Below are 57,671 nucleotides of genomic sequence, written 5' to 3'. Positions count from 1 at the left end.
ATGATCCACAATTGCTCAGTGTAGCAGCACAACGTGACCAAGCTTTCGAAGCAATCACCTCAAGCCGTAGTGCTCTATTACCACAGATCAACCTTACTGCGGGTTACAATTTAACTCGTGGTGATACTGAATACGATTCAAATCTAATTAGCGACGTATCAAACGATGGCAACGCGCTAACCGCTGGCGTTAGCTTTTCACAAGCACTTTACAACCGCGCATCTTGGATCTCTCTAGATACTGCTGAGAAAAGTGCTCGCCAAGCAGACGCAACTTACGCAGCGACGCAACAGGCACTGATTCTTCGCGTGTCACAAGCGTATTTTGAAGTTCTACGCGCACAAGATAATCTTGTTTTCGTACGTGCAGAAAAAGCCGCGGTTGGCCGTCAACTTGAGCAAACTAAACAGCGTTTTGAAGTAGGTTTGTCTGCAATCACTGACGTGCATGACGCACAAGCTCAGTACGACCAAGTGCTAGCGGACGAAGTGTTGGCAGAAAACGCGCTAACTAATAGCTACGAGTCACTGCGTGAAATTACAGGCCAAGAGCACAAAGATCTCAACATTTTGGACACTGGCCGCTTCACTGCTAGCCCATCGACCGTACCAGCTGAATCCCTCATTGATGAAGCAAAAACCAAAAACCTGACCTTGCTATCTTCACGTATTCTTCAAGACATTGCGCGTGACAATATTTCACTAGCAAGCTCTGGCCACCTACCAACGCTCTCTCTAGACGGTGGTTACAACTACGGTGATACTTCTCATAGCTCTCGTGACAACACGACAGACAACTTCAATATTGGTGTGAACCTTGCTGTACCGCTATACACAGGTGGTAACGTAACCTCTCAAACCAAACAAGCTGAATACGCGTACGTGGCAGCAAGCGAAGATCTTGAAGCACAGTACCGTAGCGTAGTCAAAGATGTTCGCGCACAAAACAACAACATTAACGCCTCTATCGGCGCATTACGTGCGTATGAGCAAGCGGTTATTTCTGCACGCTCTGCACTAGAAGCAACAGAAGCTGGCTTTGATGTAGGTACTCGTACTATCGTTGATGTACTGGACGCGACTCGTCGTCTATACGATGCGAACAAAAACCTATCGAACGCTCGTTACGACTACATTTTAAGTGTTCTTCAGCTACGCCAAGCAGTTGGTACGCTAAGCGAACAAGACATCTTGGACGTTGATGCAGGTTTGAAAGCGGCAAAATAACCGCGAACTGAATACTTCAGGTCTTAATAAATAAAAAACGCCAGTTGAGTTATCAGCTGGCGTTTTTTATTACTTGTAGTTCAGAGCTTAAAAGTGCCTCTGAACTACAAGTATCAAAAAGGCCGCACTTAGCGACCTTTATGAGCAAATAGCATTTCAATGCTAACAAACAGCAGCCTTAGCCCTTACCGCCTTTGATTGCATTAATGATTTCACTGGTCGAGCAGCCATCTTCAAAGTTCAATACACGAACTTCACCACCCGCCGCAATGACTTCTTTACCACCAGCAATCTCTTCTGGTTTGTAGTCACCGCCTTTTACTAGCAAGCTTGGTAGAACTTCTGAGATCAAACGCTGCGGCGTATCTTCACTAAATGGTACAACCCAATCCACAGCGCCCAAACCTGCCAACACCGCCATGCGGCGATCGGTTGGGTTTACCGGACGACCAGGGCCTTTAAGGCGTTTTACTGACTCATCGGTATTTACCGCAACGATTAGGCGATCGCCCAGTTCAGCAGCATGGTTTAAGTAAGACACATGGCCAGCGTGTAGAATATCAAAGCAGCCATTTGTCATAACGACTTTCTCGCCACGAGCACGTGCTTTTTTCACCGCTTCGATCAGTGCTTTTTCTGAAATAACACCGTAATCCGTGTCTTGGCTGCCATGTACCGCTTCTGCTAATTCAATCTCAGAAAGCGTTGACGTGCCTAGTTTTCCAACCACAACACCTGCCGCTGCGTTTGCTAGTGCACACGCTTCTTCAAATGATTTGCCTGCGGCAACAGACGCTGCCAATACAGAGATAACCGTGTCGCCAGCACCTGTCACGTCGTACACTTCTTTCGCTTGAGTTGGAAGGTGGAAGGGTTCCTGGCCACGACGAATCAAGGTCATTCCATTTTCGCTGCGTGTCACTAAAAGCGCTTCAAATTCAAACTCTTCAACCAAAGCCAGTGCTTTCTCTACTAGCTCTTGGTCAGATTTCACTTTACCTACAACGTCTTCGAACTCTTTCATGTTTGGCGTAAGAAGTGTTGCGCCACGGTAGCGTTCAAAATCAGCACCTTTCGGGTCAATGAAAACCGGAATATTTGCTGCGCGCGCTTTTTGAATGTATGCCTGAACATGCTCTAACGAACCTTTTGCGTAGTCAGACATAATCACGGCTTTAACGTTTGGCAGTGCGGCATCCATACGTGATAGCACAGGTGCAGAATCTGTGTTTTCAAACTTGTCTTCGAAGTCGAGACGAATAAGCTGTTGTCCACGGCTCATTACGCGAAGCTTCGTAATCGTTGGGTAATCAGGCAGTGCAACGAAATCGCACTTCACATTGAGTGAGCTCAGCGTCTCCGTCAGCACTTTTGCAGGCTCATCTTCCCCAGTTAGACCAACAATGTGAGCATGGCCACCTAGTGATGCGATGTTCATCGCAACGTTCGCAGCACCACCAGGACGCTCTTCATTGTTTTCTACTTTTACAACAGGAACCGGCGCTTCAGGAGAAATGCGCCCGGTTGGGCCATACCAGTAACGATCTAGCATGACATCACCGATGATGAGCACACCAGCGCTGTTGTAATCAGGTAGAATTGGTTTCATTGTTGGTCTCCAAAAATTAAATCGAAGTGAGTTTATCACAGCCCTTATCGAGGCTAAATATATGGTCTTAACTGAACCACTGATTCCAAGCCTGTTTTACCCACTCCCTTTCGGCAACAAACTTATCTTCCACCACATCAGCGTCTAAATTGAGTAGATTTCGGCGGTGTATTTCGTTGCGCATTGTCGTGTAAGCACGTATCAACTGCATTGCTTGGTCTTCGTCCATAACATCTTGCGCAATGAGCGTTTCAAAGATGCGCACATTATCACACCAACGCGTCAATTTCGGCTTATCGTGACTATAGTTGAGCACTAGGTACTGAGCGAGAAATTCGATATCGGTAATCCCACCTACATCTTGCTTGAGCATAAAGCGGCCTGGCTTTTTCCCCCCAAGATGACCGCGCATTTTTTCTCTCATTTCGACAACGTCTTTTTTCAGTTCAGCTTGATCGCGTGCTTTGCACAACACATCATGCCGCGTATTGTGAAATGCAATTGCCAGTGGTTCATCACCATAAATCATGCGCGCGCGGACAAGTGCTTGATGTTCCCATGTCCACGCGTCTTGATGTTGATAGTCGTCGAACGCATCCGTTGGGCTAACCAACAAACCCGATGCACCGGACGGACGCAATCGGGTATCGACCTCGTATAAAATACCGGAAGCGGTGCGAGTGGAGAAAATATGAATGATACGCTGTGCTAAACGAAGGTAGAACTGACGACCATCAATCTCTTTCTTGCCGTCAGTGTAGACATTGACGGGGCAGTCATGCATGAAGACAATATCCAAATCGGAGTTATAGCCGAGCTCCCACCCTCCGACTTTACCATAACCAATTACAGCAAAGCCTTTACCTTCACGATCTTTCACATGCGTTGGCTCGCCGTACTTTTCAGACACTTGCAACCAAGCCTGACTGATCACCGCATCCACGATAGCTTCCGCTAAATAAGTTAAATGGTCACTCACTTTCATCACTGGCAATGCGCCAGCAATATCTGCCGCTGCAATACGCAAAATACAAATTTGCTTAAACTGACGCAACGCTTCCATTTGCTGTTCCATATCATCTTCAGGAATACGCGCCAAATAATCACGCAGCTCTGTACGGTAACTGTCTAATGGAATGGGATTGTACAGCTGCGCAGGGTCGATCAACTCATCAAGCAAGATAGGATAACGAGACAGCTGCTCTGAAATCATTGGGCTTGCGGTACACAAACGTACGAGCTGCACCAGAGCCGCTGGATGCTCATCCAATAATTCCAAGTAAGTTGTGCGAGTGCAGATGTTGTGTAGCAAGTGAAGTACACGAGATAAACCAAACTGTGCATCAGGATGGGCAAAGACCGCATCAAACACTTTCGGCATCAAACGATTGAGCACTTCGCGTCCACGTGGGCCTAACGTTTTTTTGGCCAGATCGGTTTTAAAGTTGATGATGGTTTTCGCGCATGAAGCAAAGTCTTCAATCTGAATATCCTGCTGCAAGATATGCTCAAGAACGTCTTGTTTGTCGGCCATATCCCATAGCTCATGAAAATGACGAGCAACGGTAGTCCCCTCGTCTTCTTCATCATCACCAATTAGTGATTCAAAAACTTGGTGAACATTTGCCATATGCTGCTGGGTTTGCTCAATTAATTGCTCCCAACAGCTCATTTTCATCGCGGTGGCGAGCTTTAAGCGTTCGGTTTCGCAATCAGGCAGCGTCTGGGTTTGCTTATCCGCCATTGCTTGCAACAAGTTTTCTAATTGACGCAAGTACTTGTATGCGGCTTCTAGATCGCTGACTTCTTGTGGAGTAAGCAATGCCAGCTCTTCAATGCCTTGCAGCGTTTCCAACAGCCCTCGATTACGCAAAGAAGGTTCTCGACCACCTCGAATCAATTGAAAAACTTGAGCGATAAATTCAATTTCTCGGATGCCACCCGCACCTAGCTTAATGTTGTTATTCAACCCTCGGCGGCGAACCTCGCTACTGATCATCGACTTCATTCGACGCAAAGATTGAATCGCACTGAAATCAATATAACGACGAAAAACAAAAGGGCGCAGCATTTGGCGTAGCTCTTGATACTGCGGGTACATCTCACATCCCATCACCCGAGCTTTGATCATCGCGTAACGTTCCCAATCTCGTCCCTGTTCTTGGTAATAATCTTCAAGTGCGGCATAGCTCATAACCAAGGGGCCACTTTCTCCAAATGGGCGAAGCCGCATGTCGACGCGGTAGCAAAAACCATCGAAGGTTTGTTGGTCGAGCGCTTTGATGATGCGTTGACCAAGACGAGTAAAGAACTGGGCATTGGCAATGCTTCGGCGTGCGCCTTGGGTTTCACCATTCTCTGGGTACGTGAAAATTAGATCAATATCGGAAGAAAAGTTTAGCTCGCCACCACCCAGTTTCCCCATGCCGATAATTAACATCGGCTGCACTTCACCGTCCTCACTTATTGGCGTGCCCCACTCCTGACAACACACTTGATATTGCCATTGATAGGTTTCAAAAATCATCGCTTCTGCCAACTCAGATAAGTGGCTTAAAGACGTCTCTAGAGACCATGCATGCGTGAAATCCTTCCACGCAATGTACACCATTTCTCGATTGCGAAACTGACGCAATACGCGATGACCAAACATCTCATCAGGACATTGTTCCAACAGTTCAGCAAGGCGTGAGCGGTAAGACTCCTGACGACTTGGCTGCGCTAACATACTTGGCAACTCACGGGCTAGGACTTCATCGCGATGAATGGCTTCAGTTATAAACTGGCTTAAGCCCGCCACATAACGAAATTGCTGCGCAACCTCATCGGGCCAAAGGGGAAAATAACCTGCGTCTTGGGCGTTTTGTACGGCAGATTCAGCGATAGAAATCAGTGGCGAAGGCAGCTGCATTTTTCTTCCTTGTTTGAAAAGCACGGTAACTCATTCTTTATACCAGACTGAAAGCAAATAAAAACGCCCACAAAAGGTTTGTGGGCGTTTTATCAAAAGTTCGGGATCGAATATTAAACTTGGAAAGATTTGATCTTCTTGTCTAGCTCACCTGCATTATTTTGCATCATTTCAGAGGTTTCTAGCAGCTCGGTAACAACAACAACTGAGGCTTCAACCAACTCACGTACATTGGTGAGGTTTTGGCTCATCTCTTCTGCAACACTGCTTTGCTGACCAGACGCCGTCGCGATCTGGAAGTTCATGTCATTGATTTGCGTCACTTGCCCAACAATACCATCGAGCTCAGATCCAGCATTAGAAACCAGCTCGTTTCCATCTGCCGCTTCTACAACGCTTTTTTCCATGAGTTCTACCGCAGATTCAGCACTGGTTTGCAGCTGTGCGATCATCTCTTGAATTTCTACCGTCGCTTGTTGTGTACGTTGGGCAAGGTTACGAACTTCATCTGCAACCACAGCAAAACCCCGCCCAGCCTCGCCAGCTCGCGCCGCTTCAATCGCCGCATTCAGTGCAAGCAGGTTGGTTTGTTCAGAAATGCCTTGAATCGTCCCTACAACGCTACCAATGGCTTCAACACGTTCTTCAACTTGGTTAACCGCTTGTGCCGATGAAGCGATATCCGACGAAAGTTCACTCATTTTCGCCATTGTACTTTGCAAGAACTGCTGACCAGAAATTGCTTGTGCGGAAGCTTGCTCTGTTAGAGAAGATGCCGTCTGGGCATGTTCCGCAACCGTTTGGACCGTCGACGACATTTCACTCATCGCCGTAGCAAGTTGATCAATTTCGTTAAACTCTTCTTGCGCCGATTCCTTCGTTTCCGACATGCTCAGCGTCATGACTTCGGTGAGCGTTGATAATTCATCAGACGCATTAATTTGCATTTGAATAACATCGTGCAATTGTCGACGTGTCTTTTCTAATTCACGTGCCACGTCTCCGTATTCATCTTTACAATCCATACCAAATGGAACAGAGAGGTTCTTGCTCGCCATCAGTTTGATCGCGTCGCTCAGATACTGTGTTTGACGCAACATCACTCTAGCCGCCGCTAATAAGAGCACGACAAAAACCACTATCAATAAGGCGGTTTGCCAAGCAACTTGCGTTAAGTATGCTTCATAATGCTGTTGGGCAACTTGCGCGTTTTGTGTCGCCGCTAAAAGTGAATCGTAAAAAGTGTTTGCGTCCCACAGTTGTTTTGCCACGATCAGGACAGTACTGAAGACCATCAGCATGACCATTTTAGGCACCAGTCGAATGTCGGATATGACCCTTTCCCATGGCTTAAATGCCAGCTTTTCCATTGTCAGTTCTCCACCGAGTCTTATATAGTCTTTATCTATAATCTTTATATTACTTATAGTTATGTTCGCGCTTTGCGTGGTTACGCGATTTATTTTGAGCTTCGTATGAAAAACAATGATATCAAAGACAGCACACGACCGATGGGCCTGTTGTCACTAATATTGTCTTTTATGGCACTATTTGTGATCTCTGGCTTGTTGTTTTTCCCGATCGATCACGAAACCCGTCAAGTTCTTATCGGTCTGGATTTCATAATCTGTAGTATTTTTCTACTACAGCTCACCATTGATTTGATCCGGTCCACAGATCGCTGGTTATTCCTTAAACGTCATTGGATAGATTTCGTGGCGAGCATCCCATTGATAGAGCCCCTGCGCTTTGCGCGTATTTTTCATATTATGCGAGTGGTATTAGTACTGCGTTCGTCAAAGTTCATTTTGCATCAGCTCAAAGAAAACCGCCGCGAAACTACGGTCGCCTCTATACTGCTATTGATGGTTATCCTCATAACGCTCGGTTCTAGTGCAATGCTGTTTATCGAAGCGAAAAACCCAGAAGCGAATATTCGCACTGGCGCCGATGCTTTGTGGTGGGTATTTGTAACGATCTCAACGGTTGGTTACGGCGATCATTATCCTGTGACCTCCATAGGAAAGTTTTTGGCTGTCATCATCATTGTTTGCGGGGTGGGTATCTTTGGTATGATCTCGGGTCTTATCACCTCTATCCTTACTGCCCCAACGAAACAACAGACGCACAGTTCAATCAATAAAGAACGTATGCTCGAGCAGCTCCTAACCCAACAAGCGCAAATACTAGAACGACTCGATTTCATGGAAAAAGAGCTACAACAACGTAAAACAGAGACAAAAAAATAGGACCATGCGGTCCTATTTTTTTGTCGTTACCACCAGAACGATCATTCACGCCAATAAGGCTGTACTTCCACACTGATCGCTCGGGTTTGATCCATTGCATGCAAAATTGAGCGCTCTTGACGGTGCAACCAGCGTTCTAACTGCTCTTTTTCTGCGTCTTCCAGCATATCAACCAACGGGAGCAAGTGGTTCAGCATTAGCAGATCATCGATACCATGCACCAGATCCGCCCATGGTAAACGGAAGCTGTTACGCTCATCCGAGTTATACAAACTCGCGAAACCAATGCCGGTATAGAGATTACGCAATAAGCGATAACGCTGATCAACGTACTCTTGCGCCGTCAAATCGCGCTCTGCTGGGAAAGCTTCCATTAGCTCAGCCCAAGTGCGATCGAGCTGAGTAACTGAAAACGGCATGATGTTGCTTGCCATTTTTTCACGTGCTTTTTCATCAAGAAATGGCTGCCAACCGCGTGCTAAGATCCAGCGGCTTAGATCCAGCAGTAACCCTGTGTAACGAGCGGAATTGAGCAACCCTAGCACTTCTTCACGGCTTGGCAACTCTTGTAACTGCTGAGTCAGCTCAGATACTAAGAACTTACGTGCATCCAACTTGCGCAGCACATTGCCTTTGTCATCTAAAAGCTCTTCAAGGTGTGCATGCTCATCCAACCAACTCAGTTCTTCTTCCAACCATTTAAGCTCTTGGCGCAGAATCGCGCTCGCGCGACGAGGGACAATCCCGCCAAAAATAGTCAATGTTTGACGAATGAAACGAATGGCATTACTGATTTCACGCAGTGCTTCCACGCTGTCACGCTCAGCATAAATTTGCTCGTGATAATGCCAATGAGACAAAGCGTGCTCTAATGAGTTGATCAAGCAAAATTCAACGGTATCCGTCGGACTACTGTCCACAAGTGCCAATGATTTTACTTCATCACCCGCATAACCGCTTGCAAGTCGATAACCTTTCGCCGCTTTGCTCAAGTTACCCAAGCGCATACCGCCTTGCTCGCAAAAGCTGCGTGCCAGTGTGAATAAAGCTTCGGTTTGGCCAGACTTAAGCTCCAGTTCAACTTCGCAAATTGGCTCTTGCTTCTCTTCTTCGTCTTCACCTTTGGCTACAACTAAACCTTGGTCAAAGGCAACTTCAATCTGACTGCCATCGGGCATGCCAATCAGCCATTGTTCACGTGTGAAGTTGGTCGAGAATAATGGCATAAGCTCGTATTGCAGCGTTTCTGCATCTTTACCTGGAGGCCAAATATCTAGAGGATGAAGCGACAGATCAGGCTCGTCGCTAGTGTGCTCAGCATTGTATTCTGGTCTTTGATGTAAGCCTGCGACGACGCGTCCTGCTGTCTTTACGGTTTGGACGAATACATCATCAAAACGGCGAATTCTTAAACCAATGTCGTGCTTTCTAAGCCATTTATCGGCAGTATCAAAATAGGTGTTACCCAAGTCACGACAACTATGCTGAAGTACTTTTGTCTCAGAAATTTTTTCTTTTAAAGTTTCTGAAAATTCAGGAGAAACAAAAAACTTCAGTTCTATTTCGGTTTCCATAGCTATACCTTTCAAAGCAGATAGAAACAGGATATTGCGTAATTTCTCACACGGCAAGAGAGAAATATCGCCGGAATGATGATCTAAAACAGTTTTAATGAGCGATTTAATGCGTTACCATGCGCGCCTTTATAGCCATCGTTCAACATTTCGCCAAGCACTCAGAAATGGTGTATGTTTTTTTAAGGTTATAGTTATTAGGTTGAATGACCATGCCAGTAAATACAATTATGGGGTTATTTGCAAAGTCCCCAATTAAGCCTTTGCAACGCCACGTTGTGTGTGTCAACGAATGTTGTTCACACTTGGTGAAATTCTTTGAAGTATCTTCAAAGGGTGATTGGGAAAAAGCAGCAGAAATCCGTGCACAAATTTCTCACCTAGAGAAAGAAGCGGATGTGCTGAAACGTGAAATCCGTCTAAAACTGCCTCGCGGTTTGTTCATGCCAGTCGACCGTACTGACATGCTTGAGCTTTTGACTCAACAGGACAAACTTGCAAACCTGGCAAAAGACATTGCTGGCCGTGTATATGGTCGTCAACTTGTCATCCCTGAGGCTCTCCAACCACACTTCCTCGCTTACGTTCAACGTTGTCTTGATGCTGCCGAGCAGGCGCAAAAGGTAATCAATGAACTTGATGAATTGCTAGAAACCGGCTTCAAAGGCCGTGAAGTGACGCTCGTCGCTGAAATGATTCATCAATTAGACGTTATCGAAGATGATACCGATGCCATGCAGATTGAACTTCGCCAACAGTTGATGGTGATTGAAGCTGACATGAACCCTATCGATGTCATGTTCCTGTACAAGATTCTTGAATGGGTAGGTGGTATTGCCGACCAAGCGCAGCGCGTAGGTGCTCGTTTGGAAGTCATGCTATCTCGATCTTAAAACATAAAGTTAACGACATAACGAAGAGCATAATTAACACGTGTCATAGGGACGATGACTATTTTCATCGTCTTATGGTTTGGCGCGCGTAAAATTTTGTTCCGCTTGTTATAAAACAACTAGGTATTACGATGGATATCCTTGCGAACTACGGCACTGTCCTGATTATTGTTGCAGCGATTTTTGGTTTCATGATGGCGATTGGTATTGGCGCGAACGACGTTGCTAATGCGATGGGTACATCTGTAGGTTCAAAAGCGCTAACTGTAAAACAAGCTATCATCATTGCGATGATCTTCGAATTTGCAGGTGCTTACCTTGCAGGCGGTGAAGTAACCGACACTATCCGTAAAGGTGTAATCGAAACTTCTTTATTTGCTAGTCAACCAGATGTTCTTGTCTACGGCATGATGTCTGCGCTTTTGGCAGCAGGTACATGGCTGCTTCTTGCTTCTTACATGGGCTGGCCAGTATCAACGACTCACTCAATCATAGGTGCAATCATTGGTTTTGCATGCGTATCAGTAGGTACTGAAGCGGTTGACTGGGGCAGCGTTCAAGGCATTGTTGGTAGCTGGATTATTACGCCAGTGATTTCAGGTTTCTTTGCTTACGTTATCTTTGTCAGCGCACAACGCCTGATTTTTGATACAGAGAACCCTCTGTTTAACGCGAAACGTTTTGTACCTGTTTACATGTTCATCACAACAATGGTGATTGCACTTGTAACCATCAAAAAAGGTCTGAAACACGTTGGTCTTCACCTGACCAATGGTGAAGCCTGGATGTGGGCAGCAGCAGTTTCAGCACTTGTGATGATTGGCGGCTACGTATACATCCAGAAAAAATTCGCTAATCGCGAAGAAGACCGCAGCTTTTCTGGCGTGGAAGGTATCTTCAGCGTTCTGATGGTTATCACCGCTTGTGCGATGGCATTTGCACACGGTTCAAACGACGTTGCAAACGCCATTGGTCCACTGTCTGCTGTCGTATCGACTGTTGAACACATGGGCGAAATCAGCACGAAAAGCACCATCGCTTGGTGGATTCTACCTCTTGGCGGTATTGGTATCGTGGTCGGTCTTGCAACACTGGGTCACAAAGTAATGGCAACCGTTGGTACAGGCATCACTGAGCTAACGCCTAGCCGCGGTTTTGCAGCACAGCTAGCAACAGCATGTACGGTAGTTCTAGCGTCTGGTACAGGCCTGCCAATTTCAACCACTCAAACATTGGTTGGTGCGGTTCTCGGTGTTGGCTTTGCTCGTGGTATCGCAGCACTGAACCTAGGCGTAGTTCGTAACATCGTGGCATCATGGATCGTTACACTACCAGCGGGGGCGTTATTGGCCGTAGTATTCTTCTACGGACTTCAAGCGATGTTCGCTTAAGACACTCGTCAATAGAATGTAAGCGCTTTGTCATTATTGACTCAAACGCACAGAAAGGGAGGCTTTGCCTCCCTTCTTTGTTGCACCGAGGTTTGAAACTGCATACTATTCGTCTATTTCCGGCTCCAATCATTCGGTGCCAACGCTGTCTCCAAGAAAAATCGTTAAGGGATTTACTGTGAAAAAACTAATCATCACGGTTTTGTTTACTTTGCTAGCAGCGCCAGCGGCCCTAGCAGCAGACCGTTATATTTCTGATGACCTCTTCACTTTTATGCACTCAGGTCCAAATAACACCTACCGTATTATTGGTAGTGTTAACGCCGGTTCTAAAGTACAACTGATTAAAACCAACCGAGATACTGGCTACACGCAAGTTCGTGATGACCGTGGTCGCACTGGTTGGGTACAAAGCAAGTTTGTGACAAACCAAGAGAGCATGGCAATTCGCCTTCCTCGCATTGAGAAAGAGCTAGCCGAAGTAAAAGAGCAGCTTGCTAATGCTCGTCAAACTTCTGATGCAGAGAAAGCCGGTCTTGTTACCTCTCTCGAAACACGTAACCAACAAATTTCAGATCTAGAAAATAAATACTCTGAGATCAGCGATCAGCTTACTTCTGTTGAAACAGAAAACCGCGAGCTACGCGCAAAACTGGATACACAAAAAGATGACATGCTGCTTAAGTACTTCACTTATGGCGGCGGTGTCGCAGGTTTAGGTTTACTATTTGGTTTGATTCTTCCGCATGTCATGCCTCGTAGAAAGCGCTCTCCTGCGGGTTGGGCATAAACCTCACGCTTTTATCTTTAAAAAGAACGCAAAAGCCAGTCGATATCGACTGGCTTTTTAGTTTGCTTCGTTTGACAGAAGTGAGTATTACTCCCCCATTGAACTAGAGGCTCGACGACGATCCGTTGCGCCATAAAGCTTGCCATCTTTTAGCTCAATTGCATTCAAACCGCTTACCACTGGAATAACGTGCACTGGGTAGCCAAGCTCCATAAACTCAGGCACCAGCATTTCTGCGAACGTTTTCTTTTCCACCAGCAAGCCAGTCGGGTCATAAGGCTTAGTGCGGTCTATTTTGGTGCCGTACTGAATGTTTGGTAAGTCAATTGCCTCTTGCGCTGATAAGTTCCAATCCAGCACCCCAACCACGGTTTTGAGTACATACCCCGGGATTTGTGAACTACCTGGTGACCCAACCACCAAACGCAAATTATCATCACTGTCCATCACCATTAATGGCGTAATAGCCGAACGTGGACGCTTGCCCGCTTCAATTGAGTTTTGTGTAGGTTTGCCGTTAACCGTTGGCAGAGGTGAGAAGTTAGCCATCTGCGCATTCAAGACAACGCCATCGACCATCACACCCGAGCCCATACCCGTTCCTACCGTGCTGGTCATCGCAATTGCATTTCCATCTCTATCGACGATAGAAATATGCCCTGTATCTTTGCTCTCGAAGCCTTGATATTGCGCATACTGAGTTTGCGTTATCTGTCCTGCTTTTGGATCCTCTTTTGAAGTGCCATTATCGGGGATTAAATCACGTCTCTGATCTAGATAGGCTTTAGACAACAACTGTTCAACTGGCGCTTCCACATAATCTGGGTCTCCGGCATACGCAATACGATCAGCTTTTGCAATTCGCATCGCTTCAGTCATGAGACGCCAAGGTTCCAAATCCGTTTTCGCCATATGGGCAATGTCATAGGGTGCGAGCAGTTCAAGACTCTGAGCGACCATCACACCGCCCGAAGCTGGGTAACCAAAAGAGACGATTTTATTCCCACGGTAGTCGCTCTCAATGATGTCACGCTGCTTCACTTGGTAATGTTTAAAATCTTCTAAAGACAACTTCTCGTGTTGGTCATCAATACGACTATTAACCGTCTCTACGATGTGCTGACCAAGCTCACCACCATAAAGGTAACGATCGCCTTGTTGCGCGATCTTCCTCAGCGTCTCAGCCATCTTAGGGTTCTTCATCAAGGTTCCCGTCGGCTTAATATCGTCCCCTTGCCAATACAAGGCTTTCACTTCCGGATCTTGCTCAAGTCGGCTTTGCTCTCTTACTACGATGTCGTAGGTGTAGCTGTTCATCGCATACCCATTGCTCGCCAATGTAATCGCTGGCTTAATCAGCTCTGCCCATGGCAACTTGCCGTATTGTTCATGAGTGGTGTAAAGCAACCGCAACGTGCCCGGAACCGCAACAGAACGAGGGCCTAATATTTCGTTGCGACTGAGTACTTCCCCATTCTCAACAAACATTTCAGGGTTCGCGCTAGAGGGCGCTTCATCTCGACCATCAAGGGCCAGAAATTTTTTCTCGTCATGTTGATAAAACAGCGCGAAAGTCCCGCCGCCAATTCCGGTCATATCTGGCTCAACGACAGACATCACCATCTGCATCGCGACCATAGCATCAACAGCGTTACCGCCTTCTTTCAATATTGAGTAACCGGTACTGCTCACGTAAGGATTCGTCGCACTGACCATGAAATCTTGCCCGCGACTATCTGGTGTAACTGGGAATGGGTCTGGCTTTGCTGCATAGCTTGTCGATGCAACAATGCTTAAAGAAAAAATCAGAATACGCATGTGTCTCTGTTTAGACTCCTATTATGTGATGGGGTCTAACGTGGACCAAGTCATTACTCCGAAGTTCGTGAAGATGGTGTCTTTTTACACAACGTTGACTGGAATCGCGCTATCAATAGATGAATGATATTGGTGCTATTTAAACGACTGAGAAAAGCTATATTTTGCTTGTTTGAGTATCTAAAAATCATCACCAGAATAGATGCAAAAGATGCTCTGAAAAATAAAAAGCCAGCGATATGATTTCGCTGGCTTGATGTGTTTCTACAAGAGTTACCCTTTCCACTCATACAACGCTGGTATACGAATTTGCTCACCTTGGAACTCAACAATCACAGCTTGCGGTTGTATTTCTCTTAGAGTGACCTGATCATCAACGACATCCCCTTGATGATATTCAATATTGTTAATTTTCACCCAACGGCGATTTTCATCACTAGCGTACATATGGGTTTGCAAATTAAGCGCAGGTAGACGCCCTTGCCACTGGTGAGCGTTGCGCTCTAAATCGTTCACGCGTGCCGTTTGTGATGAAGAATTGTCATCATCTCGGGATAAGGCATTTTCGACCTTCCTAGCTAAATCAGGAGATAATGAGGATAAATCCAGATCATCCAAAGACAACCCGAGGTCCTCTTCAGCAGCAGAAGTCGCTTGGGTTGATGCTGAGTTGCGTGTTTCATCTCTGCTTGGTGTATGGCTCGTGTATTCATCGGGGGTGGTAAATGTACCAAAATCACGCGATAGCTCTGCACTTGGCCACTCTCTTGGCAATTGGGCCAACTGGGTGTTCTCTGGATAGTCTAATACTTTGAAAGGTGATACCACTTCGACCTTTTCTATCGGGGACGTTGTATCTACTTCAGCACTCGGTGCAAAGAGATCTAAGTACCAAGCGACTCCGATAGCAGAAGCAGTGATTGGCAGCAAGAACAGACCTATATGTTTCACAGCTGACATTATGCGTCCTCCTTCTCGATTCTCGCCAGTTGAGGCGCATCTGGCTGAACATTTTGCTGAAGTCGGTCTAGCGTTCGCTTACCTGCAATACCATCGACACCAATTCCTTGCCAACGTTGAAATAACTCGACTCGCTCTTTCATCGCACCATCAAAAATAGACGTTTCAAGCAGTGGCTCACTCACCGCTTCTGCTAATAATCGGTCTAATACTTCAATCGCAGGGCCTTCCATGTCTAAACGTAATGTTTCATTCAGCGGAGCATGCCACAGTTCGATAATATTGCCCTGCCACAACGGCTTTAGCCACGAAACTGGCAGACGGAGACGCTGCTTACCATTGAGCACTTCAGCTTGATCATTACCGACGGCATATAGAATGACATACCCAACATCACCTTGATAATTCAACTCCAAGATCACAGGGCGATTTTGTTGCATCAACAGCGGCCAAGTCGCCATTTTACGCTCACAACGCATAGTCGACTGCGGTTCTGACAAACAAAGATTATCGCGAACCGATGCTTGATACCCCCACAAACGATACAAATCATTTACAGCGAGGTTCGACTGTTTTTGTGTTAACAATAAATCACGCTGCTCATCCGTTAACTGTTGGCTGACGACGGTTGGTGTTGGCTCTACTCTTGGCTCCGTCACTTGTGTCAACACTGACGTCGCTTGAGCTGGCATATAATTCACGACCGCCCACCCCGTACTTAATGCAGCAATAAGGCCTACCGTGACAGAGCCCCAAGCAGGCCAACGGAAAGTCCGGCGCTCTTTTTTATCTTGCTGATAAATATCTGCCTGAAACTGCATCACCTCTTCACAGGCCTGCTGAACGGTTTGCTTATCCACAACCACATTACCCTGGTGATAACTAATGTTGAGGGATTTGTCACAGATAAGGTTGATGAGCCGCGGTATACCGTGACTGTATTTGGCTATAAGTTTACAAGAAGCACGATTAAACAGTTGCTGGTTGCCACCTGCTGTATGTAGTCGAAATGCGATGTAATCTTCTGTCTCTTTTTCATCCAACGGCAACAGGTGATAACGCCCAGTAATACGCTGGGCAAGTTGGCGTAGTTGTGTTGTTTGTAATAACCGCTGCAATTCAGGCTGCCCGACCAACAATACTTTGAGCAGTTTTCTGGTATCGGTTTCCAAGTTGGTCAACAAGCGCAACTGCTCTAGAACGTCGGCAGCAAGGTGTTGAGCCTCATCAATGACCAGCAATGTCTGCCAGCCTGAACGATAATTACGCAGCAAATATTGATGGATAACCTGGTTTAGCTGTTTGAGGTTTGCGTCTGGCGGATAGGTGATTTTGAACTCATCACAAATGGCTTCGAGCAAATCTCTACTCGAAAACGTGGGATTGAGGATAAGACCCGCTTTGGTGTTATCACCCAAATTCGCCAGCATCGCTTTTGCGACAGTCGTTTTGCCTGTACCTACTTCGCCAGTAAGCATAGCAAAGCCACCGCCATCGCCTAGCCCAGCTTGGAGATGTGTGATTGCCTCTTTGTGACGTTGGCTTAAATACAAATAACGTGAGTTTGGAACAATCGAAAATGGTTGTTCGACAAACCCAAAAAAGTCCTTATACATTAGGCTCTCCAGCTAAAAAACCACCTGGGAATAGTCAGACATGGTATAAACGCTCTTCTTCTATTCTTAGGAGTAAAGAAAAGTACCATTGCTTGCTACAATGTCCAACGGCATATCCATAAATTAAGAGGTAATTTGTGCAAGTTTATTTAGTAGGTGGTGCTGTTCGAGATAAATTGCTCGGAATTGATAGTTATGACAACGATTGGGTAGTCGTAGGCGCGACGCCTGAGATGATGCTGTCCCAAGGATACACCGCCGTTGGTAAAGACTTCCCTGTATTTCTGCATCCCAAAAGTAAAGAAGAACATGCCCTTGCACGAACAGAGAGAAAGTCAGGTTCTGGTTACACTGGTTTTGAATGCTTCTTCGATCAAAACGTCACCTTAGAAGAAGATTTGATACGTCGTGATTTAACCATTAACGCGATGGCAATGGAGAGTGATGGCAGGATCCATGACCCATATGGTGGCCAGCAAGATCTCAACGATAAACTGCTACGCCATGTATCAGACGCCTTTATTGAAGACCCTCTACGCGTTTTACGTGTCGCTCGCTTCGCAGCGAAGCTTGCTGATCTAAACTTTACGATTGCCGACGAAACCATGCGGTTAATGCGTCACATGGCAGAGTCCGGAGAGCTGAGCACACTGACTCCCGAGCGTGTTTGGCAAGAATGGCATAAATCTCTCTCTACTCCTCGCCCTGATATCTTCTTATCGGTTCTACGAGACTGTGGGGCATTAACCGTGGTGTTACCTGAAATTGATGCACTATTTGGCGTACCTCAACCTGAGAAGTGGCATCCAGAAATCGATACTGGCATCCATACTTTGATGGTGGCAGAGCAAGCCGCAAAATTGAGTAACTCACTCCCCGTCAGGTTTGCCGCCCAAGTGCATGACTTGGGTAAAGGCGTGACGCCAGAGAGCGAATGGCCAAGCCACAAAATGCATTGCCATACAGGATTAAAACTGATCAAAAAGCTGTGCGAACGTGTCCGGGTACCAAATGAGTTTCGTGATTTAGCCTTGATGGTGTGCGAACAGCACTCCAATATTCATCGCGCGGCTGAACTTAAACCACAAACCATAATTAAAATACTCAATAAACTTGATGTGTGGCGTAAGTCCGAACGTCTGCAAGATATCTTGCTTTGCTGCCAAGCGGATCACGCTGGTCGTAAAGGACTGGAAACGCAACCATATCCACAGGCGGATATTTTTAGGCAATCCTACCAAGCAGCAGCGGCAGTTGACGTTCAAACCATAATCAAAGAGGGCTTTAAAGGCCCTGCGATTCGTGACGAGCAAGAAAAACGACGTATTGAAGCAGTGAAAGCAGCACTTAAGAAGTAACGAACAAACAAAAACGCCCGCGGATTTCGCGGGCGTTTTTCGTTAACATCAATTATGCACTTAATAGAAAAGCGAACAAACCGACGCCCAAAATCAGACGGTAAATCACAAACGGTGTCATGCCCATGCGTGAAATCATCTTCAAGAAGAAGTGGATACAGATGTACGCACTGATAAACGATGTGATAATGCCAGTCATTAAGAAACCAACATGGACAGGTTCACCACTGGTCACTAACTTCATACCTAAGTAGCTACCAGCTAATGTAATGATTGGGATCGACATTAAAAACGAAAATCGGGCAGCCGCTTCTCGAGTAAAGCCAAGGTAAAGCGCTGCTGTGATGGTCGCCCCTGAACGTGAAGTTCCAGGAATCATCGCTAAGGCTTGAGCAATACCGATATATACAGCTTTCTTCCAACCCGTTTGGTATTCATCGGCAACGAGTTTAGCGTTTTTGTCTACCCACCATAGCAACAAGCCAAATACGATCGTGGTAGTCGCGATGACGTAAGCGCTACGTAGATACACTTCAATGATGTCTTTCATCAATAAGCCGAACACACAAGCTGGAATCGTCGCAATCACGATCATCCAAGCCAATTTAGCTTCTTTACTGCGATCTCCTTTAAAGATCGAAGCAAATAACGCTTGAAACAAAGTGATTACTTCATGACGAAAATAGATCACGACAGCCATTAATGTACCGACGTGAACAGCAACATCAAAGGCCAGACCTTGGTCTTCCCATCCTAAAATAGCGGAAGGCAGGATCAAATGGGCAGAGCTTGAGATAGGCAAAAACTCTGTCAGCCCCTGAATCAGAGCCAAAATAAAGGCTTCAAAATAACTCATGTAAACAACTCAAATTAAAAATGAAAGGAAACGGGTTTGAGCGAATCGACTGGCTGCATAGCATGCCAAATGTCTGCGACTGTGCGTCCATCGCCTGGGATCACTAATTGCGGTTCGAGATCATACAACGGCTTTGTGACAAAAGGATATTTGTAGATATCACTGCGAGGTAGCTCAGGTTTTTTCTTGGAGACGCGCTCACCGAACAACACTATATCGAGATCCAGTGTTCGATCCTGATACTTTTGCGCGTTTTCTTCGCGTCCCCACTTAAATTCAATCTCGCGTAGTTGATGGCTCAACTCTTCTAATGACAACTCGGTACGCATTGCAACGACAAAGTTGTAGAAATTCTTGCTGCTAAAACCAATAGGTTCGCATTCATATATCGGTGATACGAGAAGATTTTCTCCAAGCCGTTGCAGCTCCTGATACGCAGCAAGCACATGTTGCTCTCTTTCTACGTTCGTCCCAACACCGATATAGGTGGTGATCATGCTCGGCCTCGCTCAATCACCACACCAACAGCACGTGCTTGCGGCACGGCGCCAGGCTTCGCTAGGCGGATTTTCACCCAAGGCACTGAGAAACGCAGCATGATAAGCTCTGCTACTTCTTCAGCCACGCGCTCGACCAGTAAGAAACGACCATTTTCAATGTGGTTAAGTACCGCCTCACTCACCTGCGAATAATCCAGTGCATCTTGCACATCATCACTTTTGCCCGCAGGTTTATTATCGTGTGCCATTTCAATATCTAGAACCAACTTTTGTTTGATTTGTTGTTCCCAGTCGTACACGCCAATGGTGGTGATTACTTCTAACTGTTCAATAAAAACTTTATCCAGAGCCATCTTATGTCCTTCTATTACAGAGGTCGGATACCCGTGAGGGGTAATTTGATCGTAGTATTCTATACCTAAGTAACATTTACTTTGGTCATCACAATGTTACTTAGGTATAAACTGCGAAAGCATCTTTATATACAAGAAATCACATAATGCAAGCTCTATCACAGTGAGGATTTCTGCATTATGTAAATTCGGGGTATGATAGCAACTACGCGGGAACCGAGCATTAAATTCCAATCCATCAAGGACTTCTATGGACGCACTGGCACTGATAATGACAATGGCCGCCTATTTATTAGGTTCGGTTTCCAGTGCGGTTTTGATCTGTCGACTCTTAAAACTGCCAGACCCACGCAGTGTGGGATCTAACAATCCTGGAGCAACGAACGTATTGCGTATTGGCGGACGAGGAGCCGCTGTTTCAGTCTTGTTGTGTGATATGCTCAAAGGCACTATCCCCGTGTGGGGCGGATACTTTCTTGGTATCGACCCTATCATTCTTGGCGTCATCGCCATTGCTGCCTGTCTTGGCCACATGTACCCCATCTTTTTCCACTTTAAAGGCGGAAAAGGTGTCGCAACCGCGCTTGGCGCTATCGCTCCGATTGGTTTGGACTTAACAGGATTGGTAATGTTAACTTGGCTGTCAGTAGCCGCGCTATTCCGCTATTCATCCTTAGCGGCTCTCGTCACGGTTTTGGTCACTCCGTTTTATACTTGGATGTTTAAACCGCAATACACGTTACCTGTTGCTATGCTGTGCTGCTTAATCGTATTTAAGCATCATCAAAATATTCGTCGGCTTTTGTCTGGCGACGAGCCAAAAATCGGCGAGAAAAAACTGACACAAAAAAACTCGGCTTAATGCCGAGTTTTTCGTTTAAAGAAGGATGTATTGGTTACGCATGAACTCGATTCAGGAAGTTCAACAACATCTGGTTGACGAACTCAGGTTGCTCTAAACAACTGATATGTCCCGCTTGGGGAATCTCCACCAACTCACTGCCTGTGATACAGTCTTTCATTAAATAAGATTCAAAAACTGGACGGGGTTTATCTTCACAGCCCACTGCAATTAACGTCGGCAGAGCAAATTTTTCCGAATCCTCAATCACATCCCGGCGACCAAACACCATGCGCCCTATGCGAGCTACTTCCACCGCACGCTCACCGTTCAGCTCTTCTAAACTGCGTTTGAATGAAGCGACAAGTTTAGGGTTATCCTGATTGACGTTGTTGGCAAAGAACAGCGGCACAACGGCTTCAATAATTGGCGCAGGCACTGCTTGGACTTGGCTGATGGTATCAAGCATTGCAAAATACTTCTTATACGTAACTTCTGGCTCCCAGCCAATGAAGGTATCCATCAATACCAGTGACTTAACACGTTGCGGCGCTTGAGCCGTTAGCTCTGCTCCCCACATGCCGCCAACAGATAAGCCCACTATCGAGAACTCTTCGATATCTAAATGATCCATCAATGCCAACATATGTTGTGCATAGTCGGCCAATGACTGTGTCGATGCAGGTGCAGCGTCCGATTCACCATGTGCCCAAAGATCTGGCACAATACAACGGAATGACTGGCTTAAAACCTCAACTTGCGGCGCCCACATTTGGCTATCCCAAAGGTAACTATGACCAAATAGAAGCACAGGGCCCTCACCTTTATCTAGATAAGCAAGTTGCTGACCTTCAATTTCAAACTTATTCATTGTTATATCCATTTCTTATTCTTCCACGTCATCCTAGCACTGAAACAATAGCGAACTGCTCGCATCAGTCAGAATGTAAAACGAGGCGGTTCATTGAATAATTAAAAATAAAGGCCTCTGAGGAGCAGAGACCTTTATTACACAGAACCGGTTTCAAACCTACCGCATAAATTTGACTAAGCGACAGGTGTTAGTTGATCAATTGGCCAACGTGGACGAGCCTCTACTGACATATCAGCCACTTCGCCATTCTTCAAGCGCTGCATGCCTGCGTAAGCGATCATCGCACCGTTATCTGTACAGAACTCAGTACGTGGGTAGTAAACTTCGCCGCCAACTTTCTTCGCTAACTTCTCTAACTCAGCTCGCAAACGACGGTTAGCACTCACACCACCAGCAATAACAATGCGTTTCATGCCTGTTTGCTCAAGCGCGCGCTTACATTTAATAGCCAACGTAGCACACACAGCCTCTTCAAATGCCAATGCGATGTCCGCGCGAGTTTGCTCGTCATCACCGTTTGCAGCAATCGTGTTAGCCGTAAAGGTTTTTAGACCAGAGAAACTCATGTCCAAACCTGGCACATTCGTCATTGGGCGCGGGAACTTAAAGCGGCCCGGTGTACCTTTTTCCGCCAGTTTAGATAATAGTGGACCGCCTGGGTAATCCAAACCCATTAGCTTCGCTGTTTTATCAAACGCTTCGCCCGCCGCATCATCAATCGACTCACCTAGAATTTTGTACTCACCGATGCCTCTCACCTCCACCATCATAGAGTGACCGCCCGATACTAATACCGCCACAAACGGGAACGGTGGAGGGTTATCTTCCAACATTGGGGCCAATAGGTGACCTTCCATATGATGAACAGGTACCGCTGGCACTCCCCAAGCATAAGCAATACTGCGACCGATAGTCGCACCCACTAATAGCGCCCCAACAAGACCAGGCCCCGCGGTATACGCGACACCATCGATGTCTTTTGAAGTTAAGTTCGCTTCTTTTAGTGCCTCTTTAATAAGAGGAATGGTTTTCTTTACGTGGTCACGTGAAGCCAACTCAGGCACCACACCGCCGTAATCTGCGTGCAGTTTTACTTGGCTGTATAGCTTGTGTGACAAGAGACCGTTTTCATCGTCATAAATTGCGATGCCAGTCTCGTCACAAGAGGTTTCAATACCAATAATGCGCATGGTTTTCTCAGTATGCTTTCTGTATAGAGGAAATTTGGGCGTCATATTACCTCGCCTTGGTGCTGCAAACAAATTTTGTACAGACAATAATCGACAAAAGGCTTTACAAAGTAGTTGTGATCGGATTAAAATTCCGCACCATTTTTGATCAAGCTGGTAAGAGACCTAACAATTGTGATTTGGTCTGTTGAATACCAGCGTTAACGAATAACCCCTGAGGTGAAAGGCATATGCCAGTAGTTAAAGTACGTGAAAACGAACCGTTCGACGTTGCTCTACGTCGTTTTAAGCGCTCTTGCGAAAAAGCAGGTATCCTTTCTGAAGTGCGTCGTCGTGAGCACTACGAAAAACCAACTACAGTTCGCAAACGCGCTAAAGCAGCAGCTCAAAAGCGTCACGCTAAGAAGCTAGCTCGCGAAAACGCTCGTCGCGTTCGCCTGTACTAATAACTGAGCTCCAAAAGGAATTTAGTTATGGCTCTGATTGATCAACTCAAAGAAGAGCAAAAATTAGCGATGAAAGCCAAGGACAAATTGCGCCTTGGTACTATTCGTTTAGCCCTATCAGCAATCAAGCAACGTGAAGTTGACGAACAGATTACTCTGAACGATGACGACATTCTTGCAGTATTGACCAAGATGGTTAAACAACGTCGCGACTCTGTAGCGCAGTTTGAAGCAGCGGGTCGTCAAGATCTTGCTGATGCGGAACAAGCAGAAATTACCGTTCTTGAGGACTTTATGCCTCAACCACTGACAGACGAAGAAGTAGCGGCTCTCATCGAGAGCGCGATTGCTGAATCTGGCGCAGCTGGCATGCAAGACATGGGCAAAGTAATGGGCGTTCTGAAACCGCAAATTCAAGGGCGTGCAGATATGGGTAAAGTAAGCGGTTTAGTTCGCGCTAAATTGGCTTAAGGTACCCCACCCAATTGCAGCAAGCCGTGCTATCCTTTGGAGCGCACGGCTTGTTTGTATCTGGATGGATGGAATGAAATCAATGGGCAATACGCTCATTCTTTTAAGGCATTCACTCCACTCATCATCTTCTTTTTTTGTTAGGTTTTATGGCTGGACACATCCCTCGCAGTTTTATCGATGACCTTCTAGCTCGACTTGATATTGTCGATATCATCGACGCACGTGTGAAACTTAAGAAAAAAGGCAAAAACTACGGCGCATGCTGCCCTTTCCACAACGAAAAGACACCCTCATTCAGTGTCAGTCAAGAAAAGCAGTTCTACCATTGTTTTGGTTGTGGCGCGCATGGAAATGCCATCGATTTTTTGATGGAGTTCGACCGACTAGAATTCGTCGAAGCCATTGAAGAACTCGCTTCATACTTGGGTTTAGATGTTCCTCGCGAACAACGTAGCGGCGGTAATGGTTCGTTTCAATCAGGCCCACAAGCAAGCAGCAGTGAAAAACGTAACCTATACGACTTAATGGGCAGCATTGCTCAATTTTATCGTAACCAACTCAAACAGCCAGCAAGTAAGGTGGCGATTGAGTATCTAAAAGATCGCGGCCTGTCTGGTGAAATCGTCCAGAAGTTTGGCATCGGCTATGTGGCTGATGAATGGGATTTAGTTCGTAAGAACTTTGGCCAGAATAAAGAAAACCAAGACATGCTCGTCACAGGCGGCATGTTGATTGAAAACGATAAAGGCAACCGCTACGACCGATTCCGTGGTCGAGTGATGTTTCCTATTCGAGACAGACGCGGCCGAGTAATAGGCTTTGGTGGTAGAGTATTAGGTGACGGGACACCAAAATATCTCAACTCACCCGAAACCCCGATATTTCATAAAGGTAAAGAGTTGTATGGCCTTTATGAAGTACTACAAGCGTACCGTGAGCCACCACAAATTTTAGTGGTTGAAGGCTATATGGATGTTGTCGCGCTTGCTCAATATGGCGTAGATTATTCCGTTGCCTCATTGGGAACCTCGACAACGGGCGATCACTTGCAAGTGTTATTCAGGCAAACAAGCACCGTCGTGTGTTGTTATGACGGTGACCGCGCAGGCCGTGAAGCAGCGTGGCGTGCCATGGAAAATGCATTGCCTTACCTAACTGATGGTCGCCAGTTAAAATTCATGTTTTTGCCGGATGGAGAAGATCCCGACTCTTATATCCGGCAAAACGGAAAACAAGCATTTGAGCAGCAAGTGTCTAATGCGATGCCCTTGTCTGAATTCATGTTCAGCTCATTGACTCAGCAGGTCGACATGAGCACGAAAGAAGGCATGGCAAAACTGAGTACTCTTGCGGTTCCTCTCATTGATAAAGTCCCTGGCGGCACTTTAAGACTATACTTGAGAGAATTGCTTGGCCGCCGTTTGGGTTTGGTTGATGAACGCCAACTACAGCAGCTAATTTCAAAACAAGGTAAAGAGGATAAAAGGCCTCAACCTCATAAAGAAATCAAGCGAACGCCGATGCGAGAAGTGATCGCGTTACTGATTCAAAACCCACAATACGTAAGTATGGTGCCAGATCTAACTAGCGTTAGAGATTTGCCCATTCCTGGTCTAAGTTTATTTGTTGATGTACTTGATAAATGCCAAGCGCATCCCCATATCAACACAGGCCAATTATTAGAGCATTGGCGAAACAGCCAAAATGAGACCCTTCTGTCTCGTCTCGCGAGTTGGGACATTCCACTCGATGAGGACAACCAAGAAGAAATCTTTTTAGACTCACTGGATAAAATTATTGCCCAGTGCGTAGAAAAACAAATTGAAAACCTGCAGGCCAAAGCAAGAAGTGTCGGTTTATCAGCCGAAGAGAAAAGGGAGCTGCTAGCACTTATGCTAGATTTAAAAGCGTAACCCTGTTTAATTAGTCAGCAACGATTTAATTTGTTATAGTAAGTGGTTTGCATTTCGCATACTGATTCCTTCACCAGATTACGAAGTTGGATACCGTCTATGGATCACAATCCGCAGTCACAGCTAAAGTCACTTGTTATTAAAGGCAAGGAACAAGGCTATCTGACCTACGCCGAAGTAAATGACCACCTACCTGCTGAAATCGTAGATTCAGAACAGGTAGAAGACATCATTCAGATGATCAACGACATGGGCATTAAGGTAGTAGAAACTGCTCCTGATGCTGATGATTTAGCACTGAACGATGACACAAATATTACCGATGAAGATGCAGCCGAAGCTGCAGCCGCTGCACTTTCTAGCGTAGAGAGTGAGATTGGTCGTACAACAGACCCAGTACGTATGTACATGCGTGAGATGGGTACTGTCGAACTTCTAACTCGCGAAGGCGAAATCGACATCGCAAAACGTATTGAAGAAGGTATTAACCAAGTTCAATCGTCTGTTGCTGAATACCCAGGCACAATTCCGTACATTCTTGAGCAATTTGACAAAGTTCAAGCTGAAGAACTACGTCTTACAGACCTAATTTCAGGTTTTGTAGATCCAGATGCTGACGACACCGCTGCACCAACGGCAACACACATCGGTTCTGAACTGACTGAATCTCAGTTAGAAGAAGAAGACGATGAAGACGTTGATGACGACGAAGATAGCGATGACGATTCAGATGATTCTGAAGAAGATGTAGGTATCGATCCAGAATTAGCGCTAGAGAAATTCAACCAACTACGCAGCACCTATCAAAATCTTCAATTAGCAATCAACGAGTACGGCTATAACAGCCCGAAAGCAACCGTTGCTAATGAAATGATGCTAGACGTATTCCGCGAGTTTCGTCTAACGCCTAAACAGTTTGATCACTTAGTGAATGAACTGCGTACTGCTATGGATCGCGTTCGTACTCAAGAGCGCCTGATCATGAAGTCTGTGGTTGAATACGGCAAAATGCCGAAGAAATCATTCATCGCGCTGTTCACTGGTAATGAATCAAGTGAAGCTTGGTTGGATGAAGTTCTTGCTTCAGACAAGCCATACGCTGAAAAGATCAAACGTAACGAAGAAGAAATCCGTCGTTCAATCGCTAAGCTAAAAATGATTGAAGAAGAGACTTCTCTAAACGTACAGAACATTAAAGACATCAGCCGTCGTATGTCTATCGGTGAAGCAAAAGCTCGCCGTGCGAAGAAAGAGATGGTTGAAGCGAACTTGCGTCTTGTAATTTCTATCGCGAAGAAATACACCAACCGTGGTCTACAGTTCTTGGATCTCATCCAGGAAGGTAACATCGGTCTGATGAAAGCGGTAGATAAATTCGAATATCGTCGTGGTTACAAGTTCTCGACTTACGCAACGTGGTGGATCCGTCAGGCAATCACTCGTTCAATCGCGGACCAAGCACGTACGATTCGTATTCCGGTACACATGATCGAAACGATCAACAAGCTAAACCGTATTTCTCGTCAAATGTTGCAAGAGATGGGTCGTGAGCCACTACCGGAAGAACTGGCAGAGCGCATGCAAATGCCAGAAGACAAGATTCGTAAAGTACTAAAAATCGCTAAAGAGCCTATCTCAATGGAGACACCAATCGGTGACGACGAAGATTCGCATCTAGGTGATTTTATCGAAGATACAACGCTAGAACTTCCGCTAGATTCTGCAACTGCAACTAGCCTTAAAGTGGCAACAAAAGACGTGCTTGCAGGTCTAACGCCACGTGAAGCGAAAGTACTTCGTATGCGCTTTGGTATCGACATGAACACTGACCATACTCTAGAAGAAGTTGGTAAGCAGTTCGACGTTACTCGTGAACGTATCCGTCAGATCGAAGCAAAAGCACTACGTAAACTTCGTCACCCAAGCCGCTCAGAGACTCTGCGCAGCTTCCTAGACGAATAATCGCAGCGCATATAAGCTTTTAGAAATCAAAAAAGGTGACTTTAGGTCGCCTTTTTTATTATCTACTGTTCTAAGTGGATAAAAACTAAGCGCAATTGCCCTAGTTGGTATCTAGACACCTTGCAACGCTTCCCCTATAATCGTTGTCCTATTAAGGCCCCTTAGCTCAGTGGTTAGAGCAGTCGACTCATAATCGATTGGTCCGCAGTTCAAGTCTGCGAGGGGCCACCATATTCTAGAAGGCGTAGCAGGTTAGTACCTGCTACGCTTTTTTTGTACCTAGTGATTTTGGGTGTAGTTGTGGGTGTAGTTAGGAAGTTGCTTAGCTCACAATTTTGGACGCTTTGCTGAGCTTGCCAACATTTTTCCATCACGAGCAGAACAGAAAATTCGATAAGATAATAAAAAAGCGCCCCTTATGTGAAAGGGGGCGCTTTTTTATTATCTGCCTATTTTACTCAATTCCGTGTTTACGATCATACCAAATAGCTAACAAAGGCAAACCGATTGTACCAACGGTAACTAGAGCTAAAAATAAAAGTTGAGCTAAAGTCATACCCGTTACATCCAAAAGTTGTACTAACATATTGAAACCCGCCCTAGTGTTCTTGTGGTTATATTTTAACCTAAAAATACAAAACTTGATAATGTGCTTACCGGCCAAGATAGATAACTGTAATCTCTTCTCGCTCATGCCCTAACTCTCTACTAATAATAAGGCGAGCTTCTTTATCTGCACTTTTTTGTTGTCTACTCAGTTCTCTGCTAGTTAAACCACCCGCTTTAGGTGCATTCATTCCTGTCAGTTCTATGTATCGCTGTTGAGCATATTGATGGCGTAGACCATGGTTCTTGCATAACCCAACCTTCCTACAAGTATTTTCGTAGTGCTTTAGCTGTTGAATGTACTTTTTGCCTGCGGGAATCAGAGAGCCTCTTGGGGCAATAGCTATAGCTCGTTCTAATACCTGCTTTTGATATTCGTTTCTGATTGGTACCTCTCGCGCCTTGCCACCTTTAGTCCAAGAACCCATTAAATGAATTCTATCTGCTTTAATCGCTATACTGGGGTTAAACTTCAAAGCTTCTTCCCGCCTCAGACCGAATGCAGATTGTAGCTCTAACGCTATTTTTATATATGGGTCTGAGATTGCGTTAAACTTTACTTCATCAAGCTCTTTCGCCTTGTTGGTACTATTGTCACTGAAAACTCTCTTTCCTATCCCCAACTCTTCATTGGACTTGGGTAACAAATGCTCACGTCCAGTCTTTTCGAATACCCAACGAATATGTGCCATTCGGTTTTTTATAGTTCCAACGCTTAAGCCTTGACTTTGCCAATGCTCAACCAAAAATTTTACGTGCTTTAACTTAAGTGTATGTGGAGTTAAGTGCCTGTACCCTCCTCTCTTTAATTGTTTTTCGATTTGGATGAGGATGTTTTTACGTGCAGCTTGAGATGCATAACTCCCATCAATGTTGCGCTTCATTAACAAAACTAGGCCGTGTCGTAAGTTTGGTTTGCTCATGACTCTTACTCCTAAACAAATAAGAGCCATATAGCTCATATGGCTCTATCTACTTGAAAAATGATGGAGAAAACGTAATCAAACCACGTGAACCTGATGGTTAGTGATAAGCCCAATTCAAACTTATGGTTAGTAAGATGAATGCCTCAGAGGCGATTAGGGCAAGAGTGATGGTTTGTGTATCGATAGTTACGAATATCGTACATGATCTACTTGAAGAAGCGTGAGCATCTACGAGAAGAGCATTATGACGTCACAATGCTGGTTACGTTTCTTTCTCCTATTGAACATTTATGATTTATGAAGAGTCTTTATAGCGACGGCTACTTTTTTATTTACGTGATGAGGCTACCAAGCCGTCACTTGGCTGTCACCAAGTGACCCCGCTTAAAAGAAATAACGAGAATATAGAAAAAATAAGGTGGTGCGCTCGCGGTATACCTCCTGTCACTACCTATTTCACAGCTAGTGACAGGAGGGCTTCAACGTGCGTTCTTTATGCTGTTGAGCAGTGGTTCTTTGATACCATCAATACATAGGACAGCTTCTTGCAAAGACGATTCAAGGCGTGGATCAAAGTAACCATACTGAACGAATATCTGACGTTTGATGTCATCTGGGGATTTCAAGTAATTGATTATATTTTCATCTGTAAGCTTAAATGGTGGCTCTTGGATTAACATGGCCGTAATTGCTTTAGCCATGACTGCGCGATGCTGCAAGTCCAAACTCGTGACAGCATCTCTAAACATACCTTCTATGTCTTCCATGTAGCGCTTCCAAATAAATTCGTCCATCTGCACCATACATCCCCCTTTACGTTGTTTTGTTCGCACTGCGAACATTCACTTACAGTATTACTATAAGCGAATCAGAAAATCTTAATGTGAACAAAGCCAAGAGCAATGAATAAAAAGTAATGAAGATGCTCTTCTAAGCAGTAATTAGGTTAATACTAAGGCCTAACTAAAGAATGCTGCTGACCTTCACGAATTTGATAATACCTGCTTTTAGAGCGTCTTCACGGACATTTCAACTAATAAGAACATCGATATGCAAGGTGACCCACTTAGTTTAGTTTGCTAGCATTTTTTGCACGTTTAAGATTCAGGAAAAACCAATGAGTACAAAAGCTTACCTATCCATAGAGAGCATCATGAGTGGTTGTCTATCAACAGGCTGCAATACTTTCTATTCTATGGGAAACAGCTATCAGCTAGGTCATGAGGATGAGATTACCGTCCTATCTTTCTCTCATTCGATTGCACACGATAGCCGCTCGATCCATGCTCCAATTCAAATTGTTAAGAAAATTGATAAATCTTCACCAGTATTGGCTCAAGCGTGCTCCGATGGGGAAGAGTTAAAATGCCGCCTGACTTTTTATAGGCCAAATCATAAAGGTGGGGATGAGCTTTTTTATGAGATAACGTTGAGTGGTGCCCTAATTAGGTCAGTTTCATCTCATATGCCACATGTTGTCGACTTCAACGAAAGCGAGATGACAGAAACTATCGCTATTTCATACAGGGATATTAACTGGCGTCATGTTGGAGCAAACACTGCTGCTTTTGCATCTTGGATACAGCCACTTTCCGAACTTAAGGAAAAAGCAACCCAATGAGCAATATTCCTACGCACATAGAAGAAGACGAAGTAAGAGTTGCAGTTAGAGGCTTGCTTCGTCAAGCTAACATGTACAGCATGAGTCACTTGCAAGACCCAACCATCCAACATCAATTTCGGGAAGAATATCGTTTTCTTGGTCAATGCCTATTGAATGATTACAGAGATGGGATTCTAGTAGGGAGCAAAATTGTTCGTCTGGTAAAGCAAGAACGACAAAGCTTGATCGATCAGGCATTTGAGCTAGGCAAGTATAGTATTGGAATAGTTGCTGGTGCAGGCCAGCTCTCAGCTGGGTATGGACTATGCGTTACGAGCTCTGTTTTCTCGATTGTTGGCGCTTCTTGGTGTGGAGGTGTTGGAGCTCCAATGATGGCTCATGGAGCTAATAACGTGTTCGAAAACTCATATAATATTGCTGGTAACATCGACCAAAACTGGAACGGTCGATATACAGGAAAGTACGGCAATAATACTGGTTTTATGAAAAAAGGCTATCGAATCGCAGCAAAGCATATGGGGCTATCAGAGCAAGATGCAGATACAGCATTTGCTACTGTTGACTTAGCTACTAGTGCTTATGGTCTGGCAAATAAGAAAAAAGTAGTACAAACTTGGACAAACGCACCAGACTCTAAACAGCTAATGCTATTTAACTATGCAAAACGAGACTATGAAAAAGGATTTAAAGCCATGAGTAAAGGGGCTTTAGGTATAGAGTTTTCAGCCAACTACTTTACTGCACAGGGAGCATTAGAGCCGTACTTTAAGGAAAAGGAATAATGCCTTTATTGGAATATATTTTACTGAGTGTTCTCGGGGTATTGATTTGCCATTATTTTTCAGGTTTCTATTCTAAAAAAAATAATATTATTGCCTTCTTGGGATACTTATTTATTTTAGGTAACTTTGGTGGGCAGCATTATAATGTATTGTTTAATAAGGAGTTTATTGATAACTGGCTGTTTTTCATTGAAACAAACAATAGCTACTACACTGATACCTACAGATTTGTCGCTATGCTTTTCTTATTCTTAACAACTCTGACGTTACCACCATCTAAGTTTGGCAAACTCTTCAAGCGTATCTCTCGTCGCTCTTGATTAAGGTTCCTCGTAAACAGTAAGCCTATACATTGGTCCAATATTTAACTAATGCGGAACCAAACTGCCAATCCCTACAAGTGGAATTAACGTTCGCAGTGCGAATAAAAAGCGAGGCCTATAGCCTCGCGTACATAAATTTAATCTTTAAAAGTCTGTTCTTGCTCTACTAACCAATCAACAAAGTCTCGCTCACGCCATCCCAAACAACGTCCGTTGATTTGAATTGGTTTGGGGAAACATTTGTCTTTGGCCCACCAACGCCAGATCGTCCTCGGACTGCGACCTAGTGAATCTGAAACTTCTTTAAGGGACATAATTCGATCTCTTGCCATGAGCATCCTCCTTTTCTCATTTGATGACTGAACCAGTATCTTTGATAAAAAGAGGCGTAACGGTTTTAAGAGGTCGATTGATTGAATTGATCAGATGTTCGCAGTGCGAACGACATAAAATTGGTTTTTCTCAATTTACTTCACTTACTCCACTTTAAGTGAGGTAAGTGAAGTAAAGTTATGAACATACAATCTCAGAAATGTGGACGATAGCTGCTTGGAAACAAATACAGCCTGTAGCCATCTTTGTAACGAGTTTCAATTTTCCCCTCATCAGCTAATCGCTGTAGAGCTCTGCCGACATGAGCAACATAGTTACATGGTATGCCTAAGATCTGGCTAATTTGGCCTGGTGCAAGCCATTCAGTCTGGCTTCGATTATCATCAGCCTCCATTGATATTCGCTCCTGAAGCATTTTATACCAACGCCCTTTATCCAAATATTTATCAGATACCGTCTCAACCAGAGCCTGCTCGTCCATTGACAGTACCCAAGGCTCACCAGCTTCATACATGTGCTTGACCTCCAACCAAAACTGCCGCAATGACTCGGGCTCTTCTTGGCGAAGGCTGCCAGTTCCGTTGTATTGCCACCCGAGAATCCGATTCACAGTAGTCATATCAATGGGTTCATTGAGCTCAATCACACCAAACCGAGTATTACCCGTTCTGTCCTTCAAGAAGTCTTGGCCGTTTACCGTCGCTATCAAAAGCGTTTGCCTCGGTTTTTTGAGGTCGGTACGCGCATAGGGCAACCTGATTGTGTCTGCCTCTTGGGATATAAAGGCTTTCAGCTGACCTTGACTGTGCTTTGTTGAGGACTCCAGTTCACCGAGTTCAACAATCCATGACTTAATAATAGGTAACACGCTATCTTTGCAGCGGGGATCTAATGCCCGACCTCCAAGAAATGCCCCTTGTACGATGTCACCTATTCTTGATAAGAAAGCGGTTTTTCTAAAAGACTGCTTACTCTGAAGCACTGGAACTAACTTACTGCTAAACCGAGGCTCGTATAGCGCCGCAATACAACCTACAAGCCACCTCCGCATAATTAGCTCCGTAACTTCAGGTTTCTTAGAACGGATGCACCCAATAACTTTCTTCACTCGTTCGACGCCATCCCATTCAGAGTCAGCCAGATGCAAAACAATAGGGTGATATGAACGCTCCTTTGCCAAAACATGTAGATGATCACCAATTGCTGCTTTTGGTACATCGAATCTTGCACAGTCGCTTATCAGCTTACTCATTAACACCTCATATTGCATAACCTTACCGTTATGGAGCACTTCTATCTCAGTGTTCATCGCATTTAAGTAAGGGACGTATCCTTTGTGATCTAACAGTACCCTCAGGTTGTCATCTGTATTGAGAATAAGCTTCTTAAACCCTTCTTTTTTCTTGTCTGGAAAATCGAGTTGAGACTCGCTCGGCTGACTTTTATCACTTGCTGCTGTCACTTTTCCCCCCTTGACTCTCCATCCAGTTATCTAGCTCAGACTCTCGCCACCCAAGGCAGCGTCCATTGATCAGAATGGGTTTCGGAAATGTTTTCTCTTTTGCCCACCATCGCCAAATAGTTTTGGGAGTTCGCCCTAAGGCTTCTGATACCTCTTTCAAGGACATGATTCGGTTATGTGTCATCAACTTTCTCCTTATCTCATCAAGTGACAGGAGTTAGTATCTTGGAAAAAAAAGGAGGGAGCGGTTTTAGGAGGTCGATTGCTTTAATTGATCTTGATAAAGAAGTTGTAACCAAAAGAAGATGTTCGCAGTGCGAACAAAAGATAAAAATTGGCGTCAAAAGTCCTCGCAATAAAGAGTGAAACCAATTTGTGGACAAAACTGTTTTACGGGTTTAACTAAACTGTCATTTGACGGATTACCAGAGATATAGCAAAACCTCTAATCGGTAGGCCGAAACCAGTCACCAACTACAATTCAGTAGAACAGTTTTTAAAAGCGGATAAGGCTATACCTTCGAATTCTCATTCGACTACTTACGACTTAATCATCAACGACCAGCCATTTTTGGCTTGGCTATGAGTATCAGGCTTTATCACATATTGATCATGGGTGTTTCTTTAGCTCTATTTTTGATTTTAAGCGGAAGTTTGCCTTCTGCCCCCCCATGATGGTGCGTTTCGGCATGCCCAAAAGCTGCAAATACTGTTCATAGGTCATAAAAGGCATATTTATTACTATTTGATATGAAAGCATGGTGCTATCCTAGTAAGCTATTGAATGTTTAATATTGGCTCATAGAGCTGCCGGTCTAAACGTCTGAATGCGAGAATTACTGATCGTATATGCTAGAAAAACAGTAGCAATTACTGCCTTTTGATTATGAAGGTGGTAAAAATGTGACCGAAAGACTATGTGAAACGCTTGTAGAAGGTGAGCCACTTCCGAATAGGCAAATGACTGAAGAGCAGTTCGAAAGTCTAGAAGAGAAATATCTTATGATATTGACGTATTTAAAATTCTCAATGGCGAACTAACGAAATTACGAACTCTCACATTCGATAAAGCACTTTTATAAGAAACAGCTATTGAGAGTGCTATCGCAATCTATGACGGTGACTCTACCTTTATCATGTATAAGAGTTCACAGCAAGCCGTAGCCGGAACCTACCTAGTAGATATGGACGCCCCTCTCCCTAAACGAAATCCAACGTATTCTGGGTAAAAAAACTAGCTATCAGTTTTAATGGAACGATGATTACTATTGATGAGGGTGATGTGAAGGTTGTGAGTCGGGTTGATTTAGTAATATCAAAATCGAATTTGTAGGCTGTAGACACCAATAATGTAGCGAACGATTAAAAATTTATTATTTGACAGATTATATGAAAATTTTACTTCTATCAGATTTACATGCCGTTTTAGAAAATGACAGCCAAAATCTAAGCAACTCAAGGCTTCACCTTGATCAGAATGGAAATGGTGAATGGGGTAACGCACTTATAAGTTACATCAGCACACTTAACATCAAGTATGACTTAATAGTCTGCTGCGGGGATATTGCTAACAAAGGATCTAAAGCATCTTTCTTGGCTGGGTGGACGTTTCTTAACAATTTGAGTCGCACGTTACCCAATGCAAAATTAGTATGTGTACCAGGTAATCATGACCATCAGTCAAGACCAGACCTTAGTGACCCAGATGGTTTTTCTCCAAAACATCAATTGCAGTTTTGTGAACCACCTTTCCCGTTTAATTGTCATGAAAAGAATACACACTTTTGGGCATGGAACTGGGTTTTAGACGATAGTGACCCCCAGTCAAACTTAGTTTTACTAAATACAAGCGCTTATCATGGCTTTAGTAATGAATCACATCATGGCAGAGTGGCTCTCGAAACAGTCGACCAAATAGAGAAAAGACTTGCCAACCAATCAAGCCCCAAAGCAATAAACATTCTTATCTGCCACCATCATCCACAAAGAATGGAACATGCACATGATGATTATGACGGTCAACAAATGAGCGGCGGACAAAAGCTACTCAACTCATTGCAGAAAGTAGATCAAGGTCCATGGCTAATTTTACATGGTCACAAGCATTATTCCTGTATTTCAAAAGCTTCAAGTGAAGGTGAAGATCCACCAATAGTCTTTTCGGCAGGCAGTGCATCTGCAAAATACGCAGACCTCATAGATAATCAATTTTATTCAATCGATATTGACATAACAAAAACTTCTGAAAACGAACGAGTTATTGGTACATTTGAAACGCATCAGTTCTCTGTTGGCAGCGGCTGGAAGCCTTCAGCTTCCACCAATATGCCAGCTAAAAGTGGACTTGGTTCAAATATCAATTCACGAACATTGATTAATAGAATAAAAGCTCTTTTAAAAAATGAAGCATTTTTAGAAGAAACTGACATAAAAGATATAAACGACGAACTCCGATATTTTTTGCCTGCAGAGTTCAAAAAATTTAAGAGTAGGTTAGAAAAAAATTCACTAGTTTCTGACATTGATGAAGCAAACCAGTTCATTTTACAGGTAGGGCCAGCCGATGCTAAATAGAATCCCAAGTGTCAGCGATTCTTTCAACGCAAAAACATCAACCACCGAGGATCTCTGCGAAACTTTTATCACAAATGAATTTTATGACAAATTAGCCTGTCCAAACCACTGTATTATGATCGGACCTAGAGGCAGTGGTAAAACAACGCTCATGAGAATGTTGGACATTGAATCTCTTGAGCTATGGAAATCAGAAAAAGCAAGTGAATATAGAAAGACCATCAATTATTCAGGTGTATTTATACCCACAGACCGTTATTGGAAAACACAATATCAAAAAATTGAAAATAAATTAAAAGGTGATGAAATATCAAAGAAAGAAAAATTACGATATGACACCGCAATTATTCTTTTGGAACAATTATTTTCTTATCACGTTTTTGAAAACCTCCTCTCTGTAGTTAATTACAGATGCAGCAGAACAATAAAGAAAACTAACAATTTTAAGAACGTGGAATTTACTAAAGAATCTGAAGTAGAGCTAGTTCACAGCCTAAAAAACATCCTAAATGTTGAACCAAGAATAAATTCTTTAAAAAGTCTTTTAACAGAAGTCATCTTAAAAAAACAACTTATATCCAATACCGTAAACAACCTTATATCCAACGATGATGTTGATGTCCAAGAAGTAGGTCACTTTGATTTAATAAGTAATCTAGAAAGTGTTGTTGCTATCGTTAACACATACTTTGAAGAAAAAAGTGGAAAATGGGCGTTTTTATTTGACGAGTTGGAACTTGCACCAAACCAGATAATCAAACCACTGGTAAACGAAATGCGTGGTGGGCATAGGGATATTATATTCAAACTTGCTCTATCACCTTATCACAAAGGTGTCTCTATAACTGATGACACCGATAGTGCCATGAAAGCTCAAGATATAGAATTGATTGACCTAACAGGTCTAAGTGACAATGGGGGTAATAACTTCGCTAATTCACTATGTACCGCTCTATTTCAAAGAAAAGGGCTCTATAACAATATTGAGCATTACTTTGAAGAACCTAAAGATATAAATATCGACAAAGATTTTAACGATTTGTCAGCGAAGGACCCTTCCTTCAATAACTATCTTATTGAAAGAGGTTTCAAGTCTGATATCTATACTAATCAGAATAGCCAACTTAGAAAAATAAAATTTATTGTGCATCTACGGAACTTTAAACGTAGTAAAGATGGTAAAAAACATGCACGAAGAAGACCTGCCGACTACTATGGTGGGTTTGAAAACATATGTAAATCGGTCGAGTATAATCCTAGAATGCTTATCGGTTTAATGAATAAATTTATTAATCATGCTAAAGATGGGAAAATAAGTTTAAATCAGCAATTAATAAGCTTACAAGAATACTTTCATGACTACCGTTCGTTACTAGGCACAATTGCAGTAGATTCCGGAGACGATAAATTTAACAATATATATGATTTAATATCAGAGATCGCACTATTTTTTAGAGACGAAATTCATGGACCACAGTTTAAAACCCAACCTAAAGGTTCAATAGCAATCAAAAACAAAATAAGTGATGAACTCAATGAAATAATAGGATATGCACTTAATGCTGGCGCACTTGTACCAATCGATACTGAGATAGGTTCGTTAAATGATTTAAACTCTAGTAAACGCTGCAGATTATCTTATATCTTCTCACATCATTATGACCTGTTAATGACTAAGCAAAGTGAGATAGATATCGTAGATCTAATAGAACAAACTAAGCTTAAATCGACTAGATTGAAAATCGTTGACTTACTAGGTTTTACTAACTATCAACAATACTCTTTGGAGCTTGAATGAAAATACTAAGTGATAGCTTTAATGGACCGTATGACTTATCAATATTAGGATTAGGTTACGAAGAACGAGCGTCAAGTAAATATAACCAAGAAAAAGACTTACTTGGTGAAGTCTTAGCTTTGGGTTACCTGACACATACTGAGATTCTTCATTATAAAGCTAATAAAGATAAGTATGTGTCAGGGCATAGCAATGTCTTTGAAGGAAATGATAAGGATGTTAAATCATATTTGAATGAATGGCTTAAAGAAAAGATTGGTGAAAAAAATAAACCTATCAATGTATTAATAGATATCACAGTTTTTTCCAGATCAAGACTTGCTGCACTATTATATATTTTGGTGAAAAGCCTGCCTAAAAGCTCTATCTTAACTATATCTTATGAAATATCGAAGTTCGTTTCTGCACCTGATGGGCTATCTCCAATAAAAAAAGTGGGAGATATTATACCTGAACTATCTGGCACTATAGGGGATCTAAATAAACCAACAGCGTTAATCTTAGGTTTAGGTTATGAAGACGGCAAAGCTCTTGGATTAGCAACTTATCTTGAGCCAGAGTTCAATTTTGCTTTAGTCCCAATTGGTGTTGACAAAAAATTTGACGATTTAGTTGTTAAAAATAATCAGGCATTCTTAAATGAGATCCCTAGTTCGAGAATTGTCCATTACAGATTAGATCAACCTTATAACACATACATTGATATGAGAGACCTAGTAAGTGCGACCTCTTCGTTTGCGACACCTCTTATAGCCCCGTTAGGACCTAAAATTCTAACAGCCATTAGCGTTCTTATTGCTATTGAATTTAATGAAAAATTGCCTGTTTGGCGAGTATCTTCCGACTATGAAGAAAAGCCAGTAAACAGAAAACCTAGTGGAACCAGTGTTAAACTTTCGGTTATGATTTAAATAAAGACGCCCATATTTTTGTGGGCATTTTTTTTACTTACACAGTAACTCTGACTCTATGCCGTCTTCACTAGCCTAAGACCACCACCTAAGCAATAATCGCTAGCAAACAAATGGGGCAATTTCGAGTTAGAAAATATCACGGGCAAATCAAATAAGAATGAGATCGCAATGTGTCACTTACTACTTTCGATGCATCAACAATAAATAAAAAGTAATGCAGCGTTCGCACTGCGAACGTCAATCCACCTTCACCAAAGACTAACTACATTTGATCCCGTGTCTTCCACTCTCAATAGCTTCGTCTCCCATAGCTCAAGGGCATGCCTTTTCTCACTTAGATACTCGTATCTATCGTAATGTTTTGAGCTCACATCATTCAGTGCATGGTTCTGTAGCCTATCTCTCAATGCTTTACTTACACCCAGCTCTCCCATCAAGGTTTTACACGTACGGCGCAAATCCCTGGGGATGAAATGCTCAAAGTGTGGGTGATCATCTCGATAACGAGCAATGGTTTGACTCAATGAATCTAAGCGAACGTGGTCATTGTCATCTTTATGATGAGGGAAGATAAATGGACTAGCTGAGTTGCTTTCTCTGAGCCTTTCTAAGATAGACATCGCTGATTCAGTCAAAGGGACCAAATGGCTACGCTTGTTTTTCGAAAGGTCAGGAGTGATAAGTAACGTTCGTTCATCCCAATTGATTGCCGTCCATTTTGATGCTGCAATCTCATAAGGTCTTTGTCCACCAGTATGAATACAAAGAAGAATAAGGCATCGCATCATTTCTGAGGCTCGAACTCCTTCTATATCAAATTCAATATCATGCATAAACTGATGTAATTCCGTGAACGTTAGATAGCGCTCCCCTACTCGCTCTGCATCTTTTTGTTTTGGTATAGAAGATACTGGGTTAAGGAGGAGACCAAACTTAGCGTCTCTCAAGTAATTCGCAGGATCATTGTCATGTGAAAGGCCATAATTAAATGCGGCATGAAGGTAGCTTCTGACTCGATTGCTTTGTGTAGCGGCACCACGTTGTATCATGTGAGCTAATATCGTAACGATATTAGACGTCGTCACATCACAAGCCTTTGTTTCTTTGGAGATAAATGGATAAACCTCTTTCTCCAGTGACCGATAAACGTTTTGATAAGTCCGCTTCCCCTCTTTTTTCATTTGGTTTACATAACTTTGAAACAGCAACTCTAAGCTTCCCTTGCTCTCCTCCTCTCTTCGAGCTACTTCACGCTTTTTCTCTGCGTTGGCTAATTCAAATTTAGGATCGAATCCCTGCTTTAACATTAAGCCCAGTTTATGCGCCTCTTTCCGCGCATCAACAAGACTGAGCGCCGGAAATCGCCCTAACTGAATAAAGAGACGTTTACCCTCGCGGTAGTAGCGAAAGACAAACCCTTTATTTCCACTAGCAAACACCTTCACTCCAAGACGTCCAGCGCCTTTAGTTCGGTCATCATCCCAAACGTAATACGCATTACTTTTAGGCTTTAAACCCACAATTTCTTTTTGCGTAATTGCCATAACAGTTCCTTTGTTGCGCAACTACACCCAAAGTTAAATTGGGTGTAGTTGTGGGTGTAGTTAGGAGGTCTCTTAATGACAGTTTGTGAGATATCACAAGATAAGGCAAGTCAAACAACTCACTATTTATCAATAATTTAAACACAATTTGAGATAACATGGAATTTGATAAAACAAATATTATCACGACTCATAATCGATTGGTCCGCAGTTCAAGTCTGCGAGGGGCCACCATATTCAGAAGGCTCGTAAAGAAATCTACGGGCCTTTTTTCGTTCTAGTCCTTTCCATATCCGGTCCGCAATTACTTCCTGTACGCTCTGGTCCATTAGGTCAGCCGAAACACGCCACGTAGTCACCACAGAGTCACACTTCCTCTGTCAGAGTGATATCCACCATCAGAACCTCTCTCGTCTGTACAACGCGAATCAGAGCAGATACATACCACTCAACATCAGACCGGAACCCCAGAAAAACTTCGCGCTGGAACCAACAAAAATATAACCAACATCCTGTCCATTAGCTGAGGTTATTAATTTAGATATGGGATGGAAAGCTAGTTCAGCGACGGAAGGGACACCCATGATCCAAAAGCTCTCAGAACTAGCAAATCAGGAAAAACAGCATTCAATGATGACCGATTACCCTCAGTGGTAATCGGTCTGTTATCTAGTAAGTGATTTCGGCCAGCAATCAGTGGCACTCAACCACAGCACCAGAAACAGCAGCTAATCATTGGACTGGTATTCATACTCGAATCGGAAAAACCAACGGCACACTGGATTACAGCGCGGATCTGGTATGAGTTAGGGCTAAGAGTTGGGTTGGTGCAATCAGATGGAACTACCGTCGTAGCTACCGACGACGGCAAACTGGACTGAAAACCTAAATAGGAAATTTACATTAGGGTTCGTGTCCAGCTCGGTATCTAGCCAAAATCACAGCTAAAGACCGGATAGAGACCGGACCGACGACGCCGTCGCCAAAGTTGCTGGAACTACATCATGCAGGAAGTCAGGCGGGATAAGTCTTAGAGTAAGATTACAGGGCCAGTCTGGTGTGACCGACCCAGCGATCTAGGATTTTAGTTAGAGCGCAGTTATCGATGGAACATCTGAAATATACAGCTTACTTTTAGTTACAGGAGATAAACTAGGTATGTGTTCGTACAGCCAGTCAATAAATCCCCTGCCGTCCATCACATAAATACCACGATCTTGTGCTTCACTTATTGCTTGCTCCGAAAGCACACCCGTTGTAATTAACCACTTTTGAGATTCATCATCGTCTAGCCCACTAAGTTGCTCTACGCCATGAATACTTGTATGACCATCGTGGTGCTTAACTTGTATAGTTAGCCTAGTCGATGTAAAAGTATCAGAGCGAGATGCTTCAATATCGGCGTCAGATATATCACTCGATTGATTCTTAGCTAAAATCTTACCTTGATAACCTTCGATCTTGAGCAATTCTAAAACCAACTTTTCTAATCCATACCCACCGCTTTCTAAGTTAGTTCTGCCCTGTTGGATATTATTTAATAGCTGTTCTTTAAATGTATGAGTTGCCAGCTCTTCTGATTCAAGAAATCGAGAGTTAAATGAAACACCACCATCTTTTTCTATCTGCTGAAGTAATGACAGAATTTCATCCCCAAATTCCGTGAGGGGACCGACTGCCATTCTAATTTTTAAGCGGCTGGAAAGACCTTGAGATAATTGGTTGCGTGGGATTTTTATGATCTTTCCAGTGGAGTCTCTTAGAAAAGAAACCTTTACCCTGTTTTCTCCGTAACTAATCCCTTTCTCATACTTTTTTACATCGGATGCATGACCGATAACGATATGCTTAGAGACTGGCACGACTATTATGTCGCCTTTCTTTATATTAAAGAAACGAGTTATTTGGTTCCGTTTTCGACCAATTGAACCGTACTCTCTAAGTAGCTCATCAATTACTTCTGTAGCTGATTTAAAAGCAGAGAAATTAACTCGCTGCCAACCATAACCAATCCAATCGTCTTCTGTTAAGCATTCAGGACTTCTCACTAGAATAATGTTATCCATTAATCTTCCTTGCATAGCAATGTTCGCCGAACCATCAAATAGTTCAAACACATATTAACACTATGATACTGATAATCATGGAGTTCAATATGATTAAGCTAACTAATCTTCAACAAATCACAACCCTACCAATCACCACCACCTTACAAGAACAAATCAAATCCATACTCACCGAACCATTTCACGATACAGCAGAAACCCAACAGGCATGGGATGTGCTGCAATGTGAACTCTGGTTTCTCACATCAAAATCCGAGCTCTCTACCGTCGTCGTCGACGATATCGAAATGCTAAAACGAGCACTTACCTACACCGAATTCGAAGACGATCTGGACTACGGAGCAACACTCACCCTGAGCATTGTCGAGGACTCTGGTAAGGGTATCTACCTACTGATACCTAAGACACTGCTCACCGAATTACGCCAATATTTCTCCATCGAGAATGACTAAGGAGGCAGCGATGCAATCCCGAAAATTCAAATTCAATAAGCGCCAACTCGACTCACTACCACCGACGCCGACGACGAGCAAAAGTAAGGAAACGGAATACACGGACGAGTTGTGTAGCGGTTTAAAATTAATCGTCAACCGTCAGGGGAGGAAGCGTTTCCTCTTTAGGTACACCTACAATCGGGTCAAAAAATCTATACAACTAGGCGAACATCCAGCGCTAGACATCAACACTGCTCGTCAGATTGCCAATGACCATAAACGGGAAATTGCTCTAGGCAATGATCCCAAGGCGATTCGTGATGAGAAGCGTAACGTGCTCACTTTTCAAGAATTTGCGGAGCTGCACTACTTACCCTACGCCATGATGAATAAGCTCACCGCCAAAAGTGATGCAGGTAGTCTCAAGCTCCATTTCTATCCGAAATGGGGTAAGAAACCTCTTACTGATATTGGTCAGCAAGATATTCAGAAATTGTTGGACGGGTTACTAGAAGGTAGGAAACCTGCAACGGTCAACCGTCTACGCTCTTTGATCCTTCGTATGTTCAGACTGGCAATGGAATGGGGCTATGTCGATTCTAATCCCGGTCAGTACATACGGAAGCTCAAGGAAAACAACGTAAGGCAAAGATTTCTCTCACGTGCAGAGGTTTCCAGCTTCATCAAGGCATGTAACGAAGAACCGAATCGAACTCAAGCCAACGCATTGAAATTTGCGCTACTAACAGGGATGCGCATAGGTGAAATAACTGGCTCAAAATGGGAGTGCCTTACTGTCGACGACGACGGCAATTGGAGCCTATTTCTACCACACACTAAGTCGGGATTGTCTAGAACGGTCCTACTCAACCACCTAGCTAAGGAGGTCATCCATGATCAACGACGATTTCAACAACCGAAGAACCCCTATATCTTTGCCGGAGATGCACCCGGTAGACCTATCGCTCATCCGAAGAAGGCATTTGCTCGAATCAAGAAAGCTGCCGGGATTACAGACAACTTCCGAATTCATGACTTGAGGCACAGCTTCGCATCGATACTGATCAATTCAGGTAATGCCACGCTCTATGATGTTCAGCATTTATTGGGGCATCAGAGTCCACAGACCAGCACTAGGTATGCTCATTTAGCTTCGAGTAGACTGAGGGAGGTAAGTGCTAATGTGGCTGAGTTGGTTGGAGGTGTGAATAAGTAATTATCTTAAGTAGCCTATTAGGGGGCTACTTAAGTCCAAACTTCAAGCTAAATAAGATATACATAACATTTTAAAGGTTAATATTTGCACTGCTTGTATTTTTTATCATTATGTACATTGATGCATTTGCTTATTTGATTGAATGTCGTTTATGAGTGATAAAAACAAAATACATGCTAATGATGGATTAGAGGCAGAGGAAGAAAGCTTTTCAGAAATAGTTATAGCTTTAGTTTCAGCCGTTGGAACAGACCTGAGTCGATTCATTAACTTAATGTCAGATGAACTAGAGTTGTACGACTTTAAACCCGAAGTCATTCGAGTTTCATCGGGTTTTTTGCAGGCACTTCAACCTGTGCCTGAAGGTTTATCAAAGCTTGAAACTATCAATTACTTTATGAATCTTGGAAATCAATATCGTAATGTGACTGAAGATAATGCAGCTTTAGCATATGCTGCTATTACCGAAATATCTCAACGACGAGCTGAAATTTTAGATGGGCTTGAGCCTCAACCATTAAAAAAGAAAGCATGGATAATTCGATCACTGAAACATCCTGATGAAGTTGCTGCTTTGAGAGAGACTTATGGCAACAGTTTATTTGTCATAGGGATTCATGCTAGCTACGAAAGTCGATTTCAATCACTTGATAATAAACGTAGAAGTACTGAAGATAGCGATGTCGTAAAGAAACTTATCTCCAGAGATGAGGATGAAGGACCAAATAACGGTCATGGGCAGCATACAAGAGATACTTTCCACTTAGCTGATTTTTTTATCGATGAAGATCAAAATCTTAATAAAAATAGGGTTGATGTGGAGCGCGTATTTAAGCTGATATTCGGATACCCATTTCTTACTCCCACGTTTGATGAATATGCCATGTATATGGCTTTCTCTGCATCTAGTCGATCTGCTGACTTATCAAGACAAGTTGGCGCAGTATTAACCAAAAATAACAATATCATATCAACAGGGGCGAATGATGTCCCTAGATCTAAAGGTGGTTTGTACTGGCCTTCCTTAGATAGCTCAAATACACGGATAGCAGATAGTCATGACGGTAGGGATTACATGCGTGGTTATGATGCTAACAAAAAAGCAATTCAAGAGGTCATTGACGATATCATTGATAAACTGGAACTTGAGAGCTCTGCTGAATTAAACAAAAAACTAAAAAATACAAAACTAAAAGATATCACAGAGTATGGAAGAGTCGTGCATGCTGAAATGGAGGCTATTTTATCTTGTGGTAGAACCAATAATAGTACTTTAGAGACAACGCTGTATTGTACAACTTTCCCATGTCATAACTGTGCGAAACACATAATTGCTGCGGGAGTATTGAGAGTTGTATATGTTGAGCCATATGCAAAAAGTAAGGCGTTTGAGTTTCACTCTGATGCAATTTCAGAAGGTTATTGTGAAGATAAAGTGTCCTTTGAGCCATTTGTTGGAGTTGGACCAAGAAGTTTCTTGAACTTCTTTTCTATGACTTTAGGTAATGGTCGAGAGATAAAGCGCAAAAAATCTTCAGGCGAGACTGTAGACTGGAGTAGAGAATCAGCTAAACTTAGGCTAAAACCTAACCCAATCCAATATATTACAAGCGAGGAATTTTCCTCAGCATTAACAAGTGAGCATTTCAAAATCTTTAATGATAAAAAATGTTAACTAACAGGAACTTATGATGAAAAAAGTTGATAACAGAGCTCTAGTCGAACACTTGGAGAAGGCTGAGCAGAAAATGGCAGCTTGGCCTCAATGGCAACAACAAATTTTCAGATCAAAAGTAACCTCTCAATCTTCTCAACTCTCTAGCCAAAGAACTGTTAGAGAGTCATCTACTACTAACTAAAATCCTAGATCGCTGGGTCGGTCACACCAGACTGGCCCTGTAATCTTACTCTAAGACTTATCCCGCCTGACTTCCTGCATGATGTAGTTCCAGCAACTTTGGCGACGGCGTCGTCGGTCCGGTCTCTATCCGGTCTTTAGCTGTGATTTTGGCTAGATACCGAGCTGGACACGAACCCTAATGTAAATTTCCTATTTAGGTTTTCAGTCCAGTTTGCCGTCGTCGTCGACGGGAGTTCCATCTGATTCCATCAACCCAACTTGACACCCTAACTCATACCAGATCCGCGCTGTAATCCAGTGTGCCGTTGGTTTTTCCGATTCGAGTATGAATACCAGTCCAATGATTAGCTGCTGTTTCTGGTGCTGTGGTTGAGTGCCACTGATTGCTGGCCGAAATCACTTACTAGATAACAGACCGATTACCACTGAGGGTAATCGGTCATCATTGAATGCTGTTTTTCCTGATTTGCTAGTTCTGAGAGCTTTTGGATCATGGGTGTCCCTTCCGTCGCTGAACTAGCTTTCCATCCCATATCTAAATTAATAACTTCAGCTAATGGACAGGATGTTGGTTATATTTTTGTTGGTTCCAGCGCGAAGTTTTTCTGGGGTTCGATTCTGGTGTTGAGTGGTATGTATCTGCTCTGATTCGTACTGTACAGACGAGAGAAGGTTCTGATGGTGGATATCACTCTGAGACAGGAAGTGTGACTCTGTAGTGACTACGTGAAGTGTTTCGGCTGACCTGATGGACCGGAGCTTACCGGGAGTAATTGCGGACCAGATATGGAAAGGACTGGAACGAAAAAAGGCTTACGGATTTCTCCATAAGCATTTTTTGTATCTTATATCTTTGGGTACAGTTTCGGTTGCGGTAACTCGTCACTAACCTCGTAATAGCTTTTCTTCTTCCCCTCTTCTTTAACTATTATCTGGCTTTCTATACGAGCAATAGAAACAAAATGTCTGCTCGTGATTTAAACCATTGACCCTCAGACAACTTCTGATAGTATGGACATATAAACGTATGGACGTCTAAAGCAAAAATGGAGCTACAATGAAAAGTATTGGTCACTTAAAGAAACTAGCTTTGATTCTCACGGCAGTAGTCGGCTTAAGCGCTTGTGGAGAAAAAGATGACTCTGTCATTAAAGTGGGCGCGACAGTTGGACCACATGCACAAGTAGTCGAGGCGGTAGCGAAGGAGGCAGCGAAGCAAGGTTTGAATGTCGAAGTCATTGAGTTTTCTGACTACGTGACACCTAATGCCGCTCTTAGCGATGGTAGCATCGATATTAATAGCTATCAGCACCAGCCATTTTTAGACAACTTCAACAGTAGCCATAACGCCCAATTAGTATCAATTGGTCAGTCCATTCTTATGCGTATGGGGCTTTATTCCAATAAGTATCGCTCACTGCAAGAGCTTCCAAACAATGCACGTATAGCGCTTCCAAATGACCCTACCAACGGTGGTCGTGGTCTGTTGCTACTCGCCGATGCAGGTTTAATTGAGCTGAAACAGGGTGTTGGCCATAAAGCCGCCCTAACTGATATCACAAAAAACGCAAAATCATTTGAATTTGTCGAGGTAGATGCCGCTCAGCTACCAAGAACATTAGATGATGTGGACGCGGCTGCGATTACAATGAACTACGTAATGTCTTCTGGTTTAGATCCGAAGAAACAAAGTATCTATCTTGAAGCAAAAGACGCCCCATTAGCAGTCATGGTCATCGCCACTCGTGACGCAGACAAAAATAATGAAGCGTATAAAAAATTCGTTTCTATTTATCAATCTCAAGCGATTCGTGATTATCTCGATCGCACTTTCAAAGGCACAATCGAAGCAGCTTTTTAATCAATAAAGCAGCGAATACTTTGCCCCACGAATCAGATAGAAAAGAGGCTAATGTTTTCTCATAGCCTCTTCTTTTCATTACTCACTAAATCGACTCATTGTCGACTTTCAGCCTCTAACTTCATTGCCAAATAAGCTTGGTCAGCAGAAACCAATTCAGGACGGTTAATCAACTTCCAGAGGAAGTATGGTGGGATTAAAAATACGATGAAGTAGAGAGATTCATGGAAGAAAACATCGGCTATCGTTTGCTGATGCTCCCAAAGTGCCGTCAGTGCGAAGAGCTCTAACATCACGCCTAATACGCCAAAGACGACAGAGACAACAATCGCTAAACCCAGTAGTTCTCTAATAAAGTGCTTGTATGCCATGATACTAATTCCTTCTAGCAATAAGTCATACTAACTTACGCTCATAAGAAAGAAGCCAGCTTGACTATCATCAAACTCCCCTCATCACAGTTAAGAACTTAGTTTTATAAAAAAGTACTTGTATATAGCGTCATCGAAGACTGATTTCCCTATCACAGAGCATAGATACCTCTACAAATAGAAGGTGATGGAACGACCAACTATTGACTATATGAGCGCAACTTTAATCAGATAAGTAATATTGAACCGTCGATACCACTCGTACTTTCTTAATGTAAGGCGTGTTGCTGTCTCGGTCATAAATCGAGAACTGCCCTTGAGTTGCACGTTTGATCTTACCCAGTGAACTCTGTGAGTCTTTCGCAAATTTCTCAGCCACTTCACGCGCATTCTTAGTCGCTTCTTCGATCATGTTTGGCTTCACATCATTCAGCTTAGTAAAGCTGTACTCAACACGATTTGCATAAGGATCTTGGTTAAGCAAAACGCCTTGCTTTCCTAGCTCACCTATTTCATTGATTGCCGCTCGAACAACATCAACACTCTGGCTATAAACCGTAACGGTTCGCGAGGCCAAATAACGATACTCAATGTCTTGCTCGCTCCCATATTGCTGTGCTTTTCTGTCAATGACCGCTGGGGAAGAAAGGGAAACGCTGGTTTCAGGAAGCCCTTTGGCACTTAGAAAGTCCAAAATCAAACGGGTTTGCTGGTCAATTTCATCAAACATGGCCCCCATATCATTACTCGCTAGAGTAAATTGAATCGGCCAAATCACCGTATCAGCAGGATACTCACGCTCCGACAAACCTTTTACTGTCACGACTCTTTCATAGGCTCGGTATTTCACCGCCGTCTGCTGCATAAAATAGCCAAGGATGCCAAGACCAAGTATCAAACTTAGCCCAATCCAAAGTGCTGCTTTATTGGAAACTCGTTCCATTATTTCCCCCTGATAAATATCAACTTAGCTTAATCTTTGTTCTAGATAAGATAGCCTATCTATTGTTTTAAGAGGGAGACATAACGCGAGTTTTGATTCATAGCACAGTGATATACCGTTTTCTTTAGTCAATAAAGCTTCATTGGTTTGTCACCAAAGGCTCATGCTTTTGCCTCTTAACTGTCATCTGTAATTTCTACTATCCAATCAGCAACTTGTACGCTGAGGTAAATATGGATAGTTCAACCCCTTTTCGTCTCCCTCGTAAAACGCCGTTTGGCATTGGTGAAAACGTTGCTGAATGGGCAACCGGTTTAAACCAACTTGATAAGTTCTACGCCCAACGCCCCGTTAATGCCGATACCAAAACTTTTCTCCGCTTCACGCTAGATATCTTAGGTATCGATTATCGCATTGCTCATGGTTCACTCGACTCAGTGCCTAAACAAGGTGCTACCGTCATTGTGGCGAACCACCCGCTTGGTTGTGTGGAAGGCGTCATCTTGGCCGAACTCTTGTTGATGGTACGAGACGATATCCAAATTCTAGCCAATCAATACCTGAAAACCGTACCAGAGTTAGATCAGCTCTTCATTGGTGTCGATGTGTTTGAAGGCAAAGACGCCGTCAAATCAAATATGAAGGCCCTCAGAGCGGCTAATAAACACCTCGCAAGTGGCGGCTTATTGCTTGTCTTTCCTGCCGGTGAGGTTTCCCAGTTAGTCGATGCCAAACAGCAACGCTTGGAAGACAAAGCGTGGAGTCGAAGCGTAAGTAGCCTGATCCGCAAAAACAAAGCAACGACAGTTCCAGTATTCATCAGTGGTCAGAACTCGAAACGCTTCTATATGGCAGGGAAAATCCATCCACTTTTGCGTACCCTAATGCTCGGGCGGGAACTACTGAACAAACATGCACAAACCATCAACTTGTCTTTTGGCCAAGCGATTAAATTCAAAGAGCTCAACACACTTAACGATGATCAAGTGGTGAACTATTTGCGGCTCAACACTTACTTGCTCAATCGTGAAACCCAATCAGTTAAGCCTTCTTCTTCATCAGAACTGCTCTCTCCAATAGCGGCAGGGTTACCCGTAGGCGAATTGCTTGAAGAGCTGAACAACTTACCAAAAGAGTCCAAGCTGCTAACAAGTGGTGAGTTCGATGTTTACTGCACGGAGTCGCAGAGTATCCCTTCCCTACTGCATGAAATTGGTCGCCTACGTGAGCTCAATTTCCGACAAGTTGGCGAAGGGACTGGACTAGCAATAGACATTGACCATTTCGATCATGATTACCTGCATCTGTTTGTGTGGGACAGAGAGAACCAATGCTTGGTGGGCGCGTATCGTTTAGGTCTGGTTGATCAACTGATTGAAAAGCGCGGCGTAGCAGGTCTGTATTCACGAACGTTGTTTAACTATGACCAACGCTTTATCGACCAAATGGGTAAATCCATTGAAATGGGGCGCTCAGTGATTGCACAGCAATATCAAAAGAGCATGAGCGCGCTACTGCTGCTGTGGAAAGGCATCGCAACGTTCGTTCATCAAAACCCAGATTACACTCACCTATTTGGTCCGGTAAGCATTAGCAACGATTATAGCGATACTGCACGTCAATTACTGGCTCAATCAATGACACTGCACCACTACGACAACAATTGCGCAGAGTACGTCACGCCTTCTAACCCACTTCCCGAGCACCACCGTGACTGGAACACCAGCATGCTTACTGCTCTGGGAGATTTACAGTTACTATCACGCGTAATTGCCAGAATCGATGAAGGGAAAGGTGTGCCCGTGTTACTGCGTCAGTACTTAAGCCTCAATGGCAAACTGGTGTGCTTTAATGTCGATCCTGCATTCAATAACGCGCTAGATGGGTTGATTACGGTGGATTTGCGCGATGTTCAAGAAAAGACGTTGGCAAGGTATATGGGACGCGAACAAACTCATGAATACCTCACCTACCATGCTAATAGCAACCATAAGTAAGCGCAGTGAGTAAGAAGGGAGTTGTGAGTCAATAAAAGCAGTGTAGCGACTCTCTTTTACTTTTCTATCAATTAGATAAGAGCACTTCGTGAAGTACGCCGAAAAGACTCTTATAAATACATTCTATCGAAGAGTCGCAATGACATTGAACACGCCAATCCCGTCGCAAACTTTCACAAAACACCAAAATCGACTTAGATCACATTTTACATCCAGACCAAACCAGCACAAAATGTGATATTGATCGTTACTGGTATTTAATTTGAATTTCAAAAGAAATCAAAAGTGATCAAGGTCACAAAGTATTTTTATTTTAAATTTGTCAGAAGATCGAATTGATCACTAAGATTTTTATTGACAGATTTGAAAGTGGCTTTTTGTTATTAAGTTACAAGTTAATAAGTTGAACTTGGTCACTTAAAAACCGTTTCTCAGCCCAAGAAATGCGGGCGTAGATCACGAAAAACCCGTTGTCAGTTCCAATTGGAAAATGTGTGGTAAATTGATTGGGTACTAAGCAATCAAACAAACGGTTTTGGCGAACCGTTTACTACAACAAGATTCATCAGAACATCGAACGGGGAATTGTTATGATATCACCAGATGCCAAGATCAAGATACAAAATTTTGGTCGTTTTCTGTCAAACATGGTAATGCCAAACATCGGCGCGTTTATCGCGTGGGGCTTTATCACTGCTCTATTTATCCCAACTGGATGGCTACCAAACGAAACGTTAGCCTCTATGGTTGGCCCAATGATTACCTACTTGCTGCCACTACTTATCGGTTACACCGGTGGTAAATTAGTTGGCGGCGATCGTGGTGCGGTAGTCGGTGCAATCACAACAATGGGTGTGATTGTCGGCACAGACATCCCAATGTTTATGGGGGCAATGATGGTCGGCCCAATGGGCGGCTGGGCTATCAAGAAATTCGATAACTACATCGATGGTAAAGTAAAAAGTGGCTTCGAGATGTTGGTTAACAACTTCTCTGCGGGCATCATCGGCATGCTATGTGCGATCCTTGCCTTCATCTTTATCGGTCCATTCGTAAAAATTCTGTCTGGTGGCTTGGCGGCTGGCGTTAACTTCCTAGTTTCTGCTCACCTACTACCACTGACTTCAATCTTCGTTGAACCTGCGAAGATCCTGTTCCTAAATAACGCGATCAACCACGGTATCTTCTCTCCACTGGGTATCCAACAAGCGTCTGAGACAGGTCAATCGATCTTCTTCCTAATCGAAGCAAACCCTGGTCCTGGTCTAGGTATCCTGCTAGCTTACATGGTGTTTGGTAAAGGTACGGCTCGTCAAACTGCAGGTGGTGCATCAATCATCCACTTCTTCGGCGGTATCCACGAGATTTACTTCCCATACATCCTAATGAACCCTCGCCTAATCCTTGCGGCTATCGCAGGTGGTATGACTGGCGTATTCGTTCTAACTATCTTTAACGCAGGTATCGTTTCTCCAGCATCACCAGGTTCAATCTTTGCAATCTTGTTGATGACTCAGAAAGGCTCAATCGTTGGTGTTCTAGCGTCTATCGCAGCAGCAACAGGCGTGTCATTCGCCGTAGCAGCACTGCTAATGAAGACTCAAACGTCAACAGAAGAAGACGGTGATGAAGCAGCACTAGAGAAAGCAACATCACAAATGAAAGACATGAAATCTGCATCTAAAAACGATGCGGTGGTAAACAGCCAAAGCAAAGGTGACGTAGACCTAGCGACAGTACAAAGCATCATTGTCGCTTGTGATGCGGGCATGGGCTCGAGTGCAATGGGCGCGAGCATGCTACGCAAAAAGGTTCAAGACGCAGGTCTGAACATCCACGTAACCAACCTTGCCATTAACAGCTTACCAGAGAGTGCAGATATCGTGATTACTCATAAAGACTTAACGGATCGTGCACGTAAGCATGCTCCAAACGCACACCACATTTCATTGACTAACTTCCTAGACAGCGAAATGTACAACCAGCTAGTCACCAAACTACTAGCCGCACAAAACCAATCCGCAGCCAATGACGACCAAATGGTAAAAGTGTCGCTCGTGGCAGCAAACGACGACAACTTCGAGCCACAGCAAACGTCGGTGTTCCAAATCCAGCGTGAGAACATTCACCTAGGTTTGAAAGCTGCCAACAAAGAAGAAGCGATTCGCTTCGCGGGCAACAAGTTGGTCGAACTTGGCTACGCAGAACCAGAATACGTAGACGCGATGTTTGAGCGTGAAGCATTGGTTCCAACTTACCTAGGCGAATCTATCGCAGTGCCTCACGGCACGGTAGAAGCGAAAGACCGCGTGAAGAAAACCGGCATTGTAATCTGCCAATACCCATCGGGTATCCAATTTACTGAAGACGACGATGATGTAGCGAAACTGGTTATCGGCATTGCCGCTAAGAACGATGAGCACATCCAGGTGATTACCACCATTACGAACGCGCTCGATGAGCCGGAGGCAATTGAGAAGCTAACCAGCACCAACGATGTGGAAGAGATTCTGAACATCCTTGGCGGTCAACAAGCGGCTTAATTACCCCTTTAATTTGCTCCTGAGGCAAATGAGGTCAGCTGTCACCCCCTATGCGGTTGGCCTCCCCCTAGTTTCGTAAGTCAACATTTTAGACATTGGTAGGTAAGAATTATGAAAAACGCAGTTCATTTTGGCGCAGGTAACATTGGTCGTGGCTTCATCGGAAAACTCTTAGCAGATGCAGAAGTCGAGGTCACATTTGCAGACGTTGACGCTCCACTCGTCGACCAACTGAGTCACAAGCAAGAATACAAAGTAAAAGTGGTCGGTACTGAGTGCCAAATCGACACAGTAACTCACGTCACCGCGGTAAACTCAGCCAGTGAAGATGTCATCGACCGCATTGTAAAAACCGACTTGGTAACAACAGCGGTTGGCCCTAACGTACTGGACATCATTGCAAAAACCATCGCTACCGGCATTGCTAAACGCTTTGCAGCAGGTAACGATAAACCATTGAACATCATCGCGTGCGAAAACATGGTTCGTGGCACGACTCACCTAAAAGGTGAAGTGTACAAACATTTGGATGAATCATTACACGCGAAAGCAGACGAGCTAGTTGGCTTCGTCGACTCCGCAGTGGACCGCATCGTACCACCAGCAGAAGCGGCGAACGATGACCCACTAGAAGTCACTGTAGAGAGTTTTAGCGAATGGATTGTGGATGAGCAGCAATTCAAGGGCGAAATCCCTGACATAGCTGGCATGGAAAGAACCAACAACCTAATGGCATTCGTAGAACGCAAGCTATTCACTCTCAATACAGGCCACTGCATTACCGCTTACCTAGGTTGCTTGAAAGGCCATCGCACCATTCGTGAAGCAATTGAAGACCCAAGCATTCACGCTGAAGTAAAACAGGCGATGCAAGAGAGTGGTGAAGTGCTGATCAAACGCTACGGCTTCGACCGTGACATGCACAACGCCTACATCGAGAAGATTTTAGGACGCTTTGCCAACCCATACTTAGTGGATGAGGTGGATCGCGTAGGTCGTCAACCAATTAGAAAATTGGGTGCAAACGATAGATTAGTGAAGCCTTTACTCGGTACAATTGAGTATGGCACTGAAAATAAAACACTTTTGAAAGGCATTGCCGCTGCGTTGAAGTACACTAACGACACCGACCCACAAGCAGTAGAACTGCAAACCTCATTAAAAGAAGTGGGTGTGAAGAAGACGCTAGCGACATACACAGGTCTTGCAGAAGACAGTGATGAAGTGGCTCAAATCGAGACACTTTACAACCAACTTTGATTTACCTAGGGGAGCTTGGCTCCCCTTCTATGTCCTTCTCTGCTTGAAGAGTTGGGATAGCTAATAATTAGAAATGTATTCAGTATATGGCAGATAACATCAACGAAACCGAGATCATTGAGCGATTAAACAGCGCACCATCGGTACGAGGCTTTTTCATTGCAGCAGTCGACGTTTTTAACGATTCGATCGACGGGTTGGTGCAAAGAATCTTTCGTAAAGATAACTTCGCTGTTCAATCGGTTGTCGGTCCGCTGCTACAAGACTCTGGACCGCTGGGCGATCTATCTGTTCGTTTGAAGTTATTGTTTGGCTTGGGAGTGCTCCCCGATGACATTTACCACGACATCGAAGACATCATCAAACTCAAAAACCAACTCAATAGTGACGCTTCAGATTACGAATTCACTGACCCGAATATTCTAGAACCAATTAAGAAACTGCACTTGGTGAAGAAAATGGGCATGGTGCAACTGGAAGTCAGCGAACCAGATGACGACATCGACCTTGAGTTTTATCAGCTACAGCTGCAACGTCAACAACAAATCATTAAGTCAGGGCTCTCACTTGCCATTGTCGAGATTTGCAATGAGCTCGGCAAAGACAGCCCTTTTTAATCGAAAAACTGGCAAGGAAGCCTCCTCAACTCGCCCCTCTTTTTGCACATTCTTCTATACAACGTGCGTGAAAGCCATCACAGTCCATATTCCGATGTCTCTGTAACATCAGACCAATCTATCGCTAGTATTGAAACGGGATCGCATGCTTTCAATCGAAGACACTAAAACTAAGTGGGAGTTTTTCCAGAAACACCACTGGGTATCTCCAGAATTTTCCCGCACTCCCGTCCTCGAGTCGTGGGAGCGTTGCATAAAGCAATGCAGCCCTTACACCTGGTCAAAGCCACATATTGCCTCTGGATTTACCTTCTCATCTCTGATGAAACGCAACGAGCACCTCATCGAATGCGCCACGACCGTACTTGAAGACACTTACGACATGCTAGGGGACGAAGACCTGCTATTGATGGTAACCGATGGCAACGGCTGTATTCTCTCCACCGTCGGGCACGACTCTATGCGACAAGAGATGCAAACGCTCGGCATAAAACAAGGCTGTTTTCTCTCCGAAGGAAAGATAGGCACAAATGCAGTCAATCTCTGTATCAATACTCATATCCCGTGTGAAGTTTTTGCTGCCGAACATTTCAATCGCCACTTGCACTCTTATGCCTCTGTAGCTGCGCCTGTTTTTGACCAATTTGGAAAATTACGCGGTACAACATGCCTTTTCAGAAAAGCGGAAAGCTATAAGAAAGAAGACTTAGTCATCATCGCGTCGAGCGCGAAAGAAGTCAGCTTGCAAATCCACATTCAGTCGGAACAAGAAAACATGAACCGCCTCACTTGTGCGCATAACGCAACGTTAGAGTGCATGGATGACGGCCTTCTAGCGTGGGATGAAGAAAATCGCATCACCATGGTAAATCACCAGTCCGAGCGTTTGTTAAACATTGAAGCCAGTCAGGTCTTGGATAAAGAAGTCTTTTCTGTTTTGCGCTTCCCACCGAATGTCCTTACTAGTATTGAGTCAGGTGCGAGCATAAACCGTAAACTCACAACGGTAGAGGTTCGTGGCGAGTTTGTTGAGGCGATCATCACCTTGCGTCCACTCAACGACGGCACACACTTATTGTTCTTGCACCCTATCGATAAAATTCGCGAACTTGCTCAACAACAAATAGGTGGCAGTGCGCGCTATACGTTCAGCACTTTGCCCGTCATTTCACGAAAAATGAAGCATGTCATTACCGTGGCAAAACGGGCCATAAAGTCAAAATCACCGATTCTAATTACAGGTGAAGAAGGCGTAGGAAAAGCCACTCTCGCCATGGCGATTCATAACGAAAGCGCCTACAAAGAAGGACCATTCATTACGCTCAACTGCCGCTCCATCAATACAGAGCAACTGGTCAAAGAAACCCTGGGGTACGACGAAGGGCAAGGCATGCCTTCAAAGTTTGAGCTCGCCCATGGCGGTACGCTCTTTTTAGAAAAGGTGGAATATCTGTCGCCCGATTTACAAGCCGTGCTACTTAAGTTGTTAAAAACTGGGCTCGTCAGCCGCAGCGACAGTTTGCGATTGATCCCCGTAGATTTTCAACTTATTACCAGCACCGCTTCAGAGATCAGCGAGTATGTCACTCAGCGCTCATTTGGTCGGCAACTTTATTATGAAATCTCCTCGAACGAGCTGCATATTCCACCACTACGAAAGCGTAAAGAAGACATTGAATTTCTCGTCCAGCAGCTTATCAGCCATTACGAACGCCGCCACAATGTGACGATCTCGATAGAGCCAGTCGCACTGGAAGCGTTGATGAATTTTCGTTGGTCAGGCAATAACTCCGAATTAAGAAATCGAACTGA

General features: G+C 43.9%; 48 protein-coding genes and 1 tRNA gene (2 of these 49 running past the window's edge). 27 read left to right on the top strand and 22 right to left on the bottom strand.

Features of this window, described 5'->3' with window-relative positions:
• Nucleotides 1–1,226: the 3' portion of an outer membrane channel protein TolC gene (tolC, locus tag IQP38_RS09865; RefSeq protein ID WP_005379884.1), read on the top strand. The gene continues 103 nt to the left of window position 1, outside the view; only the last 1,226 of its 1,329 coding nucleotides appear in the window; its start codon lies off the left edge, out of view; its stop codon occupies nt 1,224–1,226.
• A gap of 178 nt (nt 1,227–1,404) precedes the next feature.
• Here the strand turns inward: tolC and hldE are convergent, their stop codons facing one another.
• The 3 genes from hldE to IQP38_RS09850 form a co-directional block, all read right to left on the bottom strand.
• Entirely contained in the window at nt 1,405–2,835 is a 1,431-nt protein-coding gene (hldE, locus tag IQP38_RS09860) for a bifunctional D-glycero-beta-D-manno-heptose-7-phosphate kinase/D-glycero-beta-D-manno-heptose 1-phosphate adenylyltransferase HldE (RefSeq protein ID WP_017633601.1), read from the bottom strand.
• A 67-nt stretch (nt 2,836–2,902) separates the two neighbouring features.
• Entirely contained in the window at nt 2,903–5,746 is a 2,844-nt protein-coding gene (gene glnE / locus IQP38_RS09855) for a bifunctional [glutamate--ammonia ligase]-adenylyl-L-tyrosine phosphorylase/[glutamate--ammonia-ligase] adenylyltransferase (RefSeq protein WP_193837547.1), read from the bottom strand.
• 113 nt (nt 5,747–5,859) lie between these two features.
• A complete protein-coding gene (locus IQP38_RS09850; RefSeq protein WP_005379890.1) occupies nt 5,860–7,116 on the bottom strand; it encodes a methyl-accepting chemotaxis protein in 1,257 nt (418 codons plus the stop codon).
• Between the two features lie 105 nt (nt 7,117–7,221).
• Here IQP38_RS09850 and IQP38_RS09845 point away from each other — a divergent pair, with 105 nt between their 5' ends.
• A complete protein-coding gene (locus IQP38_RS09845) occupies nt 7,222–7,995 on the top strand; it encodes a potassium channel family protein (RefSeq protein WP_025768395.1) in 774 nt (257 codons plus the stop codon).
• Between the two features lie 41 nt (nt 7,996–8,036).
• On the opposite strand, the gene IQP38_RS09840 is transcribed toward IQP38_RS09845, so the two are convergent.
• Nucleotides 8,037–9,569, bottom strand: a complete 1,533-nt coding sequence (locus IQP38_RS09840; protein ID WP_193837546.1) for an inorganic triphosphatase — start codon at nt 9,567–9,569, stop codon at nt 8,037–8,039.
• A 212-nt stretch (nt 9,570–9,781) separates the two neighbouring features.
• Here IQP38_RS09840 and IQP38_RS09835 point away from each other — a divergent pair, with 212 nt between their 5' ends.
• The 3 genes from IQP38_RS09835 (at nt 9,782) to IQP38_RS09825 (ending at nt 12,643) form a co-directional block, all read left to right on the top strand.
• Nucleotides 9,782–10,462: a TIGR00153 family protein gene (locus tag IQP38_RS09835; RefSeq protein WP_193837545.1), complete on the top strand. Its 681-nt coding sequence runs from the start codon at nt 9,782–9,784 to the stop codon at nt 10,460–10,462.
• 131 nt (nt 10,463–10,593) lie between these two features.
• The gene (locus IQP38_RS09830; protein ID WP_005379898.1) at nt 10,594–11,853 is read left to right on the top strand and encodes an inorganic phosphate transporter; all 1,260 of its coding nucleotides are present in this window, start codon (nt 10,594–10,596) and stop codon (nt 11,851–11,853) included.
• A gap of 178 nt (nt 11,854–12,031) precedes the next feature.
• Nucleotides 12,032–12,643 carry a TIGR04211 family SH3 domain-containing protein gene (locus IQP38_RS09825; protein ID WP_005379900.1) on the top strand — a complete coding sequence of 204 codons (612 nt, stop codon included), beginning with the start codon at nt 12,032–12,034 and terminating at the stop codon, nt 12,641–12,643.
• Nucleotides 12,644–12,730: 87 nt separating this feature from the next.
• Here the strand turns inward: IQP38_RS09825 and ggt are convergent, their stop codons facing one another.
• From ggt to IQP38_RS09810, 3 genes are all read right to left on the bottom strand, one after another.
• Nucleotides 12,731–14,461: a gamma-glutamyltransferase gene (gene ggt / locus IQP38_RS09820; RefSeq protein ID WP_064353612.1), complete on the bottom strand. Its 1,731-nt coding sequence runs from the start codon at nt 14,459–14,461 to the stop codon at nt 12,731–12,733.
• Nucleotides 14,462–14,734: 273 nt separating this feature from the next.
• Nucleotides 14,735–15,421: a general secretion pathway protein GspB gene (locus tag IQP38_RS09815; protein WP_182015955.1), complete on the bottom strand. Its 687-nt coding sequence runs from the start codon at nt 15,419–15,421 to the stop codon at nt 14,735–14,737.
• Nucleotides 15,421–17,037 (bottom strand): ExeA family protein, encoded by a 1,617-nt coding sequence (locus IQP38_RS09810; protein ID WP_193837544.1) that lies wholly within the window; start codon nt 17,035–17,037, stop codon nt 15,421–15,423. The genes IQP38_RS09815 and IQP38_RS09810 overlap by 1 nt, the downstream gene beginning before the upstream one ends.
• A 137-nt stretch (nt 17,038–17,174) precedes the next feature.
• On the opposite strand from IQP38_RS09810, the gene IQP38_RS09805 reads away from it, so the two are divergent.
• The gene (locus IQP38_RS09805) at nt 17,175–18,395 is read left to right on the top strand and encodes a multifunctional CCA addition/repair protein (RefSeq protein ID WP_193837543.1); all 1,221 of its coding nucleotides are present in this window, start codon (nt 17,175–17,177) and stop codon (nt 18,393–18,395) included.
• A 52-nt stretch (nt 18,396–18,447) separates the two neighbouring features.
• On the opposite strand, the gene IQP38_RS09800 is transcribed toward IQP38_RS09805, so the two are convergent.
• The 3 genes from IQP38_RS09800 to folB are packed head-to-tail and all read right to left on the bottom strand — an operon-like array spanning nt 18,448 to nt 20,104.
• Nucleotides 18,448–19,251, bottom strand: coding sequence for an undecaprenyl-diphosphate phosphatase (locus IQP38_RS09800; RefSeq protein ID WP_047101968.1), 804 nt, complete (start codon nt 19,249–19,251; stop codon nt 18,448–18,450).
• 14 nt (nt 19,252–19,265) lie between these two features.
• Entirely contained in the window at nt 19,266–19,748 is a 483-nt protein-coding gene (folK, locus tag IQP38_RS09795; protein WP_005387457.1) for a 2-amino-4-hydroxy-6-hydroxymethyldihydropteridine diphosphokinase, read from the bottom strand.
• A complete protein-coding gene (gene folB / locus IQP38_RS09790; RefSeq protein ID WP_005379859.1) occupies nt 19,745–20,104 on the bottom strand; it encodes a bifunctional dihydroneopterin aldolase/7,8-dihydroneopterin epimerase in 360 nt (119 codons plus the stop codon). The genes folK and folB overlap by 4 nt, the downstream gene beginning before the upstream one ends.
• 250 nt (nt 20,105–20,354) lie before the next feature.
• Between folB and plsY the strand changes: the two genes are divergently transcribed.
• Complete coding sequence (gene plsY / locus IQP38_RS09785) at nt 20,355–20,966, top strand: glycerol-3-phosphate 1-O-acyltransferase PlsY (protein WP_005379857.1); 612 nt, start codon at nt 20,355–20,357, stop codon at nt 20,964–20,966.
• A gap of 34 nt (nt 20,967–21,000) precedes the next feature.
• On the opposite strand, the gene IQP38_RS09780 is transcribed toward plsY, so the two are convergent.
• Together IQP38_RS09780 and tsaD are read right to left on the bottom strand one after the other, a co-directional pair.
• Nucleotides 21,001–21,816 (bottom strand): alpha/beta fold hydrolase, encoded by an 816-nt coding sequence (locus IQP38_RS09780; RefSeq protein WP_053350197.1) that lies wholly within the window; start codon nt 21,814–21,816, stop codon nt 21,001–21,003.
• Between the two features lie 176 nt (nt 21,817–21,992).
• The gene (gene tsaD / locus IQP38_RS09775) at nt 21,993–23,009 is read right to left on the bottom strand and encodes a tRNA (adenosine(37)-N6)-threonylcarbamoyltransferase complex transferase subunit TsaD (RefSeq protein ID WP_005379854.1); all 1,017 of its coding nucleotides are present in this window, start codon (nt 23,007–23,009) and stop codon (nt 21,993–21,995) included.
• 230 nt (nt 23,010–23,239) lie between these two features.
• On the opposite strand from tsaD, the gene rpsU reads away from it, so the two are divergent.
• The 5 genes from rpsU (at nt 23,240) to IQP38_RS09750 (ending at nt 28,035) form a co-directional block, all read left to right on the top strand.
• Complete coding sequence (rpsU, locus tag IQP38_RS09770) at nt 23,240–23,455, top strand: 30S ribosomal protein S21 (RefSeq protein WP_001145625.1); 216 nt, start codon at nt 23,240–23,242, stop codon at nt 23,453–23,455.
• A gap of 27 nt (nt 23,456–23,482) precedes the next feature.
• A complete protein-coding gene (locus IQP38_RS09765; RefSeq protein ID WP_054701010.1) occupies nt 23,483–23,926 on the top strand; it encodes a GatB/YqeY domain-containing protein in 444 nt (147 codons plus the stop codon).
• A 149-nt stretch (nt 23,927–24,075) separates the two neighbouring features.
• The gene (gene dnaG / locus IQP38_RS09760; protein WP_005379719.1) at nt 24,076–25,842 is read left to right on the top strand and encodes a DNA primase; all 1,767 of its coding nucleotides are present in this window, start codon (nt 24,076–24,078) and stop codon (nt 25,840–25,842) included.
• Between the two features lie 99 nt (nt 25,843–25,941).
• Nucleotides 25,942–27,804, top strand: a complete 1,863-nt coding sequence (rpoD, locus tag IQP38_RS09755) for an RNA polymerase sigma factor RpoD (RefSeq protein WP_005395986.1) — start codon at nt 25,942–25,944, stop codon at nt 27,802–27,804.
• Nucleotides 27,805–27,959: 155 nt separating this feature from the next.
• Nucleotides 27,960–28,035 (top strand) — tRNA-Ile (locus IQP38_RS09750).
• Between the two features lie 223 nt (nt 28,036–28,258).
• On the opposite strand, the gene IQP38_RS26905 is transcribed toward IQP38_RS09750, so the two are convergent.
• The 3 genes from IQP38_RS26905 to IQP38_RS09740 all read right to left on the bottom strand — a co-directional run bounded on the left by IQP38_RS26905 (nt 28,259) and on the right by IQP38_RS09740 (nt 30,139).
• Nucleotides 28,259–28,390 carry a hypothetical protein gene (locus IQP38_RS26905; RefSeq protein WP_017634400.1) on the bottom strand — a complete coding sequence of 44 codons (132 nt, stop codon included), beginning with the start codon at nt 28,388–28,390 and terminating at the stop codon, nt 28,259–28,261.
• 67 nt (nt 28,391–28,457) lie between these two features.
• Nucleotides 28,458–29,333, bottom strand: coding sequence for a phage integrase N-terminal domain-containing protein (locus IQP38_RS09745; RefSeq protein WP_025768388.1), 876 nt, complete (start codon nt 29,331–29,333; stop codon nt 28,458–28,460).
• A 482-nt stretch (nt 29,334–29,815) separates the two neighbouring features.
• A complete protein-coding gene (locus IQP38_RS09740) occupies nt 29,816–30,139 on the bottom strand; it encodes a hypothetical protein (RefSeq protein WP_025768387.1) in 324 nt (107 codons plus the stop codon).
• A 314-nt stretch (nt 30,140–30,453) separates the two neighbouring features.
• Between IQP38_RS09740 and IQP38_RS09735 the strand changes: the two genes are divergently transcribed.
• From IQP38_RS09735 to IQP38_RS09725, 3 genes are read left to right on the top strand one after another with little or no spacing between them, the layout of a single operon-like run.
• On the top strand, nt 30,454–30,957 hold the full coding sequence (locus IQP38_RS09735) for an Hcp family type VI secretion system effector (RefSeq protein ID WP_023624872.1): 504 nt from the start codon (nt 30,454–30,456) through the stop codon (nt 30,955–30,957).
• Nucleotides 30,954–31,742, top strand: coding sequence for a DUF4225 domain-containing protein (locus tag IQP38_RS09730; protein WP_025768386.1), 789 nt, complete (start codon nt 30,954–30,956; stop codon nt 31,740–31,742). Before IQP38_RS09735 ends, IQP38_RS09730 begins: the two co-directional genes overlap by 4 nt.
• The gene (locus IQP38_RS09725) at nt 31,742–32,062 is read left to right on the top strand and encodes a hypothetical protein (RefSeq protein WP_023624875.1); all 321 of its coding nucleotides are present in this window, start codon (nt 31,742–31,744) and stop codon (nt 32,060–32,062) included. The genes IQP38_RS09730 and IQP38_RS09725 overlap by 1 nt, the downstream gene beginning before the upstream one ends.
• 140 nt (nt 32,063–32,202) lie before the next feature.
• On the opposite strand, the gene IQP38_RS09720 is transcribed toward IQP38_RS09725, so the two are convergent.
• The 3 genes from IQP38_RS09720 to IQP38_RS09710 form a co-directional block, all read right to left on the bottom strand.
• Nucleotides 32,203–32,403: a helix-turn-helix transcriptional regulator gene (locus IQP38_RS09720; RefSeq protein ID WP_324186369.1), complete on the bottom strand. Its 201-nt coding sequence runs from the start codon at nt 32,401–32,403 to the stop codon at nt 32,203–32,205.
• Between the two features lie 188 nt (nt 32,404–32,591).
• Nucleotides 32,592–33,860 (bottom strand): VapE domain-containing protein, encoded by a 1,269-nt coding sequence (locus IQP38_RS09715; protein ID WP_193837542.1) that lies wholly within the window; start codon nt 33,858–33,860, stop codon nt 32,592–32,594.
• On the bottom strand, nt 33,844–34,044 hold the full coding sequence (locus tag IQP38_RS09710; RefSeq protein WP_020840053.1) for a helix-turn-helix transcriptional regulator: 201 nt from the start codon (nt 34,042–34,044) through the stop codon (nt 33,844–33,846). The genes IQP38_RS09715 and IQP38_RS09710 overlap by 17 nt, the downstream gene beginning before the upstream one ends.
• Nucleotides 34,045–35,249: 1,205 nt before the next feature.
• Between IQP38_RS09710 and IQP38_RS09705 the strand changes: the two genes are divergently transcribed.
• The 3 genes from IQP38_RS09705 to IQP38_RS09695 are packed head-to-tail and all read left to right on the top strand — an operon-like array spanning nt 35,250 to nt 39,143.
• Nucleotides 35,250–36,434 (top strand): metallophosphoesterase family protein, encoded by a 1,185-nt coding sequence (locus IQP38_RS09705; protein ID WP_193837541.1) that lies wholly within the window; start codon nt 35,250–35,252, stop codon nt 36,432–36,434.
• Nucleotides 36,424–38,232 carry a hypothetical protein gene (locus IQP38_RS09700; RefSeq protein ID WP_193837540.1) on the top strand — a complete coding sequence of 603 codons (1,809 nt, stop codon included), beginning with the start codon at nt 36,424–36,426 and terminating at the stop codon, nt 38,230–38,232. Before IQP38_RS09705 ends, IQP38_RS09700 begins: the two co-directional genes overlap by 11 nt.
• Nucleotides 38,229–39,143 carry a hypothetical protein gene (locus tag IQP38_RS09695; protein ID WP_193837539.1) on the top strand — a complete coding sequence of 305 codons (915 nt, stop codon included), beginning with the start codon at nt 38,229–38,231 and terminating at the stop codon, nt 39,141–39,143. The genes IQP38_RS09700 and IQP38_RS09695 overlap by 4 nt, the downstream gene beginning before the upstream one ends.
• A gap of 251 nt (nt 39,144–39,394) precedes the next feature.
• On the opposite strand, the gene IQP38_RS09690 is transcribed toward IQP38_RS09695, so the two are convergent.
• Entirely contained in the window at nt 39,395–40,690 is a 1,296-nt protein-coding gene (locus IQP38_RS09690) for a tyrosine-type recombinase/integrase (RefSeq protein WP_193837538.1), read from the bottom strand.
• A gap of 1,088 nt (nt 40,691–41,778) precedes the next feature.
• Nucleotides 41,779–42,756 carry a restriction endonuclease gene (locus IQP38_RS26355; RefSeq protein ID WP_054579714.1) on the bottom strand — a complete coding sequence of 326 codons (978 nt, stop codon included), beginning with the start codon at nt 42,754–42,756 and terminating at the stop codon, nt 41,779–41,781.
• An 89-nt stretch (nt 42,757–42,845) separates the two neighbouring features.
• Between IQP38_RS26355 and IQP38_RS09680 the strand changes: the two genes are divergently transcribed.
• From IQP38_RS09680 to IQP38_RS09665, 4 genes are all read left to right on the top strand, one after another.
• Nucleotides 42,846–43,208, top strand: coding sequence for a hypothetical protein (locus tag IQP38_RS09680; protein ID WP_191116428.1), 363 nt, complete (start codon nt 42,846–42,848; stop codon nt 43,206–43,208).
• A gap of 10 nt (nt 43,209–43,218) precedes the next feature.
• The gene (locus IQP38_RS09675) at nt 43,219–44,406 is read left to right on the top strand and encodes a site-specific integrase (RefSeq protein ID WP_191116427.1); all 1,188 of its coding nucleotides are present in this window, start codon (nt 43,219–43,221) and stop codon (nt 44,404–44,406) included.
• Between the two features lie 151 nt (nt 44,407–44,557).
• Nucleotides 44,558–46,081, top strand: coding sequence for an anti-phage dCTP deaminase (locus tag IQP38_RS09670; protein WP_054579711.1), 1,524 nt, complete (start codon nt 44,558–44,560; stop codon nt 46,079–46,081).
• Between the two features lie 1,243 nt (nt 46,082–47,324).
• On the top strand, nt 47,325–48,128 hold the full coding sequence (locus IQP38_RS09665) for a MetQ/NlpA family ABC transporter substrate-binding protein (protein ID WP_017633488.1): 804 nt from the start codon (nt 47,325–47,327) through the stop codon (nt 48,126–48,128).
• A 95-nt stretch (nt 48,129–48,223) separates the two neighbouring features.
• Here IQP38_RS09665 and IQP38_RS09660 read toward each other — a convergent pair whose 3' ends face one another.
• Both IQP38_RS09660 and IQP38_RS09655 read right to left on the bottom strand, forming a co-directional pair.
• Complete coding sequence (locus tag IQP38_RS09660; RefSeq protein ID WP_005383040.1) at nt 48,224–48,499, bottom strand: hypothetical protein; 276 nt, start codon at nt 48,497–48,499, stop codon at nt 48,224–48,226.
• Between the two features lie 223 nt (nt 48,500–48,722).
• Nucleotides 48,723–49,442 (bottom strand): SIMPL domain-containing protein, encoded by a 720-nt coding sequence (locus tag IQP38_RS09655; protein ID WP_158157207.1) that lies wholly within the window; start codon nt 49,440–49,442, stop codon nt 48,723–48,725.
• A gap of 233 nt (nt 49,443–49,675) precedes the next feature.
• On the opposite strand from IQP38_RS09655, the gene IQP38_RS09650 reads away from it, so the two are divergent.
• The 5 genes from IQP38_RS09650 to dhaR form a co-directional block, all read left to right on the top strand.
• A complete protein-coding gene (locus tag IQP38_RS09650; protein WP_193837537.1) occupies nt 49,676–51,439 on the top strand; it encodes a lysophospholipid acyltransferase family protein in 1,764 nt (587 codons plus the stop codon).
• Nucleotides 51,440–52,029: 590 nt separating this feature from the next.
• Nucleotides 52,030–53,982, top strand: coding sequence for a PTS mannitol transporter subunit IICBA (locus IQP38_RS09645; RefSeq protein ID WP_005379710.1), 1,953 nt, complete (start codon nt 52,030–52,032; stop codon nt 53,980–53,982).
• A 111-nt stretch (nt 53,983–54,093) separates the two neighbouring features.
• On the top strand, nt 54,094–55,242 hold the full coding sequence (locus tag IQP38_RS09640; protein WP_053306863.1) for a mannitol-1-phosphate 5-dehydrogenase: 1,149 nt from the start codon (nt 54,094–54,096) through the stop codon (nt 55,240–55,242).
• 86 nt (nt 55,243–55,328) lie between these two features.
• On the top strand, nt 55,329–55,859 hold the full coding sequence (locus tag IQP38_RS09635; protein ID WP_005379708.1) for an MltR family transcriptional regulator: 531 nt from the start codon (nt 55,329–55,331) through the stop codon (nt 55,857–55,859).
• A 145-nt stretch (nt 55,860–56,004) separates the two neighbouring features.
• On the top strand, nt 56,005–57,671 hold the 5' portion of the coding sequence (dhaR, locus tag IQP38_RS09630; protein ID WP_193837536.1) for a dihydroxyacetone kinase operon transcriptional regulator DhaR. The gene runs 259 nt beyond the window's last position; 1,667 of the gene's 1,926 nt are visible here — the first part of the coding sequence; it begins with the start codon at nt 56,005–56,007; its stop codon lies off the right edge, out of view.

This window comes from Vibrio sp. OPT41 (genome assembly GCF_015163595.1).
Classification (GTDB): domain Bacteria; phylum Pseudomonadota; class Gammaproteobacteria; order Enterobacterales; family Vibrionaceae; genus Vibrio; species Vibrio alginolyticus.
This window is presented reverse-complemented; position numbering and strand designations above follow the sequence as displayed.

What these genes read in the sequence shown, in the direction of transcription:
- hldE (WP_017633601.1), bottom strand. Translation starts at nt 2,835, where the DNA reads ATGAAACCAATTCTACCTGATTACAACAGCGCTGGTGTGCTCATCATC.
- glnE (WP_193837547.1), bottom strand. Translation starts at nt 5,746, where the DNA reads ATGCAGCTGCCTTCGCCACTGATTTCTATCGCTGAATCTGCCGTACAA.
- IQP38_RS09850 (WP_005379890.1), bottom strand. Translation starts at nt 7,116, where the DNA reads ATGGAAAAGCTGGCATTTAAGCCATGGGAAAGGGTCATATCCGACATT.
- IQP38_RS09845 (WP_025768395.1), top strand. Translation starts at nt 7,222, where the DNA reads ATGAAAAACAATGATATCAAAGACAGCACACGACCGATGGGCCTGTTG.
- IQP38_RS09840 (WP_193837546.1), bottom strand. Translation starts at nt 9,569, where the DNA reads ATGGAAACCGAAATAGAACTGAAGTTTTTTGTTTCTCCTGAATTTTCA.
- IQP38_RS09835 (WP_193837545.1), top strand. Translation starts at nt 9,782, where the DNA reads ATGCCAGTAAATACAATTATGGGGTTATTTGCAAAGTCCCCAATTAAG.
- IQP38_RS09830 (WP_005379898.1), top strand. Translation starts at nt 10,594, where the DNA reads ATGGATATCCTTGCGAACTACGGCACTGTCCTGATTATTGTTGCAGCG.
- ggt (WP_064353612.1), bottom strand. Translation starts at nt 14,461, where the DNA reads ATGCGTATTCTGATTTTTTCTTTAAGCATTGTTGCATCGACAAGCTAT.
- IQP38_RS09815 (WP_182015955.1), bottom strand. Translation starts at nt 15,421, where the DNA reads ATGTCAGCTGTGAAACATATAGGTCTGTTCTTGCTGCCAATCACTGCT.
- IQP38_RS09810 (WP_193837544.1), bottom strand. Translation starts at nt 17,037, where the DNA reads ATGTATAAGGACTTTTTTGGGTTTGTCGAACAACCATTTTCGATTGTT.
- IQP38_RS09800 (WP_047101968.1), bottom strand. Translation starts at nt 19,251, where the DNA reads ATGAGTTATTTTGAAGCCTTTATTTTGGCTCTGATTCAGGGGCTGACA.
- folK (WP_005387457.1), bottom strand. Translation starts at nt 19,748, where the DNA reads ATGATCACCACCTATATCGGTGTTGGGACGAACGTAGAAAGAGAGCAA.
- folB (WP_005379859.1), bottom strand. Translation starts at nt 20,104, where the DNA reads ATGGCTCTGGATAAAGTTTTTATTGAACAGTTAGAAGTAATCACCACC.
- plsY (WP_005379857.1), top strand. Translation starts at nt 20,355, where the DNA reads ATGGACGCACTGGCACTGATAATGACAATGGCCGCCTATTTATTAGGT.
- IQP38_RS09780 (WP_053350197.1), bottom strand. Translation starts at nt 21,816, where the DNA reads ATGAATAAGTTTGAAATTGAAGGTCAGCAACTTGCTTATCTAGATAAA.
- tsaD (WP_005379854.1), bottom strand. Translation starts at nt 23,009, where the DNA reads ATGCGCATTATTGGTATTGAAACCTCTTGTGACGAGACTGGCATCGCA.
- rpsU (WP_001145625.1), top strand. Translation starts at nt 23,240, where the DNA reads ATGCCAGTAGTTAAAGTACGTGAAAACGAACCGTTCGACGTTGCTCTA.
- IQP38_RS09765 (WP_054701010.1), top strand. Translation starts at nt 23,483, where the DNA reads ATGGCTCTGATTGATCAACTCAAAGAAGAGCAAAAATTAGCGATGAAA.
- dnaG (WP_005379719.1), top strand. Translation starts at nt 24,076, where the DNA reads ATGGCTGGACACATCCCTCGCAGTTTTATCGATGACCTTCTAGCTCGA.
- rpoD (WP_005395986.1), top strand. Translation starts at nt 25,942, where the DNA reads ATGGATCACAATCCGCAGTCACAGCTAAAGTCACTTGTTATTAAAGGC.
- IQP38_RS26905 (WP_017634400.1), bottom strand. Translation starts at nt 28,390, where the DNA reads ATGTTAGTACAACTTTTGGATGTAACGGGTATGACTTTAGCTCAACTT.
- IQP38_RS09745 (WP_025768388.1), bottom strand. Translation starts at nt 29,333, where the DNA reads ATGAGCAAACCAAACTTACGACACGGCCTAGTTTTGTTAATGAAGCGC.
- IQP38_RS09740 (WP_025768387.1), bottom strand. Translation starts at nt 30,139, where the DNA reads ATGGTGCAGATGGACGAATTTATTTGGAAGCGCTACATGGAAGACATA.
- IQP38_RS09735 (WP_023624872.1), top strand. Translation starts at nt 30,454, where the DNA reads ATGAGTACAAAAGCTTACCTATCCATAGAGAGCATCATGAGTGGTTGT.
- IQP38_RS09730 (WP_025768386.1), top strand. Translation starts at nt 30,954, where the DNA reads ATGAGCAATATTCCTACGCACATAGAAGAAGACGAAGTAAGAGTTGCA.
- IQP38_RS09725 (WP_023624875.1), top strand. Translation starts at nt 31,742, where the DNA reads ATGCCTTTATTGGAATATATTTTACTGAGTGTTCTCGGGGTATTGATT.
- IQP38_RS09720 (WP_324186369.1), bottom strand. Translation starts at nt 32,403, where the DNA reads ATGCTCATGGCAAGAGATCGAATTATGTCCCTTAAAGAAGTTTCAGAT.
- IQP38_RS09710 (WP_020840053.1), bottom strand. Translation starts at nt 34,044, where the DNA reads ATGACACATAACCGAATCATGTCCTTGAAAGAGGTATCAGAAGCCTTA.
- IQP38_RS09705 (WP_193837541.1), top strand. Translation starts at nt 35,250, where the DNA reads ATGAAAATTTTACTTCTATCAGATTTACATGCCGTTTTAGAAAATGAC.
- IQP38_RS09700 (WP_193837540.1), top strand. Translation starts at nt 36,424, where the DNA reads ATGCTAAATAGAATCCCAAGTGTCAGCGATTCTTTCAACGCAAAAACA.
- IQP38_RS09695 (WP_193837539.1), top strand. Translation starts at nt 38,229, where the DNA reads ATGAAAATACTAAGTGATAGCTTTAATGGACCGTATGACTTATCAATA.
- IQP38_RS09690 (WP_193837538.1), bottom strand. Translation starts at nt 40,690, where the DNA reads ATGGCAATTACGCAAAAAGAAATTGTGGGTTTAAAGCCTAAAAGTAAT.
- IQP38_RS26355 (WP_054579714.1), bottom strand. Translation starts at nt 42,756, where the DNA reads ATGGATAACATTATTCTAGTGAGAAGTCCTGAATGCTTAACAGAAGAC.
- IQP38_RS09680 (WP_191116428.1), top strand. Translation starts at nt 42,846, where the DNA reads ATGATTAAGCTAACTAATCTTCAACAAATCACAACCCTACCAATCACC.
- IQP38_RS09675 (WP_191116427.1), top strand. Translation starts at nt 43,219, where the DNA reads ATGCAATCCCGAAAATTCAAATTCAATAAGCGCCAACTCGACTCACTA.
- IQP38_RS09670 (WP_054579711.1), top strand. Translation starts at nt 44,558, where the DNA reads ATGAGTGATAAAAACAAAATACATGCTAATGATGGATTAGAGGCAGAG.
- IQP38_RS09665 (WP_017633488.1), top strand. Translation starts at nt 47,325, where the DNA reads ATGAAAAGTATTGGTCACTTAAAGAAACTAGCTTTGATTCTCACGGCA.
- IQP38_RS09660 (WP_005383040.1), bottom strand. Translation starts at nt 48,499, where the DNA reads ATGGCATACAAGCACTTTATTAGAGAACTACTGGGTTTAGCGATTGTT.
- IQP38_RS09655 (WP_158157207.1), bottom strand. Translation starts at nt 49,442, where the DNA reads ATGGAACGAGTTTCCAATAAAGCAGCACTTTGGATTGGGCTAAGTTTG.
- IQP38_RS09650 (WP_193837537.1), top strand. Translation starts at nt 49,676, where the DNA reads ATGGATAGTTCAACCCCTTTTCGTCTCCCTCGTAAAACGCCGTTTGGC.
- IQP38_RS09645 (WP_005379710.1), top strand. Translation starts at nt 52,030, where the DNA reads ATGATATCACCAGATGCCAAGATCAAGATACAAAATTTTGGTCGTTTT.
- IQP38_RS09640 (WP_053306863.1), top strand. Translation starts at nt 54,094, where the DNA reads ATGAAAAACGCAGTTCATTTTGGCGCAGGTAACATTGGTCGTGGCTTC.
- IQP38_RS09635 (WP_005379708.1), top strand. Translation starts at nt 55,329, where the DNA reads ATGGCAGATAACATCAACGAAACCGAGATCATTGAGCGATTAAACAGC.